Below are 55484 nucleotides of genomic sequence, written 5' to 3' on the forward strand. Positions count from 1 at the left end.
GCGTCACGGCATCGCGGTGCACCCGGTGGATGTGTGCCACAGCGACTGGGATTGCACGCTGGAGGATGACGCGCGCGGTCGCGGGCAGCCGGCGATCCGGCTCGGACTGCGGCAAGTGCGCGGCATGCGCCAGGACGTGGCCGAACGACTTTCCGCAGCACGCGCCACCCGCGAATTTGTCGACGTGGTGGACCTGTGCGCGCGCACAGGCATCGACCGCCGCCAGCAGGAGTTGCTGGCCGAGGCGGGCGCGTTGCGCGGGCTGGCCGGGCATCGGCATCGGGCGAAGTGGGCGGTGGCCGGGGTCGAGCCGCAGTTGCCGCTGTTCGGGCGGGCCAGTCCGGCGGAGGCGTCCATCGTGCTGCCGGTGCCGTCGGTCGCGGAGAATCTGCAGTCCGACTATGCCCGCACCGGGCTCACTCTGGGGCCGCATCCGTTGAAGCTGATTCGCTCGCGATTGCGCGCGGCGCGCTTCACCGACTCACGCAGCCTGCGTGGTCAGTCGCACCAGAGCCAGGTGCGCGCGGCAGGCCTGGTGACTCAGCGCCAGCGTCCGCAGACGGCCGGTGGTACCACCTTCATCACCATGGAAGACGAGCACGGTTTCATCAACGTGGTGGTGTGGCGGGATGTCGCCGAACGGCAGCGGCGTGCGTATCTGGAGGCCACCTTGCTGGGCGTGGAAGGGCAGTGGGAAAGCGTCGATGGCGTGAGCCACCTGATCGCCCGGCGGCTGGTCGACATGAGCCCATGGCTGGGTTCGCTGGACAGTCGCTCGCGCGATTTTCATTAGTGCCGCGATTTGCGCCTTGCTCACGTGTCGCCCGGTGCGCTATCGGCTAGGCTGGGTTCTCCATCTGACCGGCATGGGGATGCCGTCAGGGGGATTTTTCCATTCAACTGGGGGATATATGGGTACTTCTTCGTTGGCTGCGCTGGCCGGCATGGGGCTGTTTGCCATGCTGGTCACGATGGTCGTGGGCATCCTGCTGGCTGCACTGGTGCTGAGCTTTGCGTTTCGTTTTGTGGTCGGCTACATGCCGTCCTATCCGCGCGCATTGGGCGCGGTGGTGCTGACCTGGATCGCTGGCGTGGTGGCGATGATCATCATCGGCATGGTCAGCTCCGGCGGTGCCGGTGGATTCCTGTCGCTGATCGTGCAGTTCCTGGTCGGCGCCTTCGTCGTGAACTACATGCTGTTGTCCGACAACGGCAGTCAGATCGGCTTCGGCAAAGCCTGTGTGGTGCAGGTGATCTATCTGGTGATCTTCATCGTGCTGGCCGTCATCATCGGCCTGATGATGGCGGCGTTTTTCGGCGGGATGATGGCTCACGGCTGATGTGACGAAGGGGTGGCCCGAGCCACCCCTTCGCGTTGCACGCCAATTCAGGTCGGACTGGTCAGGCCAGGCTGGTGGCGATGCCGAAGCCGATCGCCATGATCGCCGCGACCGCCATGCAGGCACTGCCCGGGCGGATGCGCCGGGCATCGAGACGCGGCACCAGTCGCCACAACAGGACGGTGCCGATCAGCATGTCCAGCACCAGCGCCCAGCGCAGCAAGCCGGAACTCAGCAGGGCCGCGTAGGGCGGATGCAGGTGGCCTTCATAAGCGGCCACGCCAACGATCAGCAACATGCCGACCATCGTCCACAACAGGCAGGCGAGGTAGATGCGGTTGAACACCACCGCACAGCGTTCGGTCCAGCGCAGCACCGACCAGCCGATCAGGGCGAACACCAGCGCAGCCATGCTGCTGTAAAGCACCCACCAGAGCAGGCTGCTGATAACGGTAAGCAGGGTGGTCATGTGACGTGCTTGAATCCCAGTTTGCGGAACAGCTTGGACATCAGCCAGGCCGGGCCGATCAACAGATAAGAAAGGTCGGTGAGGAAGCTCGGCTTGCGTCCCTCGAACTTGTGTCCGATGAACTGGCCGATCCAGGCGACCACGAACACGCCGATGGCCAGGTAGCAGAGCTGGGCCGCGCCGAGCTGCCAGTACAGGACATTGGTCAGCAGCCCCAGCAGGGCAAACGCGACCAGCAGGCCCAGCGCCAGCCGGTGCGAGCGGCGCCAGTACCAGTAGAACGCCAGCACCATCACCAGTACCGCCCACGAGCCGGGACGAAACAGGGTGGCCGGGACGGGAATGGCCCACAACAGCGCGATTACCGACCAGACGATCGGCGGTACGCAGAACCAGTGGAACAACTGGTTGGTCGGGTTGCGGTGGTCGGCGCTGTAGCTGTCGATCCAGTCCTGCATGGTACGCATGGCATCCCCCCGTTGGAAAGCTTTCAGTCGAGCCGGATGCCTGCCAGACGGTGCAGGGCTTCGGCGTATTTGGCCGCGGTGCGGGCGATCACGTCGTCCGGAATCACCGGGCCGGGTGCGGTCTTGTTCCAGTCCTGCGTTTCCAGCCAGTCGCGCACGAACTGCTTGTCGTAGCTGGGCGGGCTGATGCCGGTGCGGTATTCGTCGGCCGGCCAGAAGCGCGAGGAGTCCGGCGTCAGCATCTCGTCCATCACGTAAAGCTTGCCGCTGGCATCGGTGCCGAACTCGAACTTGGTGTCGGCGATGATGATGCCGCGTTCGGCCGCGTAGGCAGCGGCCCACTGGTAGATCGCCAAGGTGGCGTCACGCACCTGGTTGGCCAGTTCGATGCCGACGGCATCGACCACGGCATCGAAGCTGACATTCTGGTCGTGGTCGCCCACCGCGGCCTTGGTCGACGGGGTGAAGATCGGTGCGGGCAACTGTTGCGCCTGTTGCAACCCCGCCGGCAGCGCGATGCCGCACAGCGAGCCGGTTGCCTGGTAATCCTTCCAGCCCGAACCGATCAGATAGCCGCGCGCGATCGCCTCCACGGGTACCGGTTTCAGCCGGCGCGTCACCACGGCGCGCTTCTCGTACAGCGCCAGGTCGGTACCGGGCGGCAACACCTCGGCCAGCGGCACGTCGAGCAGATGGTTCGGGATCAGGTGCGCGGTCTTGCCGAACCAGAAGTTGGACATCTGGGTCAACATTTCGCCCTTGCCCGGAATCGGGTTCGGCAGCACCACGTCGAAGGCGGACAACCGGTCGGTGGCGACCATCAGCAGCCGGTCGTCGGACAGCGCGTAGACATCGCGCACCTTGCCGCGGTGGATCAGTTCGAGTCCGGGCAGGTTCGATTGCGGCAGGATGGTGGGCACGGCGGCAGGTTCCACGGGACGGGGAGCGCCCATTCTAGCTGCTGCGACGGGGGCTCCGGAAACGCCGCGTCGCGGATTTCGGGGCACTGCTAGAATTGGCGTCCTTTGGCCCCATGTGTTGCCGATGCGTATTCCATTGACCACGGTGCTGAGTCTGCTCGCCGCCCTCCCGCTTCACGCACAGACGTCGGCACCGCCCGCCCGGCTGGGTCTGTGCGCCGCCTGTCACGGTGCCGACGGCCATGCCGGCATGCCCGGGGTGCCGAATCTGGCCGGGCAGCGGCTGGATTACCTGCGCGATGCGCTGAAGCAATACCGCGACGGGCGCCGCAACATCCCGGTGATGCGTGCCGCGATCGGTCCGGTCAGCGACGCGGAACTCGATGCCCTCGCGCGCTGGTACAGCGAGCAAACCGCACAGGCCAACCCATGAGTTTCACCTATACGTTGTGGTTCGCCTTTTTCGGCCTGCTGATCGGCCACATGCCCGGTGCCGTGACCGGCGCTGTGCTCGGCTTCATCTTCGACAACATGCGCTACAGCCAGCGCAAGAACGCCACGCCCGAGGCGGGTGGTTTCGTCGGGCCGCTGTTCACCCTGCTCGGCGCGGTGGCGAAGTCCGATGGACGGGTGTCAGAGCAGGAAATCGCGATTGCCGAACGGCTGATGACCCGCATGGGCCTGGCCGCCGAATTGCGCAAGCAGGCGGTGGCCAGTTTCAATGTCGGCAAGCAACCGGAGTTCGACGTCACCCAGACCATTGCCGAATTGCGCAACTGGGTCGGCCTGCGCCGCGATCACGCATTTCCGGTGCTCGACGTGGTGATCGAAACCGTGCTGGCCGAAGGCAATCCGCCGCCGGAGAAGATGTCGATCCTGCGTCAGCTCGCCTTCGCCCTGCGCATCAGCGACATGGAGCTGATGGCGCTGATGGCGATGAAAGGCTACGCCTGGAACAGCAGCGGGCCGCGTGGCTACAGTCATGGGCCGGCCGGTGGCGGTTACGTGCCGCCGCAACGCACGCCGCAGGGCCCGGACCCGTACGCCGTGCTCGGCATCGACCGCAACGCCGACGATCGTGCAGTCAAGCGCGCCTATCGCAAGCTCATTTCCGAACACCATCCCGACCGCCTGGGCGATCTGCCCGAAGACATGCGCAAGCAAGCCGAATCGCGCGCCAGCGAAATCAATGCCGCGTACGATCGGATCAAGGAAGCGCGCGGGTTCAAATAAAAAAGCCGTAGGAGCCCGCTCGCGGGCGATGCTCTTGCTCTGATGCCGCAAAGAAAGCATCGCGGCCAAAGCCGCTTCTGCATGATCAACAGCATCGCCCGCAAGCGGGTTCCTGCCCTTGTCAATTCAGACACTTCGGATAGCCGTCATGCCCAAGCAATCCCCGATCATCGCCCCGTCCATCCTTGCCGCCGATTTTGCCCGGCTGGGCGAGGACACCGCCGCGGCGCTGGCCGCCGGTGCCGACTGGGTGCATTTCGACGTGATGGACAACCATTACGTGCCGAATCTCACCATCGGCCCGATGGTGCTGCAGTCGCTGCGCAAGTACGGCATCACCGCGCCGATCGACGTCCACCTGATGGTCAAGCCGGTCGACCGCATCGTGCCGGACTTCGCCAAGGCCGGCGCGAGCCTGATCAGCTTTCATCCCGAAGCGAGCGAGCACATCGATCGCACCCTGGGCCTGATCAAGGAATCCGGCTGCCAGGCTGGCCTGGTGTTCAATCCGGCCACGCCGCTGGATCACCTGGACTACGTGATGGACAAGCTCGACATGATCCTGATCATGTCGGTCAATCCCGGTTTCGGCGGTCAGAAGTTCATCCCGGGCACGCTGGAAAAGCTGCGCCAGGTGCGAGAGCGCATCGAGGCCAGTGGTCGTCCGATCCGGCTCGAAGTGGATGGCGGCGTCACCGCACAGAACATCGGCGCGATCGCCGCGGCCGGTGCCGATACCTTTGTGGCCGGCTCGGCCATCTTCCATGCCGCCGATTACCGGGCCGAGATCGAGGCCATGCACCGTGCCATTGCCGCATCGCAGGCATAAAAATCCCGGCGCAGTGAACGGCTGCGCCGGGATAAACGTCGTCGGAGACGTGAGAGGAAACACCATGATTGGTGTGCCGGCACGGCCACAAGGGGAGAGGTCATGCCGCGCCGGCACGTTCCACGGCAAGAGGAACCGCACCAATCACAAGTTCTGACCGGGCCATTCCGGTTTGGTTCCCGCGGCAATTGATGAATATCCGGTCGCGGCGTTCAGGTTCGCGCGGCGGGCTTGCACCACATAGCGCAGCGGCCCGCCCGGAACGATCGCGTTGAACGGGTAGCAGGTCACCAGCCAAAGCCCGTCCATGCTGTCGCTGGCGGGAATTCGCTCGTGTCGGCTATCCATCACGCGACTGCCCGTCACCTCGTAATCGGTGCTGCCGCCCGATCCCTCCACGTTCAGCCGGTCGCCCGGCCGCAGCGCCGGCAGAAAGCGGAACTGGGTGTCACGATGCGCGCTGATCACGCCCAGCCCCGTCGCACCCGGCCGGGCGCTGCCGGCATTCCAGCCCGGACCGAACGCCAGCGCCTGGCCGCTGTCGCCATCAAGCACGATCAGATCCTGGTGCAGGCGCGGCACGCTCAGTCGCGCCAGCGGGGTGATGTCTGCCCAGGGCCACGGGTGCTGCGGCGAACGACCATGGTCGGAGTGATTCCACGCCCGCTCCAGCAGCCATTGCGCCAGCACGGCCTTGGTGTGAATCCAGCTTCCGTGCACGCCCAGTCCGGCAGCCAGCACCAGCGCGGCGACCATCACCCGGCGCCAGCCGCGTTGGCGGATCACCGGGTGGCTCGCTGCCGCCACCACGCCAGTACGGCCAGCAGCAGGGCCAGCAGTGCCAGCCACAGCTCCAGCGTCGCCGACGTTGCGGTTTGCGCGAAGTGCGTGCCGGCCGGCATCACGTTGGGGATCTGCCGGTGCTTCAGCGCCGCGTCGGCGCTGCGGGCCGGTGTCTGATCGACTGCCACCAGGCTGGTATAGGCGCTGACCAGATGGGCGTCGAGCGCGGTGCGGGTGATCGCCTCGACCAGTGCTTCCGCATCGCCGCCACGGGTCAGCTGGTCGGAAAGATCGGCGATGCGCGATTGGGCCCAGAGTCGACCCAGCCCGTTGGCCGACTTCGCCGCGGACAAGTCCGCCGGCACGGTCCAGCCGCGATCGGGGAGCTGGCCGTGCACCTGCACCTGGCTGATCGATTCGGCCAGTTTCGCGGTGACCAGCAGCGGCTCGCCCAGGTACAGGTCGGGCAACTGGCGCGGATAGGCCTCGCTGCCGGCCGGCCAGTCCACCTTGATGTCACGCAGGGCGGGATGGTCGAGTCGGGCCAGCAGGCCGATCATCGCCTCACCCACGTTGCCGGTGTCGGTGATCAGGGTTTCGCTGCCACGGCCATGGCGCGCCGCCGTCTGCAGGAAATCCGCGTTCGGCGCGCTGCCGATGCCGATCGGGAACAGTCGCGAATCGCCCAGCTTTTCATCGATCAACTTCAACAGGCCGTTGGGATCATCGACGGCACCATCGGTAGCGAACAGCACCTGCCGCACGTAGCCTTGGGGCGCGTGGCCGGTCAACGCAAAACTCAGCGCCGGCGCCATCTCGGTGCCGCCGCCAGCCTGCAACCGGTTGACCCATGCGCGCGCCTTCTGCAGGGCGTCCGGCGTGGCGGGCACTGCCTCGCTGGCCCATGGATTCAGCGTCGAATTGAATTCAGCCACGTTGAAGCGGTCGCCCGGTTGCAGCTGGCTCAGCGCGAGGTCCAGTGCGGCGCGAGCCTGCCGGATCGACTCGCCGCCCATCGAGCCGGAAGTGTCGATGATCAGGATCAGTTCGCGCGGCAGGCGCTGCGCCTGCTGCTGGGGCGGTAGCAGCATCAGCATCGCGTAGTGCTGCCCGTCGATGTCCTGCTGGAAGCTGGCCACGTTCGGCTGGGTTTGCGGCTGCGGTTGCCAGCTCAGCACGAAATCGCGATCCGGCAATACGCTGGCATCGCGCAAGCGGATGTCCCAGCGCTGGTCGTGCCGCACGGTGTCGATCGCGTGGCTGGAACTGTCCACGCTGGCCAATGGCACGCCGGCATCCAGCTGCACCGCAATGTGTGTGCGCAGCGGCGCCTGTGCATCGTCCGCGGCAAATATCTGCGGGGTGTCGATGCCCGCATCGCCCGGCTGGGCGGATTCGCGCATGTGGTAGCGGGGCGTGAAAGTCAGCGGAAAACGCAGCGAGAACTTGCCGGCCTGGTAGTCGATGCGCTGCCAGTAGTGCAGCACGATGGTCACCGTCTCGCCGGGCGCCACGTTCGTCACCGCCGTGCGGAACAGGTTGCCGTTGCCTGCCTCGACGAGCGCGGCGCGCTTGCCGCTGTTTCGGGCCTGTTCGAAGATTTTTTGCGCGGCTTCCTTGCGCTGGATCGCGGCCTGGATGCGCCGTTCACCGATCTCCAGCGACATCGAGTACACCGCTGCGCCGGTGGGCAGCGGCAGCAGGTACTGCGCTTCCAGCCAGTTCTTGCCCGTGTTGCGAAATTGCTGTCGCACCTGCACTTCGGCAATCAGTCCGCTGACCTTGTATTCAACGTCGGTGTCGAGACTGGCCAGCGTCTGCAAATGACCGCTGGCGTCGCGCCAGCGCAACTCGCCGCTGCCCGGTTCGGTGGCGTGCGCAGCCAGTCCGAACAGCAGTCCGGCGAGGAGCAGAAGATATCGCAGGCGAAAGAGGATCCCGGGTGATGCGTGCATGGCCGTCCCTTGGTTGTTGGCAAGTGCTACAGCTGCATTGACACATTCGGGTCGGCCCACGTCGCGTCGCGGATGCGACGTTCTGCAGCGCAATCAGGGCAGGACGCTGACAGGTGAGTGCAGCCAGTGCGTGGAACCAACCGGTACGTAAAAAAAATCCCCTCGCGAGGAGGGGACAAGGAACTGCCATGTCGGACGGAACGGAGGAGGTAGGAACGGTGAGGTCGCTTTCGGCAAGGGGCTAAAGCGGTTGCCAGTCGGTGTCGGGCTGATCCTGGCCCACGCCCGCTGCGCTTCCCTGCGCAGCGGGCGTGCCAGTGCCTTCCACGGCAAGCGGAAGCAGAAGAAATTCGGAGAATCGGTGGCTTGTCATGTCCATCTCCTTCAGTGGATGCCGAGCAGCAGGCCCAGCAACAGGGCGCCCAGCGCCAGGGTGATGCGCAGCGGTTCGAAGCCGTGCAGCTCGGCATTCGGGTCGCGGGGGGCAGGGTCGATTTTCATGATCTTTCTCGCCGGACTGGGGGAACGGTTCCATCAGAACGCCGGGCGCGGCGTGTGCGGCGGCGAGGAGCGGCCTGTTTGCGGCCGCCTCATGGCAAAACGCGGGCAGTGGCCGCGGACGGCTTGCGCACAAGCGATCCACATAGCACGCTGCGTCTATCATTCGAAGGGAACGCATCATGGGCCGCAGTATTGCCATCGTCGAAGACGAACCGCTGATTCGCGCCAATTACGTCGAGGCGCTGAACCGCTTCGGCTACGACGCACGCGGCTACGGTTCGCGCCACGAGGCTTCCAGCGCGTTCGCGATGAAGCTGCCGGAGCTGGTGATCATCGACATCGGCCTCGGCGACGAGCCGGAGGGCGGTTTCGACCTGTGCCGCGAGTTGCGCGCCAAGTCGGCCACCTTGCCGCTTATTTTCCTGACGGCGCGCGATTCGGATTTCGACGTGATCTCCGGGCTGCGCCTGGGCGCCGACGACTACCTCAGCAAGGACACCAGCCTGCACCAGCTGGCCGCCCGCATTGCCGCGCTGTTCCGTCGGATCGAATCGTTGAAGGCGCCGACATCCAGCGAGACGGTGATCGAGCATGGCCCGTTGAAGCTGGAATCCGAGCGCATGCGAATCACCTGGAATGGGGAAGAAATTCCGCTCACCGTCACCGAGTTCTGGATGGTGCACACGCTGATCCGATTCCCCGGCCACGTGAAGAATCGCGACCAGCTGATGCGCGAGGCGGAGCTCGTCGTCGACGACGCCACCATCACTTCGCACATCAAGCGCATCCGCAAGAAATTCGTCGCGGTGGCACCGGAGTTCGATGCGATCGAGACCGTGCATGGCGTCGGTTACCGGTGGAAGCCATGAGGCTGCGTATCGGGGCCATGCTGGTGTTGTGCCTGTTTGCCGCGCTGGCGCAGGCGGCCGGCACGGATGACGTGCTGGCCCGCGGTGCCCGTGACGGCAATGCGCCGGCGTGGGCCATTGCCGTGGCGACGCCCACGGGCTGGACGCGTGACTGCTGCACCTACGCCCAGGCGATCGGCGTCAATGCCGTGCTGTATCAAGGCGAGTGGAGCGGCAAGCCGCAGCGGGTGATGGTGCTCAATGTGTGGCCGAGCCAATTGCCCGCGCTGGCCGACGAAGTGCAAGCCGACCGCAAGCGCTACCTGCAACACGATCCGGCCGGCAAGACCACCACCTTTGTCGTGCGGCATCCGGCGATGCCGTGCGAAGCCTCGGTCTACCAGGGCAGCGATCACATCGATGATGTGCTGGTGTTTTGCGATCCGGGCAAGGCCAGTGGCGTGCGGCTGAGCTGGTCGATGGCGTTTGACGATGGCGATCCCGCGCGACAGTCCCTGCTCGACGATTTCATGCGTGTGGTGGTGGCATCCCGCTGGATGAAGGACGCCGGAGCGCCGGTCAATCATGCACCTTGATCGGCGCCTTCGTTGAGCCTGCGTCGCAAACTGTTGCTGGTCGCTTTGTGCACGCTGGCGTTGCCGATCGCCGGCTGGCTGTATGTGCGGCAGATGGAAACGCTGTTGCGCGAGGGACAGGCGCAAGCCTTGCTCGCCTCGGCGAATGCGGTGGCGCGCAGCCTGGTGGTGACCGAGGCGCTGCCACCGGTGACCGGCCGTGCCTGGTACGTGGAACAGCTCAGTCAGCCGATCACCGTGGATGGTTATGGCGACGACTGGGCCCCGCTGACGCCCTGGAGTCAGTCGCTGGGCACGCAGGGAAAATTGCTGCTGGCCGCCGACGATCACTGGCTGTACCTGTATGCCGACGTGCGCGACACGCGGCGCACCCGCGCCGATGCGGATGATGCGAACGCGCTGGCCGCCGATCATCTGATCCTTGCGCTTGGCAATGCCAGTGGCCAGCGTCGCTACCTGCTGACCAGTGCGGCACCCGGTTCATTGTCGGCGCGGCCGCTCGATCCACCGGTCGATAGCTTGCCTGAGGTGATTCCCGCGCAATGGCAGGAAGACGGCAGCGGTTACCGCGTCGAGTTGCGGTTGCCGCGCAGTCTGGCGCTGCGCAGCCTCGGGGTCGGCATCTATGATGCCGCCGCCGGCGGCGACCGGATGGCGGCCGATACGCGTCCGCTGCTGGCCTACGCGGACAAGCTTTCCAGTGAGTTGACCCAACTGGTACCCGAGCGCGTGCAGGCGCGGGTGCTGACGACGCAAGGTTGGCTGCTGGCGCGCAGCGGTCACCTGAATACGCTCCCTGGCAGCGATGGCCAGCCGGGCTGGTTCGCGGCACTGGTCTACCGCTCGCTGCTGGCCAATCGGCTGGAGGATGCCAACCTGTGGGCACAGGACGTCCCGCGGCTGGAAACCGGTGAAGTGCGCGAGGCGGCAACCGGACAACCGAGCACGGTGTGGCGTGCCGGCGAGGAGCGTGGCAGCGTGGTGCTGGCCGCCGCAGTGCCGATCGAACGGGCGGGCAAGGTCGATGGCGTATTGCTGCTGGAACAATCCAGTCGCACCGTGCCCTTGCTGGCCAATCGCGCCCTGCTCGGTCTCCTGCTGACCAGCTTCGGCGTGTTGCTGGTCGCCGGTGGCATCCTGCTGTGGTTCGCCACGCGGCTGAGCCTGCGCCTCGGCCGACTGCGCAATGCCGCCGAACGTGCCCAGTTCAACGATGGCCGTCTGGACGGCTTGTTCGAAAGCGGCAAGTTCCCGATGACCGACGCACCGGACGAGATCGGTGACCTCGCGCGCAGTTTCGAGAAGCTGTTCGAGGTGGTCGGCAGCTACACCGACTACCTGCGCACGCTGGCGTCGAAGCTCTCGCATGAATTGAACACCCCGCTGGCCATCGTCAAATCCTCGCTGGACAACCTCGAGCACGCCTTGCAGGCCGAGGGTCACATGCCGGCCGAGGCGCGGCCGTATCTTTCGCGCGCCCGCGATGGCGTGGCGCGGCTGGGCGCGCTGGTGCGGGCGATGAGCGAATCAAGCCGGATGGAGCGGTCTATCACCACGGCCGAGCCGGAGGACGTGGACCTGCGCGACGTGGTGCGCGGTTGCGCCGAGGCCTATCGTCCGCTGATCGGCGGGCGACGACTCGATTGCGTGTTGCCTGCCGGCGCGGTCAACCTGCATGGCGCGCCCGAGCTGATCGCGCAGGCGCTGGATAAGTTGCTCGACAACGCCTTGTCGTTCACGCCACCCGAAGGCTGGTTGCGGCTGAGCTTGACGGCCACCGCCGACGGTGCCGAAATCGAACTGGCCAACCAAGGCCCGCCCCTGCCGGCGGCGATGCAGGGTCGGCTGTTCGATTCGCTGGTCAGCCTGCGCGACAAGGCCACGCCGGGCGATGCACCGCATCTGGGTCTGGGCCTGTACGTGGTGCGGCTGGTCGCCGAGCGGCATGGCGGCATGGCCAGCGCACGCAATCTCGACGACGGCAGCGGCGTGGCGTTCTCGCTGCGCCTGCACGGCATGCCGCGACCGCGGCTTTGAGTCGAGTTCGCACCCGCTGCCACCGGCTCTGTCCTACAATCGGCGATTCCGCCCGAGCTACGGATCAGCCACGTGATCTCCCGAGATGAATTCGACGCACTGGTGGCCAAGGGCCATACGCGCATTCCGCTGGTGCGCGAGGTGTTTTCCGACCTCGACACGCCGCTGTCGGTGTACCTGAAACTGGCCGATGGCCCGTACACCTTCCTGTTCGAATCGGTCGAGGGTGGCGCCACTTGGGGACGCTATTCGATCATCGGCCTGCCGGCGAAACGGGTGTATCGCCTGCGCGGGCATGAGCTGGAAGTCGAGGATTCCGGTGAGATCACCGAACGTCGCCACCTTGACGATCCGCTGGCGGAGATCGAGAAGCTGCGCATGCAGTACGACGTGCCGCGGCTGCCGCAGTTGCCCGCATTCTCGGGCGGTCTGGTGGGTTACTTCGGTTTCGAGACGATCGGCTACATCGAGCCGCGGCTGGCGCAATGGGATCGCGCCGACGAACTGGGCACGCCCGACGTCTTGCTGATGCTGGCCGAGGAAGTGGCGGTATTCGACAACCTCAAGGGCCGGCTGTACCTGATCGTGCACGCCGATCCCGCGCAGCCGCAGGCGTATGCCGAAGCGCAGCGCCGGCTCGATGCGCTGGTCTACCGCCTGCGTCAGGGTGGCGCGTCGTATCCGCAGCTGACGCAGTCGATGGCGATCGACGAAAGCGACTTCACCTCCTCGTTCACCAAGGACGAGTTCGAGGCGATGGTGGAGAAGGCGAAGGAATACATTCGCGCCGGCGACATCTTCCAGGTGGTGCCCTCGCAGCGGCTCAGCGTGGCGTTCAATGCGCGACCGGTGGATGTCTACCGCGCGCTGCGTGCATTGAATCCATCGCCGTACATGTACTTCGTCGATCTGGGCGACACGCAGATCGTCGGTTCCTCGCCGGAGATCCTGGCGCGCCTGAAAGACGGCAAGGTGGTGGTGCGTCCGCTGGCCGGCACGCGCAAGCGCGGCGCGAACGAGGAAGAGGATCAGGCACTGGAAGCGGAGTTGCTGGCCGATCCGAAGGAGCGCGCCGAGCACGTCATGCTGATCGACCTGGGTCGCAACGACATCGGCCGGATCAGCGAAACCGGCAGCGTGGAAGTCACCGATTCATTCGCGATCGAACGCTATTCGCACGTGATGCACATCGTCTCGCAGGTGCAGGGGACGGCCAAGGCGAACCTCAGCTACATGGACGTGCTCAAGGCCACGTTCCCGGCGGGCACGCTCAGCGGTGCGCCGAAGATCCGCGCGCTGGAAATCATCCAGGAGCTGGAGCCGCACAAGCGCAACATCTACGCCGGCGCGATCGGCTGGATCGGCTGGTGGGGCGATGCCGACACCGCGATCGCGATCCGCACCGCGGTGATCCAGAACGGCCGCCTGCACGTGCAGGCCGGCGCCGGCATCGTCTACGACTCCGACCCGGCAGCCGAGTGGGAAGAGACGATGAACAAGGGTCGTGCGTTGTTTCGGGCGGTGGCGCAGGCGGCGAAAGGGCTCTAGAAGACAGCGTGCTTCCAGCCTTTGCCGGGGACGCAGTCATCCGGCTGTCCGGACGTCCGGGTGAAAGCCCGAAGCGCGTGCATGATCGTCGGAATCCGGGCTTGCCTCCGGCTTGCTGAACGCAAGTTCTTGCACGCTTTCGCCGTCGGTTGGTACGTTATATCGTTGCGCTCCCGATCTGCCGTCAAGACGCGTTCACATGAACAATCCGTGGTTCGAGTGCTTGCCGGCGCCGTCGAAATGACGGCTGCGATGATCGGGCGGGCTGGCTCGTTGCCGCGTGCGATGCGGTGGTCTCTGCTTGTCGCGGTGCTTGGCATGGCTGGTTGTGCGGTGGGGCCGGACTTTCATCGGCCTGCCGTGCCCGAGGTCGGTCGGCTCACTGCCACGCCGCTTCCCGCCAGCACTGCCAGCGCGGACGTTGCGGGCGGGCAGCCCCAGCAGTTCGTCGCCGGCGCAGACATTCCCGCGCAGTGGTGGACGCTGTTTCACTCGTCGGCGCTGAGTGCGCTGATCGAGCAGGCGCTGGCGCACAATCCCAGTCTCAAGGCGGCGCAGGCCGCGCTGGCGCAGGCGCGGGAAAACACCAAGGCTGGACGCGGCGCCTACTACCCGACGGTCAGCGCGGGCATGTCGGCCCGTCGCCAGCAGGATCCGCCCGGCGCGCTGGCAGCGGTGCCCAGCAACAACGCATTTCTGTACAACCTGTTCACGCCGCAGGTCAGCGTGTCCTACGTGCCCGATGTGTTCGGCCTGAACCGACGCACGGTGGAATCGTTGCGGGCGCAGGAGCAGTCGGCGCGATTCGAGGCGATTGCGGCACGCATCACGTTGAGTTCCAACGTGGTGGCCGCAGCGGTGCAGCAGGCTTCGCTGAGAGCGCAGGTCGAGGCGACCCGCGAGCTGGTCGGTATCAACAGCCACATGGTGGAGATCCTCAAATACCAGCGGGACAAGGGCTGTGCCGGCGGCCTCGATCTGGCTGCGCAGCAAGCGCAGTTGGCCCAGGTCAAGGCCAGCCTGCCGCCACTGTTGAGCCAGCTGGATCAGCAGAACAATTTGCTGGCAGTGCTGGCGGGAAGGTTCCCGGGCGAGGGCGGTAGGACTTCTTTCGACCTCGCCGATCTGCAACTGCCGCAGCAATTGCCGTTGAGCCTGCCGTCGGCGCTGGTGGCGCACCGGCCGGACGTGCGCCAGGCCGAGGCGAACATGCACGCGGCCAGCGCGCAGGTCGGGGTGGCGATCGCCAATCGGCTGCCGAATATTTCATTGAGCGCAAACGCGGGCAGCACGGCGCTGGCGATCAACCAGTTGTTCAAGGCCGGCACCGGTTTCTGGAGTCTGGGTGCGGATCTGGCCGCGCCGATCTTCCAGGGCGGCAGCCTGCTGCATCAGGAGCGTGCGGCCAAGGCCGCCTATGTCGAGGCGAGCGAGCAATACCGGGGCACCGTACTGACGGCGTTCCAGAATGTGGCCGACACCCTGGCCGCGCTGCAGCACGATGCCGAAGGCCTGCAGGCGACGGCCACCGCGGCGGATGCGGCGAAGCGCACGCTGGATCTGTCGCAGCGGCAGTACAAGGACGGCTATGCCGGCTACTTGTCGTTGCTCAGTGCCGAGCAGGGCTATCAACAGGCGCGCATCGCGCTGGTGCAGGCGCAGGCGAGTCGTTACGCGGACACCGCAGCGTTGTTCCAGGCGCTGGGCGGCGGCTGGTGGCATGACGCGAATGCCGATGCCGCCACCGGGCAAGCGGACACCTCCGATTCGGACCATGCCAAGGCAAACCGGGACAGCCATGAAAAGTAGATCCACTTCGGCGGCGCGCTTGGGGTCGCGACGTCACGCCGCGTGCGTGCTCGCCCTGGGCACGCTGCTTGGCCTGGTTGGCTGCTCCTCCCGATCCGCGCCGCCACAGGCGCCAGTCGACGCGCCGCAGAACGTGACGATGACCGCGGACCAGCGCAAACGCATTCATCTGCTCACCATCGCGCCGGTCAGCTTTCATCGTGAGATCGAGACTACCGGCGTGGTGGATTTCGACAACGACCAGGCGACCAGCGTGCTGGCGCCGTTCTCCGGACCGGTGGCGCGTCTGCTGGTGGCGCCGGGCGACAAGGTGCGCCAGGGACAGCCGCTGGCACTGGTGGATTCGCCGGACTTCTCCGCCGCGATCAGCGCTTATCGCAAGGCCGTGGTCACGGCGCAGAACGCACGCCGACTGGCCGACGCGGACAAGGATCTGGTCCAGCATGAAGGCGTGTCGCAGCGCGAGGCCGCACAGGCGCAGACCGACGCCGCCAGCGCCGAAGCCGATCGCGACGCCGCGCTGCAGGCGCTGGTGGCGCTGGATGTCGATGCGGGCACGCTGAAGGCGATCCGGGCAGGGCACACAGTGGCGCGTGTGCAGGGCATCATCCGCGCACCGATCGCCGGTACGGTGGTCGACAAGCTGATCACCCCCGGACAACTGCTGCAGGCGGGTACGACGTCGTGTTTCACCGTCGCCGACTTGTCGAAGGTGTGGGTGATGGCGCAGCTGTCGGCGACCGAACTGGCCGGGATCAAGATCGGCGATCCGGCACAGATCGATACCGGCACGGCGGGGAAGGCGCTGGCGGGTACGGTGGACAACGTGTCGGCGGTGGTGAACCCGGATACCCGGGCCGTGGCCGCGCGCGTCGTGGTCGAGAATCCGGATGGCGTGCTGCGCAAGCAGATGTACGTGGGCGTGCGGATCCAGTCGCGCCAGGCGAGCGAAGGTTTGCTGGCGCCGGCTTCGGCCTTGCTGCGCGACGACGACAACCTGCCGTTCGTGTATGTCCTTCAGCATGACGGCAGCTTTGCGCGCCGGCACGTCACCTTGGGCTCACGCACGGGTGACGACTACTTGGTCAGCGACGGACTGAATTCGGGCGACCAGATCGTGGTCGACGGCGCGATCTTCGTGCAGTTCATGCAAAACCAATGAGTGACCAACTCCCGCCCATGCCGCCACGCGCGGCGTCGTTGATGAACCGGGTCGTGGGTGCCTCGCTGGCACAGCGATTCCTGGTGGCGTTGCTGGTGCTCATCCTGATCGGCGCCGGTGTGCATGCACTGCACCGCCTGCCGGTGGATGCCTATCCGGACTTGTCGCCGCCCAGCGTGGAACTGGTCACGCAGTGGCCGGGCCACACGGCCGAGGAAGTGGAGCGGCTGATCACGGTGCCGGCCGAGCGGGGCATGACCGGCATTCCGAAAACCGACAACACGCGCTCGATCTCGTTGTACGGCCTGTCGGTGGTCACGCTGACCTTCGACAACGGCACCGACAATTACTTCGCGCGCCAGCAGGTGTTCAACCGGCTCGGCGACCTGAACCTGCCCGACGGGGTGAAGCCGTCGGTGTCGCCGCTGTCGTCGCCGTCGGGGCTGATCTATCGCTATGTGCTGCAAAGCTCCGATCGTTCACCGATGGAGCTGAAGACCTTCGAGGACTGGGTGGTCGAACCGCAATACCGCACCGTGGCCGGTGTGGCGGATGACTCGGGTTTTGGTGGCGGCACCATGCAGTACCAGGTGTTGCTGGATCCGGCGAAGATCGCCGGGGTCGGGCTCACTGCGCAACAGGTGCAGGCCGCGCTGGCGGCCAACAACAGCAATGCGGGTGGCGGATTCTATTCGCAGGGCGGCCAGTTCTATTACGTGCGCGGCGTCGGTCGGCTGCGCACGCTGCAGGACATCGGCAACGTGGTGCTGGCCGTGCACAACGGCAGCCCGGTGCTGGTCAAGGACGTGGGCCGCGTAGTCATCGGCATCGCGCCGCGGCTGGGTCAGTTCGGTTATGAAAAGCAGAACGACGCGGTCGAGGGCGTGATCTCGCTGCGTACCGGCGAGAAGACCCAGGACGTGCTGCAGCGGGTCGAGGCCAAGACGAAGGAACTCAACGAGCAGATCCTGCCCAAGGACATCAAGATCCACCCGTTCTACGACCGCAGCGACCTGGTCGCCGTGACCACCCAGGTGGTCAAGGACAACCTGCTGCGCGGCATGTTGCTGGTGGTGGTGGTGCTGATCTTCTTCCTCTACGACGTGCGCGCCGGGCTGATCGTGGCGGTCACCATTCCTTTGTCACTGCTGGTTGCCTTCATCGGCCTGGATCTGCAGGGCGCCTCGGCGAACCTGCTGTCGATCGGTGCGATCGACTTCGGCATCCTGGTCGATGCGGCGGTGGTGATGGTGGAAAACATCTATCGCCAGCTCGCCGATCGCGAGGGTACGAAGTACAACGTGATCGAGGTGATTCGCGATGCGGCGGCAGAGGTCGACCGGCCGCTGTTCTATGCGGTGGCGGTGATCGTGGTCAGCTTCCTGCCGATCTACGTGCTGTCCGGTCCGTCCGGCACGCTGTTCAAGCCGATGGCCGACACCATGGTGTTCGCACTGATCGGTTCGCTGGTGATCACGCTGACCTTGCTGCCCGTGCTGTGCTCGTGGTTCATGCGCAAGGGCGTGCGCGAACGGCGCAATCGCGCGTTCGAGGCGATCAAGTCGGTGTACATCAAGGGGCTGGATTTCTGCCTGGCCCGCGTGTGGTTGACCACGATCGTCTCGGCGCTGGTGCTGGGGCTTTCATTGCTGCTGATTCCGCGCATCGGCGCGGAATTCATGCCGCATCTGGACGAGGGCGCGCTGTGGGTGCGGGCGACCATGCCGTACACCATCTCGTTTGACGAGTCGGCGAAGATCACCCCGCAGATCCGCGACATCCTGCGCTCGTTCCCGCAGGTCACCACGGTCGCGTCCGAGCTGGGTCGACCCGACGACGGCACCGATCACACCGGCTTCTTCAATGTGGAGTTCTATGTCGGCCTGAAACCGTATTCGGAGTGGACCGGTGAGTACCGCAGCAAGGCTGCGCTGACCGAGGCGATCAACAAGAAGTTGCAGAGCTTTCCCGGCATCACCTTCAACTACACCCAGCCTGCCGAGGATGCGGTGGACGAGGCGGAAACCGGCCTGAAGAGCGCGTTGGCGGTGAAGGTGTTCGGGTCCGACCTCAACATCCTGCAGGCGAAGGGCAAGGCGATCAAGCGCGTGCTGGAAAACGTGCGCGGCATTCATGATGTGACCCTGGTGCAGGAGCTGGGCCAGCCGAGTCTGAGCATCACCATCAACCGCGCGGCGATCGCCCGTTACGGTTTGAACGTGGACGACATCAACGGCATGATCCAGACCGCGATCGGCGGCGACGTGGCGACGCAGGTGATTCAGGGCGAGAAGCAGTTCGACCTGGTCGTGCGGCTGGATCACCAGTACCGCGACAACGCCGAGGAGATCGGCAACATCCTGGTGGCGACGCCGGGCGGCCAGCAATTGCCGCTGAAGGAATTCGCCACTATCCAGGTGACCAATGGCGCCTCCTTCATCTACCGGCAGGACAACTCGCGCTACATCGGCGTGCAGTTCTCGGTGGAAGGCCGTGACCTCGCCGGGGCGGTCGAGGATGCGATCGGGCAGGTCAACGCGAAGGTGAAGCTGGCGCAGGGCTATCGGCTCGACTGGGGCGGCGAATACAAGGAATACACCGCTTCGCGTGCGCAGTTGAACCTGATCGTGCCGCTGACGGTGGGGTTGATCTTCCTGCTGCTGTTCACCCTGTACAACAACTTCAAGTTTCCCTTCATCACCGTGCTCGGCGTGGTGCTGTCGGCGCCGGCGGGCGGCATCATCGCGCTGTGGCTGACCGGCACGCCGTTCTCGGTGTCGTCCGGCATCGGCTTCCTCGCGCTGTTCGGCGTTTCGGTGCAGACCGCGGTGGTTTACATCTCCTACGTCAACGAGCTGCGGCGCAACGGCGTGGTGGTGGCCGAGGCGATCCGCGAAGCGGCGATCCTGCGCCTGCGCCCGATCATGATGACGGCGCTGGTGGCAGCGTTGGGATTGCTGCCGGCGGCGCTGGCCACCGGCGTGGGTACCGATACCCAGCGCCCGTTCGCGCTGGTCATCGTCAGCGGCCTGTTCACCCGGCTGCTGATCAGCATCTTCCTGATGCCGGCGCTGTACACGATGGTGGCGCGGCCGGACGATCGGCTGGAAGTCTGAGCCCGGCGACCTACTTGTCGCCCTCCGCTTCGATCTGTTGCGCGAGGTTGTACAGGATGCGCAGGTCCTGCGCGTCCAGCGCATCGCCGCCCATGCCGCGGAAGTGGTTGTGGAAGGTGCGCACGGTCGCGGCACGGTCATCCAGCGGATAGCCGATCAGCGCCAGCGCCATCCACGGATCGAAGCCTGCCGGCGGATCGATCAGCACGCCTTGCGGCCAGCGCCCGAAGCCCGCGGCGGCGAGTTGCTGCCAGGGAAACAACGGGCCCGGATCGTCCTTGCGCGCCGGTGCGAAATCCTGGTGGCCGACGATCTGCGTGCGCGGAATGTGCAGGCGCGTGGTCAGGTCGGTCAGCAGGCGCAGCAGGCTGTCGATCTGCGGCTGGGCGAACGGGGTGGCGCCGGTGTTGTCCAGTTCGATGCCGATCGAGGCGGAGTTGATGTCGGTGATCGTGCCCCAGCGCCCCGGCCCGCCGTGCCACGCCCGCAACTGGTCGGCGACCAACTGGTAGATATGACCGTCCGCGCCGATCAGATAGTGCGCGCTGACCGGGCCGCCGCTGTTGGCTGTGCGCAAGGTATCCAGGCTTTCCTGCACCGAATGCTGGTTGGTGTAGTGCACCACGATCAGCACCGGGCGGCGGATGTCGTGGTTCGGCGAGGGCACCCAGGTCGCCAGCGGATTGTGGGGCGGCGCGTGGGCGCAAGCGCCGAGCAGTGCTGCCAGTGCCAGCACGGCGGCGCCGCGCAACAGACTGGTCTTGTGGATCAGATGAGGCATCAAGGTTCCTGCAGATAGGGTCGGGCAATCGCCAGCGCGGTGCGGTAGGGCTCGGGGTCGTTGCGGTTGCTGAGCAGGATCACCGTGAGGTGCTGCTTGGGCCAGCGCACGATCACGTTGCGGAAGCCGATGCTTTCGCCCGAGTGCCACAGGGTATCGCCGGTGATGCGCCAGCCATAGCCGTAACCGGCCTCATAGGGTTCGCCGGTGACTTTCACGTGGGCGGTGAAGGCGAGCTTGCGTGAGGCGTCGCTGAGCAGCCGGTTGTCGTACAGCGCCGCATCCCACTTGGCGAGGTCGTCGATCGAGGAATAGATGCCGCCATCGCCACGGGTGGCGCTGGTGGCGCTCTGGTCGGTGCGTGTCCACGCACCGTTTGCCTCGCTGTAGCCGTAGGCGCGGTGGTCCACCTCCGGTCCGCTGCGCTGATACAGCAGCGTATGGTTCATGTGCAGCGGCTGGAAGATGCGTTGTTGCAGGTACAGCGGCAGGCTAAACCCCGAGGCGCGCTCGACCACCAGCCCCAGCAGGACGTAGCCGGTGTTGCTGTAACGGTAGGCGGTGCCGGGCGCGAAATAGGTTTTCGACGTGGACGCCACCATCCGCAGCACGTCCTGGTCGCTCACCTGGTCGGTGGTGCCTGGCGGAATCAGGTCTTCGTAATCGACCAGCCCGCCGGTATGGGTGAGCAACTGGCGCAGGGTGACACCCGCGGTATCCCCGGGCAGCGTCGGCAACCAGCGGCGCACGGGATCATCCAGATTCAGACGGCCGTTCTCGGCCAGCAGCAGGATCGCCGCGGCGGTGAACTGCTTGGTGACCGAGGCCAGGCGGTAGTTCGTATCCGGTCCGGCATCGTCATTGTCTTCAACATTGGCCAGGCCGTAACTGCGGCGAATGATCGGCTTGCCGTTCTTGAGCACCAGCAGCGACGCGCCTGGCACATCGCCGTTGTAGCGCTGCATCAGCGCGTCGATCGGATCGACCGGCTTGACCCCGGCGGAGCAGCCGCCGAGCAGGAGGGTGATGGCGAGGCTGACAAACACTTTACGCATGACAAATATTCACCTGGTTGTTCGTGATTTCTCACCGCATCGCGCACGACGACCGCACGACGCCGCAGGACGGACATTGTCCGCCGCGCCTGCGGAGTGCAAAGCGGCATGTCGAACGGCCGGCGCGCAGTGCCCGTCCCACGGCGTCCGGCAAGTTGGCGACGTGATCGGTCATTGCACGGGCACGTTGTAAATCGTATGCGGTGTCGGTTCGGGTGACTGTGTGTAGTGCCACCATTCCAGCGGATAGTTGCGAAATCCTTCGCGCGCCATCGCATCGCGCAGCAGATGGCGATTGGCCAGCTGCTGCGCGGTGATGCCGGGCGCATCGGTGTGGGCGCGCACGTCGAAGAAGTCGAAATCGGTGGCCATGTCCAGCGGCTCGCAGTGCGTGCCGTCAACGGCACAGCGCAGCAGGGTGAGGTCGATGGTGGCGCCGCGACTGTGGCCGGAAATCGGTGCGATGTAGCCATCGAGCAAGGTGGACTTGTCCAGCGCGGGGTAGTGCTGCAGCTTGGTGCGCTGGTCGCCGAGGTCATGTGCCCAGCGCACGAAGTTCGCCACCGCGCGGGTGGGGCGGTAGCAGTCCCAGATTTTCAGGCGCCGGTGTTGCGCACGCAGATCGTGCTCGACCCTTGCCAGCGCTTCGGCGACCGGCCGCAACAGCAGGCACTTGGGTGCCAGATAGCCGTCCACCGGGGCGCCGGTAAAGTTGTCGCTGCCGGCGTATTTGATGTCCTCGGCGATGTCCGGCACCAGCGTGCGGATGTCGACCAGGTTGGCCGCGGCGGCGGTCGTGGCAGGTGACAAGGTGGGTGGCGGTTCGGCCGCATGGACGGTGGCGCCGAATAACGCGAGTGCGAGCAGGTAGCCGATCCACCCGGTTCTCGCAGGAGCCCGCGCGCGGGCGATGCCCTTTCTTCGGACATTCAGAGCAAGAGCATCGCCCGCGAGCGGGCTCCTGCGGGGGAGGAGGGTGGTCATGGGCGGCAGCTCCCGCTGCGCTGGAACGCGAGGTCTTCGTAGTCGGAGCTGAAGTCGCCTTGCGGGTCGAGCTTGGCCATGCGCAGGGTGATCGGCTGCTTGTCGGATGCGGCGTGGAAGTTCAACCAGGCATCGAGGTTGCCCGGATCGTCGAAGTGCACCAGGTAGCGGTCGCCCAGGCGCATCACGGTACCGGCCAGGTTCGGCGATTTCGCAGCGGAGAAACGCACCCGACCAGCACGGGGACACAGCGAGATGTCGCCGAACCACGCGTCACGGTAAGTGCCGCTCCATGTGGCCAGTTCGGAGGTGCTGGCCGGCCGTTGGGTCGAGGTATCCGGCGCGCTCGAGTCGGCGGGGCGCTGGGCGGCCTGCTGCTGTAGCGCGTCGCCGTACCAGGCCACGTCGCGCTTTTCATCCGGTGCGGTGAAGTGCTTGGTCAGCATCTCGCCCAGCACGGTGCGGGCGTCGTCCGCTTCACCATTGATCATGAACACGAAGCCGTTTTTGCGATCCGGCAACAGCGCCAGCATCGAGTACATGCCGTTGAGCGTGCCGGTGTGCCAGACCAGCCACTGGCCGTCCACGTCGGTCATGCGCCAGCCATAGCCGTAGGCCATCACGTGGCTGTTGTCCCACGCGCGTCGCTGAGCGGACACCGGGATCAACATGTGCGGCGCCTGCAGCACGTCGCGTTGCACCGACGACAGCCACTGCAGTTGCGCGTGGGTCGGCACCAGCCAGCTGCGCGCCCAGCTGAGCATGTCGCTGAGGTCGCAGCGGATGCCGCCGGCGGCGGCCGAGGTGATCGCGGGAATCTCCGCGCCGTCCTGGTCGATCGCCACGTTGCGGTCGCCGTCGCGGCGATGCGGCTCGGCCACGTCGCCGACCGTGTCGCGGTTCCACGCGCCAACCTGGCAACGGTCCAGTCCGAGCGGCTCGAACACTTCGCGGTGCATCAGTGTTTCGTACGACGCGCCGCCGGCCGCGGCGGCCACTTCGCCGGCAACCACGTAGAGCAGGTTGTCGTACTGATACTTCGAGCGAAAGCTGTAGGCGGGTTTGATGAAACGCAGGCCGTGGATGATGTCGGCGCGAGTGAACGCGTTCGGTTCCGGCCACAGCATCAGGTCGCCGCCGCCTTCGGGCAGGCCGCTGGAGTGGGTGAGCAGGTCGGCCACGCGCATGTTGGCGGTGACCCACGGGTCGTTCATGCGGAACTGCGGCAGGTATCGGGTGACCGGATCGTCCCAGCGCAGCTTGCCCTGGTCGACCAGCCGGCCGAGCAGGGCGGTGGTCATCGCCTTGCTGTTGGAGGCGATCTTGAACAGGGTTTGCGGCGTGATCTTGTGGCCGGAGCCGGCGACGGTTTCGCCGGCGCTGCGGACATAGACCACCTTGCCGTTCTCGATCACGCCGACGGCGATGCCGGGCAGATGATAGCGGGCGATCACGGCGTCGACGATCTTGTCGTAGGTGCGGCTGGCGGGTTGGGCGGAAGCTCCGCAGGGTGAGCACAGTAGTGAGAGCACCAGAGCAAGAGCACCGCAACCCCATCCACCTGCACGTCGATTCACCGTGACCTCCTTCGGTCGTCGAGGAGGGAGTAGTCCGCCGTCACTTTCCTCAGTGCTGCGCATGACGCTCGACCTCGCCCCAGACGCGCAGCAGGTTACCGCCCCACAGTTTGGCGATGTCGGCGTCGCTGAAGCCGGCTTTGCGCAGCGCCGCGGTGACGTTGCGGGTTTCGCTGGCGTCCTTCCAGCCGGTGATGCCGCCGCCGCCATCGAAGTCGGAAGCGAGGCCGACGTGGTCGATGCCGGCCACCTTCACCATATGCCTGATCTGTCTAATGTAGTCATCAAGGGTGGCCAGCGGATATTTCTTCTGGATCTGGGCCATGCCGGCTTCCATTTCCGGCCGGTAGTCGTCGCTGTCGCTGTCGTACTCTTTCTCGCCGGCCTGTTTGGCGATGGCGTCATCCAGCTTTTTCTCGGCGGCCTCGCGGCCGGGGTCCTTCTTCAGGAATTCCTTGTAGGCCACGGCGTCGATCACGCCGCCCTTGGCGGCAATTGCGCGCAACAGGTCGTCGGGCAGGTTGCGTGGATGGTCGAGTACCGCGCGGGCGCCGGAGTGCGAGGCGATGATCGGCGCCGTGGACAGCTTGAGCGCCTCGCGCACGCAGTTGTCGGAGGCATGCGAGACATCGACCATCATGCCGAGCTGGTTGGCGCGTTTCACCGCGGCGCGACCGAAGTCGCTCATGCCGGTGTCGCCGGGGCTGTTCATCGCCGGCTCGCCGTGCTCGGTATCGGGCAACGAGCTGGTGCACAGGTCGTTGTTGCCGACATGGACCAGGCCGAGCGAGCGGGCACCGCGGTCGAATGCGGCATCAAGACGATGGAGATCGTGGCCGAGCGAGTAGGCGTTCTCGATCTCGATGGTGGCCGAGAGCAGGCCGGCCTTGTGGTTCGCCATCAGCTGTTCGGGGGTGGTGGCGGGGCGGATGCGGTCGGGATACATCATCAGCATGCGGCCGATGCCGTCGTACTTCTGGCTGGCCTGCTGCACCGCCCTGGCGTAGCCGGCGGCGTCGAGCTTGTGTTGCGGCACCCAGATCACGAAGAACGCCGCGTTGAGTCCACCGCGCTCCATCTTGCCCAGGTCGACCAGCAGGCGGGTGTCCTTGCCAGCGTCGAAGCGCGGCTCGGCCATGTAGGTAAACGGGATATCGACGTGGCTGTCGATGGTGATCGGCGGATCCTGCGCGGCCTTGGCCGAGACAGCGGTGCTGGTGACCAGTGCGGCCAGCAGGGCAAAGCGAAGCGTGGTGTTCATGCAGTCTCCCAGTGACGTGCCGGCTGTTCGCCGGCGATCATTTCCTCGAAGTGCTGGCGGCGCCGCACCACGGCGTAGCGGCCGTTCTGCAGCAGTACCTCGGCCGCCAACGGCCGCGAATTGTAGGTGGACGCCATCGACGCACCGTACGCGCCAGTGGCCCTGATCAGCAACAGGTCGCCGGCGGCGCACTCGGGCAAGCTGCGCGCGCGGGCGAAGGTGTCACCGGTTTCGCAAACCGGGCCGACGATGTCGTAGGTGGTCAGCGGGCGCCCCTGGTCGACGACTGGCACGATGTCATGCCAGGCGTCGTAAAGGCTGGGTCGCTGCAGGTCGTTCATCGCCGCATCCAGCACCAGAAACTGACGTTCAGTGCCGGACTTGATGCGAATCACCCGGGTCAGCAGCACGCCCGCCTCGGCGACCAGATAGCGGCCTGGCTCCAGCAGCAGCCGACCTTGGTAGCCGGCCAGCGCCTCGCGAACCACCCCGATGTAATCGGCCGCGGCCACCGGCTGGTCGACGCCCTCCCGATAGCACACGCCCAGGCCGCCGCCGACGTCGATGCTGCGGATCGGGTGGCCCGCCTGGTCAAGCTCGCGCCAGAACGCGGCGACCCGCTGCAGGGCGAGGCGGAACGGATCGAGGTTGAGGATCTGCGAGCCGATATGCACGTGCAGGCCGTCGAGTTGCACATGGCTGAGCGAGTCGCGCCCGGCAAACCAGAGGCGTGCCTCGTCGATGCTGACGCCGAACTTGTTTTCCGACTTGCCGGTGGAAATCTTCGCGTGGGTTTGCGCATCCACGTCGGGGTTGATGCGTACCGCGGCGCGCGCCACGACCTCTTGCGCACGGGCCACCCGCTGCAGGGTGAGCAGCTCGTCATGCGATTCCACATTGAATCGCTGGATGCCGACATTCAGTGCGCCGGCGATTTCATCGGCATTCTTGCCGACCCCGGAGAACACGATGCGGTCGGCGGGCATGCCGGCATGCAGGGCGCGGCGCAGTTCGCCCACCGAGACGATGTCTGCACCCACGCCGGCGTGGGTCATCAGTTGCAGGATGGCATGGTTGGAGTTGGCCTTCACGGCGTAGCAGATCAGCGCATCCTGGCCGTGCAGGGCTGCGTGCAGTTCGTCGATGCGTCGACGGATGGCGCTGGCCGAATAGGCATGCAGGGGCGTGCCAACGCGCTCGGCCAGTCGAGCCAGGTCGACACCGTCGAAGAGTCGAAGCCCATCGTTCATTGGCGGGTCGGGCTGCTGCGTTGCCGTGCGAATGGGTTGCATGGGCATGGCTTGAGGTTCTTTCGCCAAGTGGGGGAAGCTCAAAAAAGAGCGGCCCGCCAGTGGGCGGGCCGCGATCGGGGAGGACGATCAGAAATTGACGGACATCGTCAGCTGGGTGAAGCGCGGCGATTGAAAACCGAGTGGTTGCCTGAAGGTGGGATTCAGCGCGCCGATACCGGTGTCCATTCCGTTCGAATCCTTGACATCGCCGATGTCGGTTTGCAGATCCTGGTCGACCGCCGTCGTCCGCTTCTGGTTGAGCAAGTTGTAGACCGCCAGTTTCACCCGGAACTCGCCGCCGTCGAACGGCTTGATGTAGCTGATGCCGGCATTGAGGGTGAAGGTCCATGGCAGGCGGCCGTACTTGCCGCGCGGCGAACGCTCGTAGATGCGATCCTCGGAGGCGCTCGCGTCGCAGTTCTGCACACAGATGTAGTAGCTGTGGTAGTTCTTGGCATCGTACGGGTTGCCTACGCCGAAGCCGGTGATCGGCCCGCCCGAGGCGGCGTTCACGTCGGCACCGAGTTGCCAGTGCGGAGTCAGCGCATAGGTGCCACGCAGTTTGAACTGGTGCCGGCGATCGTTGGGCAGATAGCCGTCGCCGCCGAGGTTCACCCACGGATCGTCGAAGTTCTCGGTGCGGCCGGTGTCATCGAAGTTGGTATCGGAGTTGACCGGGCCTTCGGCATTGCCCCGGTTCCAGGACATCGTGTACGAGGCATTCATCGACCATTTCTCGTCCCACGCCCGGTTCAACTGCAACTCGAGGGCAGCGTAGGTGCGCTTGGGTTTCACCCAGCCACGCTGGCCCAGGTAATTGCCGTCGGCGTCGTACATCGCCCAGCCTTCTTTCGAGGTGTCCACGGTGACATAGCCATCCGCGGTGCCGTCGCAGTTGGTGTCACCCCAGACGGTGACCTTCTTGCCGGGGTTGGCCATCACCCACCCGATGTAGCCGTCTTCGCCGCACTTCGCGGTGGCGCTGATTTCCATGTCGTCGATCGCGTTGTGCAGGCGCCGATAGGTGGCGCTGGCACCCCATGACCAGTTGTTGCTGATCAACTGCTGGAAACCAAGGATTGCTTCATCCTGGTAAACCGGGTCCATGTTCTTGTCGACCTCCGAACGCAGGTCGCCGACGGTACCGTTGCCCTGCGAATCGTCCACCGCACCGATCTGTGGGCCGAGTTTCGGGATCGCGTACTCCACGCCGTTGAGGGTCTGGGTCTGCCAGCCGTCGAAGGCGTAGTAGGTACGTTCGTCAAGCAGACCACCGGCCTGCTTGATGTTGATCACGTTGGCCACCGGCAGGTAGTAGCGACCGAGGTTGCCGAACAGCTTGGTGCTGCCATCGCCCTTCATGTCCCAGGAGAAGCCCAGCCGCGGTGCGATCTGCCGGCTCATCTTGATATAGCTGCGGCCTGCGGCGTCCTGGTTGTCGAAACTGTCGTTGCGCACACCGGCGTTCAGCACCAGGTTGGGCGTGACCTGCCAGTTGTCTTCAATGTAATAGGCGGCGTTTTTGGTGGTGAAGGTGCCGGAAATCTCGTAGCGCCGCGCGCGGATATAGGCGTCGTAGCCAGCCGGCATCACGCCGCCATTGGGAATGGTGGAGCCGGCGCTGGCGGTGTAGAGGTTGTAATAGAACGCGCCCGGTCCGGCGTAGTACCGGTTGTAGTCGGACGTGTCGTTCTCGTGGTCGTAGCCGAAGCGCAGCAGGTGATCGCCAAGGGTCCACTCGAAGTCGGCGCGCGCCTGCTTGCGGATGTCAGTGCGATCGTAGACGGTGGAGTTGCTGGTGCAGCCAATCTGCACGCCGGGATCGTGGGCTGCCATGAAGGCGTTGGTCGTGCCGATGTAGTTGCAGTCGACATCCAGCTGCGAGCGGGCGAATGAGTGCCGCTCGTTGCGGCCGTACATCAGCTTCATCGACAAGTCGTTGGTGAGGTAGCTGGTCCAGGTCAGCGCCCAGTTCTTGCCGCCGGTGTCCGAGAAGATCTGGTTGGTGCGGGAGCCGATGGTATTGGTGTCGTAGTCGTAGCCATAGACATCACCGACGTTCTTGTTCTTGTCGGAGAACGCCATCAACTGCAGAGCGTTGCCGTCGGTGATGTTCCAATCGATCGTGGTGCCCCAGAAGCCGGTGTCCGCGTTGTTGGTGGTCAGTGTGGTGCCCGCGTTGTTGGTGTTCCGCGGGGTGCTTCCGCGGGCCTCGTACATCGCGAAGATGAACAATTTGTCCTTGATGATCGGGCCCGAGGCCCAGACGTTGGTCTTCACCAGCGAGTCCTGGTCGTGACTGGCGGTGATATAGCGTTTGCCGGCAGCGTCGTACTGGTCGTCCGCGCGCGAGTGCCAGTTGCCCGGCTCCATGGTGACCTCCATGCCGCCCTTGAATTCATTCGTGCCCGAGCGGGCCACCGCATTGACCACACCGCCGGTGGTGCGACCGAACTCCACCGAGTAGCCGCCGGTCTTGACCTGGAACTGGTCGTAGAAGGCGAACGGTGCCTCGGAGAAGCCGTTGCGGTTGTAGAAGTCCGTGACGTTGAGGCCGTTGACGTAGAACGCGTTCTCGGCGATCGACGAGCCGCCGAAGGAAATGCCGCCGAAGCTGGCGTTGCCCTTGACCACGCCCGGTGCCAGCAACGCGACCGAGGTGACGTTCTGATCAACCGGCAGGCGCACCAGTTCGGCACGGGACACGTTGGTGGCTGATTCGGTCGAGGTCACGTCGATCACCGGCAAGCCGTTGCCCGTGACCTGGATGGCCGAGAGATTCGTGGCATGGGGGGAGCCGCCAAGATCCAGCGTGGTGGCGTTGCCGAGGCTGACGGTCACGGTGCGTGTCTGGCCCAGTGGCTGACCATTCACGCTGGCGCTGATCGTGTAGTCACCGACGGGCAGAAACGGGAAACGGTAATTGCCGCGCTGATCGGCGGTGATTGTGCGGGTCAGGCCGGTGGCAGGATTCACCGCGGTGATCACCGCGCCGGCTTCGGCATGACCGACTACCGAGCCATCGTTGTTGCCGGCAAAGGCGGCCGGTGCCGCCAGGGACGCCAGGCCAAGGCCGAGCGCCATGCATAGTACGGTCCTGCGCAAGCTGCGACTGTTGCTCATTTCCCCATCTCCCCATCGACGCCGTCGATGCCATGTCTATTGAAGGCTTTCGGTTAGTTGCTGCTGCTTCCCTGCGCCGCTGGCAGGACCTGCCAGTCGAAGTCGTAATCCAGTTGGTCGAAATAGATGTTGCCGCCCTTCCATTCGGCTTCGCCGCGCTGCGAATCCACGTCGTCGGAGCGGAACTGCTGCTTGGCTGGCTGGAACGGGCGCTGGAAGTCGCTGTTGAAGGCGAGACGGTAGTCGTCGAGTCCGCCGAGGTAGAACCATTCCAGCGCGGGGGCATCCGTCGCGGTCGGGTGCAGGCGGCCGGTGGTGACATCCATCGGCACCCAGCCGTAGGGCGCCAGGTACAGGAAACCCCAGTCATGGATGTTGCTGTAGCCGGTACCGTCGTTGGAAAACACCATGCCGGACTGCCAGCGCGCGGGAATACCGTTGAGGCGCAGCAGGGTTATCAGCAACAGGGTCTGCTGGCCGCAGTCGGCGTGGCCGGCATGCAGCGCGTAGTCGCTGATGTTGGAGATGGTCGAGTACTCACGCGCGCCGGCCCACGGAATCTGATCGACCGCGGCAAACAGTTTCTGCGCGATCCGGTACGCGTTTTTTTCATCGCCGACGACCTTGCGCGAGAACGCGCGCATCGCCTCGGTGAACACGACATGCGGTGCGCGCTCGGCCACGAAGGGCGCCAACGCAGGAGTGATGGTGGCGGGCACCACGCGTACCGGATCAATGGCGTGGTACTGCGCGTACTGGGTCAACTCGTACGTGACCGAGAACACCGTCTTCTGACCCGCTTGCGCCTGCTTCTCCAGATACACCGTGCGCTGTGGCGCGGACGCGGCGGCGATCTGGTGCTTCGCCGGCACGCTGGCCAGATAACGGATGTCTTCCTGCTGGCCAGGCACCGCCTGCGGATACGGAATCCATGCGCGCACGATCTCCCCGGCGGGCACCGCATCGGCGGCGACCGTCAGGGTCTGGGTCATGCGCAGCCGTCGCGGCAGCACGCTGCTGCGATGTTCGGCCAGGGCCGTCTTGTAGATCGTGCGTTGATGATCGTTCAGCGCTTCCATCGGCCCCTGACTGAGCGGCCTCTGGTCCGCACGTCGTGCCAGCGCCTCGGCGCTGAGCTGGAACAGGTTGCCCGGTGAGCGCTTGAAGTAGAGAGTCTTGCCGTCGATCACCTGATGCTCGAACAGGCCCGCCGCGTTCCATTTTTCGAACTCGGCATCGGTCAGGTCGGGAATCTGCTTGCGTACGCGCGCCTTGACCTCGTCGAGGCTCAGCGTGAAGTCGAGCAGGATCCGGCGCATGCGTTCGCGCTGGAATGCCAGCGCCCGCTGCGTGTCGCCCGGCAGGTGGGGTTGCGCCAGCGCGCGGGTGATCGACGCGTCGGCAGCATGGAAGTGACCGGCGTCGATCTGGGCGATGATGGGGGCGAGCGACTTGCCTTGCTGGTCGCCGGCCGCATGGGCCAGCGGCAGCGTGATCAGCAGGGCGAGCAGGCAGCCGACAAGGCACCGTTCCCGAGTGTGGCGGCGTATTACCGGCGTGACAGGCAGCAACGTATCCATCGACAAACATCCCCGCGACAAATCCCCCGAAACCGTTGTGTAACACGCTTGCAAATACTGGTCAATAATTTATGCTTCAATTGAAGTCGACAAGAATCACCTATTCCTTGGTGGTCGAAAATCGCCCACCAGCGGATAGCCGCGAACGATCCACAAGGGGATGCATGTGATCCACACGGTCTGGCCCTATCTGGCGTTGATGTTGCTTGCCGCCGGACTGTTCCCCGCGCTGGAACGCCGCTTCGGCTGGAAGCTGTTCTCGGTGTTGCCGCCCATCGTGCTGACTTATCTGCTGGTGACCGCATTGGCGGCCACCGGTTTGTGGCAGGTCAATGCGGACATCAGGGCGGCGCAATCCACGCTGGTCTCGCAGGCGGTGCCGGCGCTGTTGTTCCTGCTGATGATCAATTGCGATCTGCGGGCGATCTGGCAACTGGGTCCGCGCGTGCTGGGCGTGTTCGCCTGCACCTCGATCAGCCTGTTCGTGGCCTTCATCGCCACCTTCATGATCTACCGCCACTGGCTGCCCGGCGACGACTGGCATCCCTTGGCCGCCCTGGCCGGCAGCTGGGTCGGCGGCAGCGCCAACATGATCGCGGTGAAGCAGGCGATCGGCATGTCCGATGCCCACCTGGCGATGTCTCTGCTGACCGACGCGATCGGCTATTCGATGTGGGTGGTGGTGCTGTTTTCCGTGGCGCGGCTGGCGCCGGCCTTCAATCGCTGGACGCGGGCCAAATCCAGCGGTGACATTCCGCTGGCGCCGACCCGAACCAGTGCGCCGATCACCTACGACAGCGTGCTGCTGTGGCTGGGCATGGCGCTGGCGGTGGCGGCGCTGGCCGGTTGGCTGGCCGCGCGACTTCCGGTCAGCGGCATGCTGGGCGCCACCACCTGGACGATCCTGCTGGCCACCGGTTGCGGCCTGCTGGTAGCGCATACGCCGCTGGCGCGGTTCCCCGGCGCCAGCACCATTTCCAGCGCGATGCTGATCAGCGTGGTGGCGGTGCTCGCTTCGCAGAGCAATTTCCACGGCATCGGCGCCGCGCCGCTGTACCTGCTGTGCGGAATCACCGTGATTGCCCTCCACGCGGTGCTGCTGGTGGGTTTCGCCAAACTGTTTCGCTTCGATCTGTATCTGTGCGGGATTTCCTCGCTGGCGCATATTGGCGGCGTGGCCGCCACGCCGATCCTGGCAGCCAGCTATTCGGCCGCCCTGGTGCCGGTGGGTATTCTGCTGGCTCTGCTCGGCTACATCGTGGGTACGGGCTTTGGCCTGCTGGTGGCGTCGATCCTGTCGGCGCTGGCGCTTCCCTGATGCGACCTCGACAAAGGACGAGAATGATGCGACTTCCCCTGCTTGCCGCCACGGCGCTCGCCCTGGCCCTGATCGGTACCCCGTTGCTCGCGCGCGACTCCGGTGACGCGCTGGCCATTCCACCGTCGGGCGTGCTGGGCGTGGGCGACGCGCAGCTGACGCCGGCGTTCTGGGTCGGCCTGCAGGCGCAGCCGGATCGGGTCATCCTGGATCGGGCCGCGATCGAGGCGCAGAACGCCAGGCTGCTGCAAGTCGACCCGTCGATGCATGACCTGCAAGCGCTGCCGACGACATTGGAACGTTCCCGCGTCCAGCAGTGGATCACGGAGCTGGGCGCGCGGCCGGATCGCGCACTGTTCGATGTCGATGGCAAGCCGGTGACCGCCGCGATGCTGGACGGCATCGTCGGCAACCGCGCGCTCGACCGTATTCCCGCCCAGCAGAAAACCCGTTACGGCCTGATCGTGCAGCGTGCCGCGCTGCGCACATTCCCGACCACGCTGCGCGTATTCAGCGAGCGCGGCGACACCGACATCGACCGCTTCCAGGAAACCGCCGAATTCCCCGGCACGCCGGTGGTGATCGCCCATGCCAGCGCCGACGGCAAGTGGCTGTTCGTGGTCAGTCCGCGGTATGCGGCCTGGACCGAAAAGAACAACGTGGCCGAAGGCAGTGCCGCCGAGGTATTCGGCTACGCCGGGCGGAAACCGTACCGCATCGTCACCGGCGACAGCGTGCGCACCGTGTTCACCCGTGAGGTGCCGGCCGTGTCGCAGTTGCAACTGGACATGGGGACACGCGTGCCGTTGGTCACCGACCTGCCACCGAACCAGCCGGTGAACGGCCAGACACCGTACGCCACCTACGTACTCAATCTGCCGGTGCGCAAGGCCGATGGCTCGCTGAGTTTCAGTCCCGCCCTGCTGCAGAAGAACACTGACACCGCGGCCGACTACCTGCCGCTGACCCGCGCCAACCTCATCCGCCAGGCGTTCAAGTTCCTCGGCGAGCGCTACGGTTGGGGTCATGCCTATGACGGGCGCGATTGCAGCGGATTCGTCTCCGACGTGTATCGCAGCATGGGCGTGCAGATGCCACGCAACACCAGCAAGCAGGCGATCAGCCCGGCGCTGGAGCATCGCGCCTTCACCGCGAAAGACAGTCGCGAGGAGCGGATCAAGGCCGCCCATGCGCTGCAGGTGGGCGACATGGTCTACATCCCGGGCCACGTGATGATGGTGATTGGTCAATACAAGGGTCAACCCTGGGTGATCCACGACGTCGGCGGCATGAGCTACCGCAAGGCCGACGGCAGCAAGGCCCACGTCAAACTCAATGCCGTATCGGTCACCCCGCTGCTGCCGATGCTGTTCAACGACCAGCAGACCTTTGTCGATCGCATGACCAGCATCGTGCGCATTCGAAACTGAGCCGGCTGAGCCAAGAAGAAAAACAGGACACCGATTCCATGAAGGTTTGCCCATGAAAATCACCGACATCCAGTTCGGCATGTTGCGGGTTCCGCTGAAAACACCGTTCAAGACGGCGCTGCGCACGGTCAACACGGTGGAGGACATCGTGGTGATGGTGCACACCGACTGCGGTCACGTGGGTTATGGCGAGGCGCCGGCCACCGCGGTGATCACCGGCGATACCCATGGCTCGATCATCGATGCGATCCGTCACTACATCTCGCCGCGGCTGATTGGCCAGGAGATCGCCGACCTCAACCATCTCACCCAGTTGATCCAGTCGTCGATGGAGAAGAACACCAGCGCCAAGGCGGCGGTGGAGATCGCGATCTACGACCTGTGGGGCCAGCTGTACAAGGCGCCGTTGTACAAGCTGCTCGGCGGTGGCGATCCGGTGATCACCACCGACATCACCATCAGCGTCGATTACATCGACAAGATGGTGGCCGACTCGGTGTCGGCGGTGGAGCGCGGTTTCGAGTCGCTGAAGATCAAGGTCGGCAAGGACATCGGCGTCGACATCGACCGGGTCAAGGCGATCTACGCGGCGGTCGAAGGGCGCGCGCTGCTGCGGCTGGACGCGAACCAGGGCTGGACCGCCAAGCAGGCGGTGTATGCGCTGCAAACGCTGGAAGATGCCGGCATCAAGCTGGAGCTGATCGAGCAGCCGGTGAAGGCGCGCGACCTGGCCGGCATGCGCTATGTCACCGAACGGGTGCACACGCCGGTGATGGCCGACGAAAGCGTGTTCGGCCCGATGGAAGTGATCGAGCTGATCCGCATGCGCGCGGCCGACATCATCAACATCAAGCTGATGAAGACGGGCGGCATCTCCAATGCGATCAAGATCGCCGACATCGCCGGCATGTATGGCATCGAGTGCATGATCGGCTGCATGCTCGAAACCAGCATCAGCGTGGCCGCTGCCGTGCACGTGGCGGTGGCCAAATCCAACGTGATCACCAAGATCGACCTCGACGGACCCTCGTTGTGCCAGTTCAATCCGGTCGACGGTGGGGTAATCTTCAACGAATCCGAAATCTCGGTGACGGATGCGCCCGGCCTGGGCATTCGCGAGATCCGCGGGCTGGAAAAGCTGTGAGGCAAGTGCACGCCTGCGGCGAATGCCCGGCAGCGCTCTCGCTGCGGCACCATGGCTTTTTTCGGGGTCTGGAGAGGATGGAAGCTTGATGTCACCGCTGGTCAAAATCCGTTCGGAACGCGACCAGATGTCGGCGGTGGAGCGGCGTATTGCCGACTTCGTGCTGGAGAACGCGCAGTTGCTGCGCGACTACTCCTCGCAGCAACTGGCCAACGCGCTGGGGATCAGCCAGTCCAGCGTGGTCAAGTTCACCCAGAAGCTGGGGTTCAAGGGCTATCCCGACCTGAAGTATTCCGTCGGCGAGGCGATCGCCCGCGCCGACCATGGCGAGACACCCGAATTCGCGGCCGCGGTGGACGAGGTGGGCTCGTCGCCGGGCTATCTGTGGCGGCGCAAGTCCGAAGCCGAGGAGGCGACCCGGCTGATCAATCCGCCGGAAACCCTGCTAGCGGTGGCCGAGGCCATCTCGCAGGCCGGCCGCGCCGGCAAGGTGTTCATCATCGGCCTCGGTGAAGACGACATCTATGCGCGGGGTTTCGCGCTGAAGCTGTCGCTGCTGGGCATCCTCACGGTGCACAACTTCGACACCTCGCGCATGACCGCGAATGTCTCCGCGGCAACAGCCGGTGACGTGCTGCTGGTGTTCTCCGAACACGGCAATCATCCGGCGTTGTGCAAGATCAGTCGCTACTTCCGCGAGCGCCGTGGCCAGGTGATCACGGTGACACGGCATACCGCCAACCCGCTGCGCACGCTGGCGGATCTGGCGCTGGTGGTATCGGCTCACGACGAACTGCCGTACATCCAGCCGCTGCTGTACCAGTCGTCGCTGCAACACCTGCTCGACGGCGTGTTCGTGCAATTGTGCGAAGGCCACGAGGATCGGCATGCGCAGTTGCTGGCCAATCTCGATCGCATCCAGTTGATGCTGGAGCCGTAGCCGTGCCGAGCGAATCGTGCCGTGCCAGAAGCCCGCTGGCGGGCGATGCTCCAGTCATGGCGTCCCGGAACAAGAGCATCGCCCGCCAGCGGGCTCCTACGCGTTGCATGACTTCATACCCGCCGGATGAAAAGCCGATGACTGCCCGCTGCCGAATTCTTGTCGCCTTAACGCTTGCCACCGTAGTCGCTGGCACGGCACACGCCGGTGCGGCGACTACGCCATGGCGCGATGCCCGCCAGATGATCCTGGTCACCACGCCGGGCTGGGACGTCGACCACGGCACCCTGCGCACGTTCACGCGCGATGGCGATGGCTGGCGCGAAGTGCGCGCCGCCACACCGGTGACCATCGGCAAGAACGGAGCGGGCTGGGGTTTGGGTTTGAACCCGCAACCGCAGGGTGGCCCGATCAAGCGCGAGGGCGACAATCGCAGCCCGGCCGGCGTGTTCCGCATCGGCGACACCTTCGGATACGCCGCCAGCGTGCCTACCGCGATGCCCTATCTGGCGCTCAATGCCACCGAGTACTGCGTCGACGTCAGCGGTGCGAAGCACTACAACCAGATTGTCGACACGAAGGTGGTCGGTGCCGACGCGGCGAAGGGTTCCACCGAACCGATGCGTCGTGACCTGCACGCGAATGGCGACCAGCGTTATCGCATGGGCTTCGTGATCGAGAACAATCCGCAGGCGGTACCGAACGGCGGCAGCTGCATCTTTGCGCACCTGTGGAAGTCGCCCACCGATGCCACTGCCGGTTGCACCGCGATGACGCCGCCAGTGATGCAATCGTTGCTGGCGTGGCTGAAGCCGCAGGATCATCCGGTCTTCGTCCTGTTGCCGCAGGCCGAATACGAACGGCTGCGCGGGGAATGGCAATTGCCGGCCATCGCCGCGACAGGTGCTGCACGATGAGTGCAACCTCACGGGTGCTGACCGGACTGGCTGCCGGTGCGGTGATCGGCTTGCTGCTGGCCGGCTGGAATGAAAGCGTGGCGCTGCAGGTGGCGAACGTCGTGCAGCCGATCGGCAAGTTGTGGCTCAACGCGCTGCAGATGACCGTGGTGCCGCTGGTGCTGGCGCTGGTGGTGGTTGGCGTGAACACGGCGACCGACGCGGCCGCTTCCGGGCGTATTGCACGCCGCGCGATCGTGACGTTCATGGTGATCCTGACCGGCGGCGCCCTGTTTGCGGCGCTGGCTGCACCGCTGGTGTTCTCGCTGTTTCCGCACAACCCCGCGCTGATCACGGCGCTCGATCACGCCAGCATGCCTGCCGCCGCGCAAGTGGCGCCGAACTGGGTCGATACGCTGGTGGCGATCGTGCCGAACAACGCGGTCATGGCCGCTGCGCAGAGCGCAATGCTGCCGCTGGTGGTGTTCGCCTTGTTCCTGGGTTTCGCGCTGACCCGGATCGAGCCGACGCGCCGCGCGATGCTGGTGGAATTCTTCCAGGCGATCGCCGATGCGATGATCGTGATCGTGCGCTGGGTGTTGTGGGTGGCGCCGCTGGGCGTGTTCGCCCTGATCCTGTCCGTATGCGCCCGCTCGGGGCTGGGCATGCTCAGCGCGCTCGGTGTCTACGTGCTGGTGGAGTGTCTGCTGTACCTGTCGGTCACCGCCATGATGCTGCCGGTGGCGCTGATCTTCGGTGGCGAGCGGTTGCGCCGCTTCGTGCCGGCGCTGGTGCCGGCGCAGGTGGTGGCGATCAGCACGCAGTCCTCGCTGGCTTCGCTGCCCGCGATGCTGGAAAGCGCCGATCGCCGACTGGGTTATCCGAAACAGGTCGCCGCGCTGGTGCTGCCGATGGCGGTGAGCCTGTTCCGGCTGACCAGCCCGGTGCAATACGTCACTTCGGCGGTGTTCATCGCCTGGGCATATGGCATCGACCTGTCCACCGCGCAGCTGCTGGCCGGCGCATTGCTGGCGGTGGTGATCAGCCTGGGTTCGGTGGGTCTGCCGGGGCAGGTCACCTTCGTGGCGACCAATCTGCCGGTGGCGCAGGCGATGGGTCTGCCGCTGAGTCCGCTCGGCCTGATGCTGGCGGTCGATACCATTCCCGATGCGCTGGCCACGCTGGGCAATGTCACCGCCGATCTCACCGCCACCAGCGTGGTCAACCGGCAGTCACGGCGCGATACCGCCGAATCAACAGAGCCCGTCGCATGAATGACTTCGATGCCATCGTGATCGGTGCCGGCATGGCCGGCGCGTCGGTCGCCTATTTCCTCGCGCCGCATGCGCGGGTGCTGGTGCTGGAACGTGAAGCGTATGCCGGCATGCATTCCACGGGCCGCTCGGCGGCGCTGTTCAGCGAAACCTACGGCTCGCCGCAGGTGCGCGCGCTGACCCGTGCCGCGCGCCCGTTCCTGGCCTGCCCGCCGGCGGGGTTCGCGGCGCAGCCGATCCTCACGCCACGCGGTGCCACGCTGATCGGTACCGCCGCACAGGCGGACGAGGTGCGCGCGCTGTACGACGCGATCGTGCCGTACAGCCGCGACATCGAACTGCACGATGCCGCGCACCTGCAGGCCACCGTGCCGGTACTGAAACCCGCTTTTGCACAGATCGGGCTGCATGAGCCGGGCGCCGCCGATATCGACGTCAACGAACTGCATCAAGGTTTTCTGCGCGGCCTGCGCGCCCGCGGTGGCCAGTTGCGCCTCAACGTCGACATCCGCGCGATCCGTCATGGCGCGGCAGGCTGGCAGGTGGACGACGGCGAGCATACGTTCCGCGCACCGTTGCTGCTCAATGCGGCCGGCGCATGGGTCGATCAGGTCGCGGTACTGGCGGGTGTTGCTCCCATCGGCATCACGCCCAAACGGCGCTCCGCCTTCGTGTTCGATCCGCCGGAAAACCTCGACACCGCACACTGGCCGTTCATCAATGCCTTCGACGAGAGCTTCTACTTCAAGCCGGACGCGGGCTTGTTGCTCGGCTCCTGTGCCAATGCCGATCCGGTCGAGCCGCACGACGTGCAGCCGGAGGAATACGACATCGCGCTGGGCATCCACAACATCGAGGAAGCCACCACGATGACCATCCGCCGGCCGCGGCGGACCTGGGCCGGGCTGCGCTCTTTCGTCGCCGATGGCGACCTGGTCGGCGGCTTCGCGCCGGATGCGCCCGGCTTCTTCTGGGTGGCTGCGCAGGGCGGCTATGGCATCCAGACCAGCGCCGCGATGGCCGAGGCCTGCGCCCATATCGCGCTGGGCCTGCCGCTGCCGCCACCGCTGGTGGACGCGGGCGTGTCGGCGGCGATGCTGGCGCCACGCGGCTGAGCAACGGCGTCGTCGGCTCACGCGGGAACCCGGCGGGGCGTACTGTGGTTATCATGACGCACTGCGCCAAAACCACGGAAGCGATACCCGCCATGCTGCTGATGATCGACAACTACGACAGCTTCACCTACAACCTCGTGCAGTATCTGGGCGAATTGGGGCAGACGGTCAAGGTGGTGCGCAATGACGCGCTGGACGTCGCCGCCATTCGTGCGCTGCGGCCATCGCACATCATGATTTCGCCGGGACCCGGCACGCCGGATGATTCGGGCGTGTCGCTGGATGTGCTGCGTGAGCTGGCCGGGGAGATTCCGGTGTTTGGCGTGTGTCTTGGCCATCAGGCGATCGGCCAGGTGTTCGGCGGCAAGGTGATTCGCGCGAAACAGATCATGCACGGCAAGGTCTCGCCGGTGATCCATCGCGGGCAGGGCGTGTTTGCCGGGCTGCCGAACCCGTTCGAGGCGACGCGTTATCACTCGCTGGTGGTCGAGAAATCGTCGTTGCCTGATTGCCTGGAAGTCACCGCGTGGACGGAGAATCCGGACGGCACGATCGACGAGATCATGGGCCTGCGCCACAAGACGCTGGCGGTCGAGGGCGTGCAGTTTCATCCCGAATCGATCCTCACCCAGCATGGTCATGACCTGCTGCGCAATTTCCTGGGCCAGCCGCTGCGGGCGGCGGCATGAGCGCGGCGACGCGCAACCTCACCATCACGCCGCAGGAGGCCCTGCAGCGCACGATCGAGCATCGCGAGATCTTCCACGACGAAATGATCGCGCTGATGCGCCAGATCATGAGTGGCGAGGTGACTCCGCTGATGACGGCGGCGATCATCACCGGCCTGCGCGTGAAGAAGGAAACCGTGGGCGAGATCACCGGCGCGGCGCGGGTAATGCGCGAGCTGTCGGCGAAGGTGGAGGCGCCGGCGCACGATCACTTCATCGACATCGTCGGTACCGGCGGTGACGGTGCCTCCAGTTTCAATATCTCCACCGCCTCGATGTTCGTCGCGGCGGCAGCTGGTGCGCGGGTGGCCAAGCACGGCGGCCGAAGCGTGTCATCCAAATCCGGCAGCGCCGACGTGCTGGAGGCGCTGGGCGCATCGATCGACCTCACGCCGGCGCAGGTCGCCGCGTGCATGGCCGAGACCGACATCGGCTTCATGTTCGCCCCGAACCATCATCCGGCGATGAAGGTGGTGGCACCGGTGCGCAAGGAAATGGGCGTGCGCACGCTGTTCAACATCCTCGGCCCGCTGACCAACCCGGCCGGCGCGCCGAACATCCTGATGGGAGTGTTCCATCCCGATCTGGTCGGCATCCAGGTGCGCGCGCTGCAGCAGCTTGGTGCACGGCATGCGCTGGTGGTCTGGGGTCGCGACGGCATGGACGAGATTTCGCTGGGCGCGGCGACCCTGGTCGGCGAGTTGCGCGACGGCGTGGTCCGAGAGTACGAGGTGGAGCCGGAGGACTTCGGCCTGGCGATGGCATCCAGCCGCAACCTGCGGGTCGACAACGCGGAAGAGTCCAGGGCGATGCTGCTGGACGCATTGCAGGGTGAGCCGGGCGTACCGCATGACATCGTCTGCCTCAATGCTGGCGCGGCGTTGTACGCGGCCGATGTGGTGGGGTCGATAGCCGATGGCATCGAGCTGGCGCGTGCGACGATTGCCAGCGGCGCAGCGCATGCGAAGATGCGGGCGTTCGTGGCGGTTACACGGCAGCTTGCCGGTCTGGCGCCCGCCAGCGATTGACCTCACGCGTGCTGCCACGGACTCCCTCGCGCACCGATCGCGCACCATCCATCAGTGATATGCCATGACCGACATTCTCAATCGCATCCTGACCCGCAAGGCGGAAGAAGTGGCCGAGCGCCGAGCGCTCGTCTCCGAAGACGCGCTGGTCGAGCGCATCGCCTCGCTTCCGCCCACCCGCGGTTTCGGCGCGGCGATCGAGGCGAAAATTGCCGCGGGCCTGCCCGCGGTAATCGCCGAAGTTAAGAAGGCCAGCCCGAGCAAGGGTCTGATCCGCGGCGACTTCGATCCTGCCGCGATCGCGGCGAGCTACGAGGCCGCCGGTGCTGCCTGCCTGTCCGTGCTGACCGACAATGACTTCTTCCAGGGCTGTGAGGCGTTCCTGCAGCAGGCGCGTGCGGCGTGTTCGCTGCCGGTGCTGCGCAAGGACTTCATCATCGATCCGTACCAGGTGTACGAGGCAAGGGCGATCGGCGCCGACTGCATCCTGCTGATCGTTTCCGCACTGGATGACGACGTGCTGCTGCAGCTCTCGCTGTTGGCGGCCGAGCTGGACATGGACGTGTTGTGCGAAGTGCACGATGAGGAAGAGCTGGAGCGCGCACTGGCCTTGCCGGTGCCGCTGATCGGCGTCAACAACCGCAACCTGCGCAGCTTCGAGACGTCGCTGGAAACCTCGCTGGCGCTGCAGGAATTGATGGAATACGACCGCGTGCTGGTGGCCGAGTCCGGCATCCACACGCCGGACGACGTGGCGCGCCTGCGCGAGGGTGGCATCCAGGCATTCCTGGTCGGCGAGGCATTCATGCGTGCCGAAGACCCGGGCAGCGAACTGCGGCGGCTGTTTGCCACGCCGTGAACATCATGCTGATGGGGGATGCAGAGGTGTTGCCGGACGACGCGGAGGAGGCGTTGCCACGTGTCGTCCTGTTCGATTTCGATGGCGTGCTGATCCATGGCGACGCGTTCTATCTGTTCGTGCGGGAACGCTACCGTTCACTGTGGCGTCGGTTGCTTGCGTTGTTGAGCGTGCCCTTGCTGTTGCTGCAGCTGCCATTTTCGCGCCGGCTGCCGGTGCGCGTGCTGGTGCGCATCGCCCTGTTCGGACTGAGTGAGCGGAGTTATCGCGTCGCTGCGGAGACATTCGCCGCCGCCTTGGCGCGACGGCCGAAACAGTTCTGTCGTGATGGCTTGCAGGCGCTGCGCCGACATCAGGCACAGGGCGACCGCGTAATCGTGGTGACCGGCTGTGAGCACACGTTGGTGAATGGCATCCTCGAACAACTGGGTCTGACCCATCTCGAGGTGGTGGCTTCGCAGCTGCGTCCGGGCTGGCTTGGCATGCGCCCGCTGCGACACAACGTGGGCCGGCGCAAGGTTCAGTCGCTGGCCGAACATGGCGTCACCGCATGGCAGGTGGTCTACGGCGATTCGATGTACGACGTGGCCATGATGAAACAGGCCGCCGAGGCGGTGCTGGTCAACGGCACGCCGTCACTGTGCAAGAAGGTCGAGAAGGTATTGGGTCGCTCGGTCACTCGCGTCGAGTGGTTCTAGCGTTCCTGCGCGGCGTCCGCGCCATATTCCCGATTGCGGTGCCGGCACCGGCCGCAGCCGGGCTGTTCCGCCTGACGGAGAGCCGTCGCAGCACCGGTTGAAACCTGTGCATCGCGGCAAGGCGGCGAAGGGCTCGCCTCCCGTGCGCTTGAAAGTCCGGTCGCCGATGGCGATCCGTGTCAACGATCAGCGCGTGCCGCGTACCACGATGGTCTTGCCAGCCACGTCGATCATGCGCTGCTCTTCCAGTTGCTTCAGCACCCGGCCGACCATTTCGCGCGAGCAGCCGACGATGCGACTGACTTCCTGGCGCGAGATGCGGATCTGGGTGCCATCCGGATGGGTCATCGAATCCGGCTCCTGGCACAGGTCGAGCAAGGTGCGCGAGATCCGGTTGGTGACATCCATGAACGCCATGCGGCTGACCTGGCGCGACGTGCGCAGCAGGCGGTCGGTGAGCTGCGCACCGATGGCGAACAGGATTTTCGGACATTCCTCACGCAGCGGACCTTCCATCAGCTGGAACAGTCGTTCGTAGCTGATCTCTGCCATTTCGCATGCCGTGCGCGTGCGGACCATCGATTCGCGCTGGGCCTGCTCGACGAACAGTCCCATCTCGCCGATGAACTGCCCGCGGCTGATGTAGGCAAGGATGAGTTCGCGCCCCTGCTCATCTTCGGTGCACACCGCCAGCGAGCCATCCACCACGTAATACAGGGTGTTGGCCGGGTCGCCCGGGCGGATGATGGCGGTCTTGCCCGGATAACGGCGCCGGTGACACAGGCCCAGAAATCGTTCCATGGATGCCGGGTCAGGCGCGAAGCCCAGCGGGGCTTGTGAGCGATCGAAAGCCTGCTGCAGCTGATACTTGAGTTGAGCCATGGGTACCCCCTAAAGGTAATTCTCGACACGCCGGGCATCATGGCCACGTTTCGTACACGTCCGTGAAGACATCATGACAGGCTTGGGCGTCATGACAAAGTTGCGGATTGTCGACCGGTTCAAATTCCATTCCATTTGCCGCATAATTCGCGGTCTTTCGACGGCAACGAGTCCGTTGCTGCCGTACACAAGGGTCGTGCAGACACCTGTCTGTACTCCAACCCATACCGCGGGGACCCTTGTTGCTAACCCGCCTCTGATGTTGACCGTCATCCGGTCATGGAGCGCCGCCCGTGGTCAAGCCACTCCCCCGTCTTCGCCTGCAGGGTTTCAACAACCTGACCAAGGCATTGAGCTTCAACATCTACGACATCTGCTATGCAGTGTCGGAAGATCAGCGTCGCCGCTACATCGAGTATATCGATGAACAGTACGACGCGGACCGTTTGACCCAGATCCTCACCGACGTGGCCGAGATCATCGGCGCCAACATCCTCAACGTGGCCCGCCAGGACTACGACCCGCAGGGTGCCTCGGTGACGATCCTGATCTCCGAGGAGCCGGTGGTCGAGAAGCTGGGCCGCGACTCGATCGCCGGCGCGGTCGTTGCGCACATGGACAAGAGCCACATCACCGTCCATACCTACCCGGAGACGCATCCGCACAACGGCATCGCCACGTTCCGTGCGGACATCGACGTGGCTACCTGCGGCGTGATTTCACCGTTGAAGGCATTGAACTACCTGATCGACAGCTTCGAGTCGGACATCGTGGTCTGCGATTACCGCGTACGCGGCTTCACCCGCGACGTGAAGGGCAAGAAGCACTTCATCGACCACAAGATCAACTCGGTGCAGGATTACCTGGCGCGGCACATCCGTCAGAAGTACGAGATGTTCGACGTCAACGTGTACCAGGAAAACATGTTCCACACGAAGATGCACATCAAGGACTTCGACCTCGACACCTATTTGTTCGAGTCACATGCCGACGACCTTTCGTTCAAGGAGCGTCAGCGCATCGAATCGCTGCTCAGGCGCGAGATCGAGGAACTGTTCCACGGTCGCAACCTGATGTGACGAAAAACCCGCCGAAAGGCGGGTTTTTTGCAGGAGCGCACCTGTGCGCGATGCTCCTCTTCGTGCCAAATACAGATCGCGCACAGCGCTCCTACACGCGGTAGGCGACGGTCTTCATCACCAGCGAGCTGGCGTGCATCAGCTGCGGCAAGGGAAACGGCAGGTCGATGCCGCCACGCTGCTGCGCGGCCTGCGCGTGGCGGATCTCATCGGCCTGCATCTGGGTCAGTACTGCTCGGGAGCGTTCATCCTGCGCCGGCAACTGCTCCAGATGATCGGCCAGATGAGCCTCCACCTGGCGCTCGGTCTCGACCACGAAACCCAGGCTGAGCGGATCGCCGGCCAGCGCCGCCGCTGCGCCGATGACGTAGCTGCCGACATACCACAGCGGATTGAGCAGGCTGGGGCGACTGTCCAGTTGCTGCAGGCGTTCGGCACACCAGGCCAGATGATCGGTTTCCTCGGCGGCCGCATGCAGCAGGTGCCGGCGGTTGTCCGCATCGCGCGCCAGCGCGGCCTGGCCGAGATACAGCGCCTGGGCGCAGACTTCCCCCGTGTGGTTGATGCGCATCAGCCCGGCCGCATGGCGTCGTCCGGTGTCGTCGAGTTCGCCCTCGGCCATGCTTGCCGAGGGCGACGGACGTTGTGCCGACGGGGTGCCGCCAATCGCTTCCAGGGCACGCTCGCAGCCGGCCAGGACGCGGTCGAGACGGCTCAGGGTGCGGATACTCATGCGTTTTCCTCCAGCAATTGATCGGCCAGCAGTGTCAGTGGGTGTTGCGTCTTCCAGTCCAGTCCCTGCGCGTCGATACCCGCGGCCAGATGCAGCCGGCAGCCGATGTTGGACGAGAGCAGGCGTTCGGGGTCGAGTATCGCAACTTGCTCCAGGGTCTGGTCGCGCCATGTGCTGGCGCGCTCGGGGAATTCCAGCAGATGGCTGCCCGCTGCGCCACAGCAATGCGGTGGTCGCGGCACCGGCGCAACCGTGAGGCCGGGTACGCGCTGCAGCAACTGCAGCAATGCATGCTCGCTGCGCGCCACGTTGCGCTGAGTGCAGGGCAGGTGCAGCGCCACCCGATGTGGCAGCGGCTGAAAGCGCAGCGCGTCGGCGCGTGCGGACAACAGTTCCACCGGATCGACCACGCTCACGCCGGGCAACGCGCGGCGCAGCGTGCCAAGGCAGCCGGGCGTGACGGAAATCAACTGGCTGGCACCGCTGGCCGTCCATGCCTGGCGAATCTCGTCGGCGGCGCGCTCGGCCACGCCCGCGGCGCCGTCGTGCAGATCCATCGCTCCGCAGCAAAAGGCAGGCAACACCGTCACGGCAAATCCGGCGGCTTCAAGCAGGCGCACCGCGGCGTGTTGGGCCTGGGCGTCCTCGACGCTGGCCACGCAGCCGGGGAAGAGTGCAAGCCGGGTTTGCCCGGGTGTCATGGTGCTGGAACGAGCCGTTGCGCTGGAGGGGCGTGTCGCCGGCAGGTTGAGCAGTGCCGCCCGCCACGGCGACGCGGGGCGCATGTGCCGCGCCAGTGCGTGCTTCCAGCGGAACAGGCCGCCCCAACTGGCGAGTGTCCGCAGCCGGCGCAGCACCGCTGGGCGCTTGATCAACCCCAATAACGCGACCGGGCGCGTCGGGGCGGGGCCGAGCAGTGCGCGGGTTTCGATCAGCAATTCGCCATACTGCACATGCGCCGGACAGACCGACTCGCAGTTCAGGCAGCCCAGGCAGTGATCCAGATGCTCGCGCAGCTCCGCGGTGGGATCGACCAGCCCGCGGGCCAGCGCCGAGGCGATCGCGATACGCCCGCGCGGCGATTCGGCCTCGTTCCGGTCCAGCGAATAGGTGGGGCATGTCGGCAGGCACAGGCCGCACTGCACGCATTGATCGGCCAGCTCGGCGATGCGGCCTGCGTTCGTGTGCAGGGGGGTCTTTTCAAGCGGCATGGTGGTCATGCTATCATTGCCAGCTCACAGCCCGCCGGTCGATGGGCTTGCGCCATGGATGAAGGCTCCGCTATCATCTCGCGCCTTTGGTCCACCGATTACGCGTACCGCCTCACGGCGGCAAACAGGTATTCTGAAATGAAAACGTTTAGCGCCAATGCAGACAACGTCAAGCGCGACTGGTTCGTGGTTGACGCCACAAACAAGACGCTCGGTCGCCTGTCGACTGAAATCGCCCGTCGTCTGCGCGGCAAGCACAAGCCGGAATACACCCCGCATTGCGACACCGGCGATTATATCGTCGTGATCAATGCTCAGAAGGTGGCCGTCACCGGTGCCAAGCTGGACGACAAGAAGTATCACCGCTTCACCGGTTACATCGGCAACCTGAAGACCACCAGTCTGAAGGATCTGCTGGCGACCTACCCGGAGCGCGTGATCGAGATCGCCGTCAAGGGCATGCTGCCGAAGAACCCGCTGGGCCGCGAGATGTATCGCAAGCTCAAGGTCTACGGCGGCGCCGAGCATCCGCATACCGCACAGCAGCCGCAGGCGCTGGAGCTGTAAAAGCGACTTCCTCGCAAGAGCCCGCACGTCCTTGTGCGGATCTTTGAAACAAGAGCAAATCATCATGGCTATCCAGCAGAATTACGGCACCGGCCGCCGCAAGACCTCCGCCGCTCGCGTGTTCCTGCGCAAGGGCAAGGGCGAAATCGTCGTCAACGGCAAGTCGCTCGAGGCGTTTTTCGGCCGCGAGACCTCCTGCATGATCGTGCGTCAGCCGCTTGAGCTGACCGAGAACACCGACAAGTTCGACATCAACGTGACGGTCGCCGGTGGCGGCATCACCGGTCAGGCCGGCGCGATCCGCCTGGGCATCGCCCGCGCGCTGGTCGAATACGATGAAAGCCTGAAGTCGCCGCTGCGCAAGGCTGGATTCGTGACCCGCGACGCCCGTGAGGTCGAGCGCAAGAAGGTCGGTCTGCACAAGGCACGTCGCGCAACCCAGTTCTCCAAGCGCTAAACTCAGTTCTACAGCCCCGTCGCCAAGCGGTAAGGCACCTGACTCTGACTCAGGCATCGGTGGTTCGAATCCATCCGGGGCTGCCAATACAAATGCCGCTGCACGCGAGACGCGTCGCAGTTCGGCCGAAAAGCCCGCCATCAAGGCGGGCTTTTTCGTGGGCGACGACTGGGGGTCGCAGAATCTTTCGGCGTTTCGCCGGGCTGTGTGCCCTTCGGTTTTGCGGTGCAGCAGAGTAAAATTCCCGCTTTTGAGCTCGTGAGTGGCCAGATGACGGTGGGAAGCGAAAACGAGCCCGGCCGCCCGGCGGTGCGTGTTGAAGGCAGCACCGACGCCTTGCCGCTGGCACCGACGATGGGCATGACTCTGGACGCAGCGCGCATGCCGCGGCGCTCGACCCTGGTCGACCGGCGCGTGCTGCGGATTACCGCGGTATCGATCGTGCTGGGCGTGCTGGCAGCATTGATCGCCCGCCTGCTGACGGCGTTGATCGGTGTGGTGACGAATCTGGCCTTTTATGGGCGCTGGTCGACCGCCTTCTCGTCACCGGCCGACGCCGTGCCCCACCTGGGCTGGTGGGTGGTGCTGGTGCCGGTGGTCGGCGGTCTGATCGTCGGCGTGATGGCGCGCTGGGGTTCGCGCGCCATTCGCGGTCACGGCATTCCCGAGGCGATGGAACAGGTGCTGCTGAACGAGTCGAAGATCCCGCCGCGGATCACCTTCCTGAAGCCGATCTCCTCGGCGATCGCGATCGGTACCGGTGGTCCGTTCGGTGCGGAGGGCCCGATCATCGCGACCGGCGGTGCGCTGGGCTCGTTCATCGGCCAGGTGCTGAAGGTGACCGGCAGCGAGCGCAAGGTGCTGCTGGCCGCCGGTGCAGCCGCCGGCATGGCGGCGGTATTCTCGGCACCGATCGCGGCCGTGGTGCTGGCGGTCGAGCTGCTGTTGTTCGAGCTTCGCCCGCGGTCACTGATTCCGGTGGCTTTGGCCTGCGTCGCCTCGACCGGCGTGCGTTACCTGCTGGTGGGCTCGACCCCGGTGTTCGAAATGGGCGCCATGGCCGCGCCGGGTGGCGTGGCGCTGGTCGTCTATGTGTTGCTTGGTGCATTGATCGGCGTCGTCAGCGTGTGGACCACGCGCATCGTCTACGGCATCGAAGACCTGTTCGAGAAGCTTCCGGTGCACTGGATGTGGTGGCCGGCGATTGGCGGCGTGGTGGTCGGCGTGGTGGGTTACTTTGCGCCGCTGACGCTGGGTGTGGGCTACACCAACATCGAGGACATCCTCAACGGCAAGCTCACTCTCACGGCCCTGGCCTTCCTGTGCGTGATGAAATTCATCTCCTGGTCGATTGCGCTGGGCAGCGGTACCTCGGGCGGTACGCTGGCCCCGCTGTTCACCATCGGCGGCGCGCTGGGCGCACTGGTCGGCGTCGGCATTGCCGCGGTCGCGCCGCAGTTCGGGGTGGATCCGCGCATTGCCGCGCTGGTGGGCATGGCCGCGATCTTTGCGGGCGCGTCCCGTGCGCTGCTGACGGCCGTGGTGTTCGCCTTCGAGACCACGGGCCAGCCCGCCGGTCTGCTGCCCTTGCTGGGAGGCTGCACGGCGGCCTATCTGATCTCGGCCCTGATGATGCGCAACACCATCATGACCGAGAAGATCGTGCGCCGAGGGGTGCGGGTGCCGTCGGAATATGTGGCCGATTATCTCGACCAGGTCGGTGTGGGTGAGGCCTGCACCCGTGACGTGGTGACTCTGGACAGTGCGCAGACCCTGGCTGAAGTGCGCCGCTGGCTGGCCGAGGACAACGAACATACGCAGCATCAGGGCTATCCGGTGCTGGATGAACATCGACGCGTGCGCGGGGTGTTGACCCGGCGCAGCCTGCTGGATCCGCAGTGGCATTACACGCTGAGCCTGGGTGAGCTGTTGACGCGGGCGCCGATCGCCGTGAGCGAAACCCATTCGCTGCGCGAGGCGGCTGATCACATGGTGGCCGAGAGCGTGGGTCGGTTGGTGGTGGTGAGCAAGGACGACCCGCACCAGCTGGTCGGCATCATCACCCGCGGCGACATTCTTGCGGCCCACGCGAGACGCTTGCGCGAAGCGCGGCATTCCTCGCGCCATCTGCGTTTTCGCGACGGATTGAAGCCGCGGCCGGCGCAGTAAGCCAGCTGCCCGAAAAGCAAAACGGCCCATGCGGGCCGTTCTGTTTTTCCGGGTCAGGGGTTCACCGGGTTACATCTCGCGGTCGCCGATCAGCACCACGTCGGCGGGTCGCTGGGCGAACAGGCCCACGGTGACGATCCCGGGCAGCTGGTTCAACTCGCTTTCCAGGGCGGCCGGATCGACGATCTGCCAGCCATGCACATCGATGATCCAGTTGCCGTTGTCAGTAACCACGCCATCGCGCCATACCGGGTTGCCGCCGCGCTTGACGATCTCGCGACCGATCAGGCTGCGCGCCATCGGGATCACCTCGATCGGCACCGGGAACTTGCCGAGCAGGTCGACCCGCTTGCTGGAATCGATGATGCAGACGAACTTCTCGCTGGCTGCGGCCACGATCTTCTCCCGGGTCAGCGCGGCGCCACCGCCCTTGATCAGGCGTCTGGAGGGGTCGCACTCATCGGCACCGTCGATGTAGATCGTCAGCGGGCCGGCGGCGTTGAGGTCGAGTACCGGGATGCCGAGCTTCTTCAGTTGCGCGGTGGATTGTTCCGAGCTGGAGACCGCGCCCTGGATGCGATCCTTCAGGTCGGCCAGGGCATCGATGAAGAACGCGACGGTGGAGCCAGTGCCGACTCCGACGATCGCGCCGTCCTCGACATAGCGGATCGCGGCTTCGCCGGCCTGGCGCTTTTCGTTTGCGTTGCTCATGGGGATGCGTTCCGGTGAAAACCGCATTATGGCGGCGGTCCGCCTTCGTGTGTAGGCGAGCAGCCGGTGCGCTCGCGCAACGGGACGGGTCTATTCGAGGCCGAGGATGTACTTCCAGTGGACCGCGTCGACGGGCATCACCGACAACCGGTTGCCCTTGCGCAACAGCGGCATATCGGACAACGCCTCCTGACCCTTCAGTTCGTCCAGACTGATCGTGCGCTTCAACTTCTTGACGAATTTCACGTCGACCAGCATCCAGCGCGGCTTGTCGCGCGAACTGCCCGGATCGAAATATTTGCTCTTCGGATCGAACTGACTGGGGTCCGGGTAGGCATCGGTGGCCACTTCGGCGATGCCGACGATCCCGGGGGGATTGCAGTTCGAGTGATAGAAAAACACCTTGTCTCCCGGGCGCATTCCGTCGCGCATGAAATTGCGCGCCTGATAGTTGCGCACACCGTCCCACGCTTCCTGCTTCTTGCGCTTGAGATCGTCGATCGAGAAGGCATCGGGCTCGGATTTCATCAGCCAGTGGTTCACGCGGTCTGCTCCGGCTCGGGATGGGGCATGGTGCAATCGATCAATTCACGATCGGTGGCGATGAAATCCAGTGGGACATCCCATGGCTCCTCCTTGAGGAGGTCCACTTCCTGGAACGCGTAGGCAACGCCGACCAGCAGCGGTTCGGTGGGGCGGATCTGTTCGTTGAGAAAGGCGAAGCTGCGGTCGTAGTAGCCACCGCCATGTCCCAGGCGGTTGCCGCGACGATCGAAGCCCAGCAGCGGCACCAGCACCAGGTCAATCTGGAACGGTTCCAGCAGCTCGCCGGGCTCGGCCGGTTCGGGAATGCCGAAACGGTTCGGCAGCACGTCGTCGCCCGCGTTCCACGCGGCGAAGCGCAATTGCCTGTGGGCGCCAATCACCGGTAGCAGGAACTGCTGGCCGCGGGTGGCCAGCGGCGGGATCACCAGATTCAACGGAAGCTCGCCGTGGCTGGCCCAGTAGCCGGCTACGCGAGCATCGGTGAGGTATTCGGGTAGCTGGTCGAGGCTGCGGCGCAGGCCTTGGGCAGCGGCGATGCGCTCTGCAGGCGGCAGGGCCCGTCGACGTGCGGCCAGCTGCTGGCGCAGATCGCGGCGTTGGGCGTTGACGTCCACGTGGCGAGCGGCTCCGGCGAGGTCACCCCGTGCGACATGACGAACGGGGCGAAAAAAGAAAGTGGCGTCAACCGCGATGCCGCTGCCCACCGAACGACCTTGATCCAAGATGGATCAGGTGGGAGGGCTACATGGTCTAAAGGCTTTCCGCACGCGGCGGACATGCGCAACAACCGATGTGAAGCCGACCCGGGGCCGTATGTAGGAACAAGGCAAATGTAAGAGTGTGCTGGCGCACATCGCAGAAAACGCCGGGTTTCATTTTAGGCGCTTGGCCCGGAATGCGCCACTGGCGGTGCACAAATATCGCTGCGCCGTTCAGCGTTTGACGAGCTCGTGCTCGAAGGCTTCGTCAAGCTTGCGTTGCAGACTGGCCAGTCCGTTGCAAAACCGTTGTTCCTGGCCTTCGTGCTGCTTGCGCAGGTTGAGAAACTCGTGAGCCACGCTGATGGCGGCCAGCACGGCGAGTCGCTCGAAGCTGGGAGCCTTCGCATTGGCTCGGAGCTCACGCATCTTGCGGTCGAGAAAGCCGGCGGCATCGAGCAGCCCGTCGCGCTCTTCCGGTGCGCAGGCAATCAGGAATTCGCGATCCATCAGCCGCAGTGCGACCGGTTCATTGGCGGGTGTATTCATCAGCCGTTGCTCTCGAGCGATTTCAGGCGCTGGATCATCGCTTCGACGCGGCTGCGGGCCTGCTCGTTGCGCGCCATCAGGCCGGCGCGCTCGCCGGACAACTGCTCCTGGCTCTGACGCAGGCTGCGGTTTTCCTCGTTCAGCCGACGCACGGTTTCCAGCAGTCGATCGAGGTGCCGGGTCAGGTCGGCCAGTTGCTGGTGGACCGGGTCGGACTGGGCGGGGTCAGGCGTGCTCATGCCCGAAACTATAGCAGGACGTCGATCGAAAACTGCGAGCCGGTCGACGCACTCCGGAGGCGCCGTCCGGTGCATTAAACTGGGCGACATTCTTGCGAAGGAGCACTGTCATGACGGCTACCGGGGCGATCGGCCACGATGACATCGATGCATTGATCATGCGCCTGCGGCTGGGCACCGAAGCCAGCGAACTGCACGGTTCGCTGTGCGGCTATCTGGCCGGTGGCGCCTCGCTGACCGGCGGCAACGTGCTCGCGGCGCTGCAGCTGGATGGCGAGGCGACGAATCCATCCGCCGACGATCTGGCTCTGCTGCAGCGACTCACCCGTCAGTGCGAAAGCGAACTGGCCGATGCCGAGCTGGGTTTCGAGCCGCTGTTGCCGGAGGACGATCGGCCGCTCACCGAGCGTGCTGACGCGCTGGTCGAATGGTGCCGGGGTTTCCTCGGCGGATTCGGCCTGGGCGGCACTGCGGCGCATGCCTCGTTGTCGGAAGAGGCGCAGGAGATCTTGCGCGACCTGGGCACGATCGCCGCATCGTCGTTTGATTTCGACAACGAGGACGAAGACGAGGATGCGCTGATCGAGGTGCAGGAATTCGTCCGGGTCGGCGCGCTGCTGCTCTACACCGAATGCAATCGGCAGGACCCGGCAACCAGCGGCAGCGTGCATTGAGTTCCACCGAATCCGGTCCGGCGATGCCCGGCATCGCGCCCGAAGAGTTTGCCCGTCGACGCGGCCAGCTGATGAAGATGGCCGGGGAGGATGCGGTGCTGCTGGTCGCCGCGGCGCCCGAACGCATGCGCAACGCGGATGCCGCATGGCCATACCGGCAGGATTCGGATTTCCACTATCTTGCCGGCTTCCCCGAAAGCGATGCCATATTGGCGTTGCTGCCTGGGCGGCGGCATGGCGAAGTGGTGCTGTTCTGCCGTGAGCGCGACGTCGAGCGCGAGCGCTGGCATGGCCACACGATCGGCACCGAGCAGGCGGTGGCCGCCTACGGCATGGACGATGCTTTTCCGATCGAGGATATCGACGACATCCTGCCCGGCATGATCGAAGGCCGGGCGCGCGTCTATTGCCACTTCGGGCGCGAGCCGCAGTTCGACGCGCAATTGCTGGGCTGGATGCGCCGCCTGCGCCAGCTGCGTGGCGGCGGCGTGGTACCGAAGGAGTTCGTGGCACTCGGCCATCTGCTGCACGATTTGCGCCTGTACAAATCACGGGCCGAACTGCGTCTGATGCGCGCCTCGGCCGCGGTCGCGGTGGACGCACATCTGGCCGCGTTGCGGGTGGCCGTCGCCGGCCGGCACGAGTACGAAGTGGAGGCCGAATTGCTGCGAATGGTACGCAGCCGCGGCGCGGTACCCGCCTTCGTGCCGATTGTCGCCGGCGGAGCCAACGCCTGTGTCATGCATTACCAGAACAATCGCGCCCGCCTTCGGGATGGCGATCTGTTGCTGATCGATGCCGGCGCCGAATGGGACTGTTACGCCTCCGACATCAGTCGCACGTTTCCGGTCAGCGGGCGCTACAGCCGTGAGCAGCGGGCGCTTTACGAAGTGGTGCTGGCCGCGCAACTGGCGGCGATCGACGAGGTGCAGCCGGGTCGGCCCTTCAACGCGGCGCATTTCACGGCGGTGCGCGTGCTGACCGAAGGCCTGTGCGAGCTGGGTCTGCTCAAGGGCGACGCGGACGCGGCGGTGGCCGATGAAAGCTACAAGCGATTCTTCCCGGCCAAGACCGGTCACTGGCTGGGGCTGGATGTACACGACGTGGGCGACTATCGGGTCGACGGCGAATCGCGCCTGCTCGAGCCGGGCATGGTGCTGACCGTGGAGCCGGGCTTGTACGTGGCGCCGGACGACCGGTCGGTGGCCGAGCGCTGGCGCGGTATCGGCATCCGCATCGAGGACGACGTGGCAGTCACCCGCGATGGCCATGAGGTGCTGACGGCGGCCATGCCGCGACAGGCCGAAGAAATCGAGGCCCTGCTGGCCGCGCGCTAGGTCAGCTCGTCCGGCGGTTTCCCCGCATCGGTGCGCCGGCGATGGGCTTCGTCGGTGGCATGCACCTCGTACCACATCGCGTTGAGGATGGCGAAGGCGCATGCCAGGCCCAGCCCGAGAATCCATGAGAAGTACCACATGACGTTGCGCTCCTTTCAGTAGCCACCGTGCGCCTTGCGCACCTGGTCCAGCGTCACCCGGCCGCGCATCACCCGGTAGACCCAGCTGGTATAGAGAATCACGATCGGCAGCAATGCCGCGGTAGCCAGCAACATCAGCCACAAGGTGCCGCGACTGGACGAGGCATCCCACACCGTGAGGCTGGAACGCGGGTCCAGGCTGGACGGCAGCAGGAACGGGAACAAGGCAAACCCGGCCGATGCGATCGTGCTGCCGACCATCAGGCTGCTGGCGACGAGGCCGGCCACGCTGCGTCGGCCCACCAGCGCCTGCACGCCCACCGCGGAGGCCAGTGCCAGCAGCGGCGCGGTCCAGAACCACGGGTACTGCATGTAGCCGGCGAACCAGCTGCCTCCAATGGCCACCTGCTTGAACAGCGGATTGGCCGGGCCATCCGTCACCACCGGTCCGGCGATCGCATAGCCCGGAACGCCCCAGGCCAGCCAGACTCCGGCCAACACATACAACACGGCGAACAGCAGGGTGGTCCAGCGTGCAATCGTCACCGCGCGTGCGGCAATCGCGTGGTCGGCCTTCATGGCGGCGAAGCAGGCACCGTGTGCCAGCAACATGCCCAGTGAGACCAGCCCGCACAACAGCGCGAACGGATGCAGCAGATCGAAGAACCCGCCCTGCCAGCTCATCCGCAAATCGTCGTCGAAGCGGAATGGCAAGCCGAGGAACAGGTTGCCGAAGGCCACCCCGGCGACCAGCATCACCACCAGACCGGACGCACTGAGGACCCAGTCCCACAGC

General features: G+C 65.3%; 53 protein-coding genes, 1 tRNA gene and 1 other RNA gene (2 of these 55 running past the window's edge). 30 read left to right on the forward strand and 25 right to left on the reverse strand.

Features of this window, described 5'->3' with window-relative positions; translation table 11 throughout:
• Together ACVWWQ_RS07405 and ACVWWQ_RS07410 are read left to right on the forward strand one after the other, a co-directional pair.
• Positions 1–793, forward strand: the end of a protein-coding gene (locus ACVWWQ_RS07405) for an error-prone DNA polymerase (RefSeq protein ID WP_133948385.1). The gene continues 2285 nt to the left of window position 1, outside the view; only the last 793 of its 3078 coding nucleotides appear in the window; its start codon lies beyond the left edge, outside the window; its stop codon occupies positions 791–793.
• Positions 794–911: 118 nt separating this feature from the next.
• Entirely contained in the window at positions 912–1340 is a 429-nt protein-coding gene (locus tag ACVWWQ_RS07410; protein ID WP_133948383.1) for a hypothetical protein, read from the forward strand.
• Between the two features lie 61 nt (positions 1341–1401).
• Here the strand turns inward: ACVWWQ_RS07410 and ACVWWQ_RS07415 are convergent, their stop codons facing one another.
• The 3 genes from ACVWWQ_RS07415 to ACVWWQ_RS07425 are packed head-to-tail and all read right to left on the reverse strand — an operon-like array spanning position 1402 to position 3196.
• Positions 1402–1809: a hypothetical protein gene (locus ACVWWQ_RS07415; protein WP_099652860.1), complete on the reverse strand. Its 408-nt coding sequence runs from the start codon at positions 1807–1809 to the stop codon at positions 1402–1404.
• A complete protein-coding gene (locus ACVWWQ_RS07420) occupies positions 1806–2276 on the reverse strand; it encodes an Mpo1-like protein (RefSeq protein ID WP_133948381.1) in 471 nt (156 codons plus the stop codon). The genes ACVWWQ_RS07415 and ACVWWQ_RS07420 overlap by 4 nt, the downstream gene beginning before the upstream one ends.
• 23 nt (positions 2277–2299) lie before the next feature.
• Positions 2300–3196: a phosphoribosylaminoimidazolesuccinocarboxamide synthase gene (locus ACVWWQ_RS07425; protein ID WP_133948379.1), complete on the reverse strand. Its 897-nt coding sequence runs from the start codon at positions 3194–3196 to the stop codon at positions 2300–2302.
• Positions 3197–3320: 124 nt separating this feature from the next.
• Between ACVWWQ_RS07425 and ACVWWQ_RS07430 the strand changes: the two genes are divergently transcribed.
• The 3 genes from ACVWWQ_RS07430 to rpe all read left to right on the forward strand — a co-directional run bounded on the left by ACVWWQ_RS07430 (position 3321) and on the right by rpe (position 5258).
• The gene (locus ACVWWQ_RS07430) at positions 3321–3629 is read left to right on the forward strand and encodes a c-type cytochrome (protein ID WP_099652858.1); all 309 of its coding nucleotides are present in this window, start codon (positions 3321–3323) and stop codon (positions 3627–3629) included.
• Positions 3626–4429, forward strand: a complete 804-nt coding sequence (gene djlA, locus ACVWWQ_RS07435) for a co-chaperone DjlA (RefSeq protein WP_099652857.1) — start codon at positions 3626–3628, stop codon at positions 4427–4429. Before ACVWWQ_RS07430 ends, djlA begins: the two co-directional genes overlap by 4 nt.
• A 148-nt stretch (positions 4430–4577) precedes the next feature.
• Positions 4578–5258, forward strand: coding sequence for a ribulose-phosphate 3-epimerase (gene rpe / locus ACVWWQ_RS07440; RefSeq protein ID WP_133948377.1), 681 nt, complete (start codon positions 4578–4580; stop codon positions 5256–5258).
• Between the two features lie 144 nt (positions 5259–5402).
• On the opposite strand, the gene ACVWWQ_RS07445 is transcribed toward rpe, so the two are convergent.
• From ACVWWQ_RS07445 to ACVWWQ_RS07455, 3 genes are all read right to left on the reverse strand, one after another.
• Positions 5403–6044, reverse strand: a complete 642-nt coding sequence (locus tag ACVWWQ_RS07445) for a class GN sortase (protein ID WP_199107321.1) — start codon at positions 6042–6044, stop codon at positions 5403–5405.
• The gene (locus tag ACVWWQ_RS07450; RefSeq protein ID WP_133948375.1) at positions 6041–7996 is read right to left on the reverse strand and encodes a marine proteobacterial sortase target protein; all 1956 of its coding nucleotides are present in this window, start codon (positions 7994–7996) and stop codon (positions 6041–6043) included. The genes ACVWWQ_RS07445 and ACVWWQ_RS07450 overlap by 4 nt, the downstream gene beginning before the upstream one ends.
• Positions 7997–8237: 241 nt before the next feature.
• Positions 8238–8369: a hypothetical protein gene (locus tag ACVWWQ_RS07455; RefSeq protein ID WP_457383350.1), complete on the reverse strand. Its 132-nt coding sequence runs from the start codon at positions 8367–8369 to the stop codon at positions 8238–8240.
• 307 nt (positions 8370–8676) lie between these two features.
• On the opposite strand from ACVWWQ_RS07455, the gene pdsR reads away from it, so the two are divergent.
• From pdsR to ACVWWQ_RS07490, 7 genes are all read left to right on the forward strand, one after another.
• Complete coding sequence (pdsR, locus tag ACVWWQ_RS07460; RefSeq protein ID WP_099652852.1) at positions 8677–9366, forward strand: proteobacterial dedicated sortase system response regulator; 690 nt, start codon at positions 8677–8679, stop codon at positions 9364–9366.
• Positions 9363–9941 carry a hypothetical protein gene (locus tag ACVWWQ_RS07465; RefSeq protein WP_133948373.1) on the forward strand — a complete coding sequence of 193 codons (579 nt, stop codon included), beginning with the start codon at positions 9363–9365 and terminating at the stop codon, positions 9939–9941. The genes pdsR and ACVWWQ_RS07465 overlap by 4 nt, the downstream gene beginning before the upstream one ends.
• Positions 9942–9953: 12 nt before the next feature.
• Positions 9954–11978 carry an ATP-binding protein gene (locus ACVWWQ_RS07470; protein ID WP_133948371.1) on the forward strand — a complete coding sequence of 675 codons (2025 nt, stop codon included), beginning with the start codon at positions 9954–9956 and terminating at the stop codon, positions 11976–11978.
• A gap of 72 nt (positions 11979–12050) precedes the next feature.
• A complete protein-coding gene (trpE, locus tag ACVWWQ_RS07475) occupies positions 12051–13526 on the forward strand; it encodes an anthranilate synthase component I (protein ID WP_133948369.1) in 1476 nt (491 codons plus the stop codon).
• A 285-nt stretch (positions 13527–13811) separates the two neighbouring features.
• Complete coding sequence (locus tag ACVWWQ_RS07480) at positions 13812–15335, forward strand: efflux transporter outer membrane subunit (protein WP_457383406.1); 1524 nt, start codon at positions 13812–13814, stop codon at positions 15333–15335.
• The gene (locus tag ACVWWQ_RS07485) at positions 15325–16497 is read left to right on the forward strand and encodes an efflux RND transporter periplasmic adaptor subunit (protein WP_133948366.1); all 1173 of its coding nucleotides are present in this window, start codon (positions 15325–15327) and stop codon (positions 16495–16497) included. Before ACVWWQ_RS07480 ends, ACVWWQ_RS07485 begins: the two co-directional genes overlap by 11 nt.
• On the forward strand, positions 16494–19613 hold the full coding sequence (locus ACVWWQ_RS07490; protein WP_457383351.1) for an efflux RND transporter permease subunit: 3120 nt from the start codon (positions 16494–16496) through the stop codon (positions 19611–19613). The genes ACVWWQ_RS07485 and ACVWWQ_RS07490 overlap by 4 nt, the downstream gene beginning before the upstream one ends.
• Before the next feature lie 10 nt (positions 19614–19623).
• Here ACVWWQ_RS07490 and ACVWWQ_RS07495 read toward each other — a convergent pair whose 3' ends face one another.
• From ACVWWQ_RS07495 to ACVWWQ_RS07530, 8 genes are all read right to left on the reverse strand, one after another.
• Entirely contained in the window at positions 19624–20394 is a 771-nt protein-coding gene (locus ACVWWQ_RS07495; protein ID WP_133948364.1) for an N-acetylmuramoyl-L-alanine amidase, read from the reverse strand.
• Complete coding sequence (locus ACVWWQ_RS07500; RefSeq protein WP_133948362.1) at positions 20394–21449, reverse strand: serine hydrolase domain-containing protein; 1056 nt, start codon at positions 21447–21449, stop codon at positions 20394–20396. The genes ACVWWQ_RS07495 and ACVWWQ_RS07500 overlap by 1 nt, the downstream gene beginning before the upstream one ends.
• A 171-nt stretch (positions 21450–21620) precedes the next feature.
• The gene (locus ACVWWQ_RS07505) at positions 21621–22316 is read right to left on the reverse strand and encodes a M15 family metallopeptidase (protein ID WP_457383407.1); all 696 of its coding nucleotides are present in this window, start codon (positions 22314–22316) and stop codon (positions 21621–21623) included.
• Between the two features lie 113 nt (positions 22317–22429).
• Positions 22430–24073, reverse strand: coding sequence for a serine hydrolase (locus tag ACVWWQ_RS07510; RefSeq protein ID WP_166669707.1), 1644 nt, complete (start codon positions 24071–24073; stop codon positions 22430–22432).
• Positions 24060–25271: a dipeptidase gene (locus tag ACVWWQ_RS07515; RefSeq protein ID WP_133948358.1), complete on the reverse strand. Its 1212-nt coding sequence runs from the start codon at positions 25269–25271 to the stop codon at positions 24060–24062. The genes ACVWWQ_RS07510 and ACVWWQ_RS07515 overlap by 14 nt, the downstream gene beginning before the upstream one ends.
• Entirely contained in the window at positions 25268–26563 is a 1296-nt protein-coding gene (gene lysA, locus ACVWWQ_RS07520; protein ID WP_133949331.1) for a diaminopimelate decarboxylase, read from the reverse strand. The genes ACVWWQ_RS07515 and lysA overlap by 4 nt, the downstream gene beginning before the upstream one ends.
• Positions 26564–26650: 87 nt before the next feature.
• The gene (locus ACVWWQ_RS07525) at positions 26651–29686 is read right to left on the reverse strand and encodes a TonB-dependent receptor domain-containing protein (RefSeq protein WP_133948356.1); all 3036 of its coding nucleotides are present in this window, start codon (positions 29684–29686) and stop codon (positions 26651–26653) included.
• 53 nt (positions 29687–29739) lie between these two features.
• A complete protein-coding gene (locus ACVWWQ_RS07530) occupies positions 29740–31266 on the reverse strand; it encodes a transglutaminase domain-containing protein (protein WP_133948354.1) in 1527 nt (508 codons plus the stop codon).
• 160 nt (positions 31267–31426) lie between these two features.
• Between ACVWWQ_RS07530 and ACVWWQ_RS07535 the strand changes: the two genes are divergently transcribed.
• From ACVWWQ_RS07535 to ACVWWQ_RS07585, 11 genes are all read left to right on the forward strand, one after another.
• Entirely contained in the window at positions 31427–32584 is a 1158-nt protein-coding gene (locus ACVWWQ_RS07535; RefSeq protein WP_133948352.1) for a DUF819 family protein, read from the forward strand.
• Positions 32585–32610: 26 nt separating this feature from the next.
• On the forward strand, positions 32611–34014 hold the full coding sequence (locus ACVWWQ_RS07540; RefSeq protein WP_133948351.1) for an SH3 domain-containing protein: 1404 nt from the start codon (positions 32611–32613) through the stop codon (positions 34012–34014).
• A 52-nt stretch (positions 34015–34066) separates the two neighbouring features.
• Positions 34067–35158 carry a dipeptide epimerase gene (locus ACVWWQ_RS07545; RefSeq protein WP_099652836.1) on the forward strand — a complete coding sequence of 364 codons (1092 nt, stop codon included), beginning with the start codon at positions 34067–34069 and terminating at the stop codon, positions 35156–35158.
• Between the two features lie 88 nt (positions 35159–35246).
• On the forward strand, positions 35247–36098 hold the full coding sequence (locus ACVWWQ_RS07550; RefSeq protein ID WP_099652835.1) for a MurR/RpiR family transcriptional regulator: 852 nt from the start codon (positions 35247–35249) through the stop codon (positions 36096–36098).
• 137 nt (positions 36099–36235) lie between these two features.
• Positions 36236–37015 (forward strand): L,D-transpeptidase family protein, encoded by a 780-nt coding sequence (locus ACVWWQ_RS07555; RefSeq protein WP_099653361.1) that lies wholly within the window; start codon positions 36236–36238, stop codon positions 37013–37015.
• Positions 37012–38268 carry a dicarboxylate/amino acid:cation symporter gene (locus tag ACVWWQ_RS07560; RefSeq protein WP_099652834.1) on the forward strand — a complete coding sequence of 419 codons (1257 nt, stop codon included), beginning with the start codon at positions 37012–37014 and terminating at the stop codon, positions 38266–38268. Before ACVWWQ_RS07555 ends, ACVWWQ_RS07560 begins: the two co-directional genes overlap by 4 nt.
• Positions 38265–39383 (forward strand): FAD-dependent oxidoreductase, encoded by a 1119-nt coding sequence (locus ACVWWQ_RS07565; protein ID WP_133948350.1) that lies wholly within the window; start codon positions 38265–38267, stop codon positions 39381–39383. Before ACVWWQ_RS07560 ends, ACVWWQ_RS07565 begins: the two co-directional genes overlap by 4 nt.
• Positions 39384–39475: 92 nt before the next feature.
• Positions 39476–40072, forward strand: coding sequence for an aminodeoxychorismate/anthranilate synthase component II (locus ACVWWQ_RS07570; protein WP_133948348.1), 597 nt, complete (start codon positions 39476–39478; stop codon positions 40070–40072).
• The gene (gene trpD, locus ACVWWQ_RS07575) at positions 40069–41139 is read left to right on the forward strand and encodes an anthranilate phosphoribosyltransferase (RefSeq protein ID WP_133948346.1); all 1071 of its coding nucleotides are present in this window, start codon (positions 40069–40071) and stop codon (positions 41137–41139) included. The genes ACVWWQ_RS07570 and trpD overlap by 4 nt, the downstream gene beginning before the upstream one ends.
• Before the next feature lie 64 nt (positions 41140–41203).
• Positions 41204–41998: an indole-3-glycerol phosphate synthase TrpC gene (trpC, locus tag ACVWWQ_RS07580; RefSeq protein ID WP_133948344.1), complete on the forward strand. Its 795-nt coding sequence runs from the start codon at positions 41204–41206 to the stop codon at positions 41996–41998.
• Positions 41999–42003: 5 nt separating this feature from the next.
• Positions 42004–42696, forward strand: coding sequence for an HAD family hydrolase (locus tag ACVWWQ_RS07585; RefSeq protein WP_457383408.1), 693 nt, complete (start codon positions 42004–42006; stop codon positions 42694–42696).
• Between the two features lie 186 nt (positions 42697–42882).
• Here the strand turns inward: ACVWWQ_RS07585 and crp are convergent, their stop codons facing one another.
• Positions 42883–43578, reverse strand: coding sequence for a cAMP-activated global transcriptional regulator CRP (gene crp / locus ACVWWQ_RS07590; RefSeq protein WP_099652783.1), 696 nt, complete (start codon positions 43576–43578; stop codon positions 42883–42885).
• Positions 43579–43871: 293 nt separating this feature from the next.
• Between crp and speD the strand changes: the two genes are divergently transcribed.
• Positions 43872–44657, forward strand: a complete 786-nt coding sequence (gene speD, locus ACVWWQ_RS07595) for an adenosylmethionine decarboxylase (RefSeq protein ID WP_099652782.1) — start codon at positions 43872–43874, stop codon at positions 44655–44657.
• 91 nt (positions 44658–44748) lie between these two features.
• Here speD and coq7 read toward each other — a convergent pair whose 3' ends face one another.
• Both coq7 and ACVWWQ_RS07605 read right to left on the reverse strand, forming a co-directional pair.
• The gene (gene coq7 / locus ACVWWQ_RS07600; protein WP_099652781.1) at positions 44749–45390 is read right to left on the reverse strand and encodes a 2-polyprenyl-3-methyl-6-methoxy-1,4-benzoquinone monooxygenase; all 642 of its coding nucleotides are present in this window, start codon (positions 45388–45390) and stop codon (positions 44749–44751) included.
• Positions 45387–46610: a (Fe-S)-binding protein gene (locus ACVWWQ_RS07605; protein ID WP_133948342.1), complete on the reverse strand. Its 1224-nt coding sequence runs from the start codon at positions 46608–46610 to the stop codon at positions 45387–45389. Before ACVWWQ_RS07605 ends, coq7 begins: the two co-directional genes overlap by 4 nt.
• A 129-nt stretch (positions 46611–46739) precedes the next feature.
• Here ACVWWQ_RS07605 and rplM point away from each other — a divergent pair, with 129 nt between their 5' ends.
• From rplM to ACVWWQ_RS07625, 4 genes are all read left to right on the forward strand, one after another.
• Entirely contained in the window at positions 46740–47168 is a 429-nt protein-coding gene (rplM, locus tag ACVWWQ_RS07610) for a 50S ribosomal protein L13 (protein ID WP_077440973.1), read from the forward strand.
• A 64-nt stretch (positions 47169–47232) separates the two neighbouring features.
• A complete protein-coding gene (rpsI, locus tag ACVWWQ_RS07615; RefSeq protein ID WP_099652780.1) occupies positions 47233–47625 on the forward strand; it encodes a 30S ribosomal protein S9 in 393 nt (130 codons plus the stop codon).
• 12 nt (positions 47626–47637) lie between these two features.
• Positions 47638–47711, forward strand: a tRNA-Gln gene (locus ACVWWQ_RS07620).
• Positions 47712–47895: 184 nt separating this feature from the next.
• On the forward strand, positions 47896–49794 hold the full coding sequence (locus ACVWWQ_RS07625) for a chloride channel protein (protein WP_133948340.1): 1899 nt from the start codon (positions 47896–47898) through the stop codon (positions 49792–49794).
• A 69-nt stretch (positions 49795–49863) separates the two neighbouring features.
• Here the strand turns inward: ACVWWQ_RS07625 and rpiA are convergent, their stop codons facing one another.
• From rpiA to ACVWWQ_RS07655, 6 genes are all read right to left on the reverse strand, one after another.
• Positions 49864–50505: a ribose-5-phosphate isomerase RpiA gene (gene rpiA, locus ACVWWQ_RS07630; RefSeq protein ID WP_099652778.1), complete on the reverse strand. Its 642-nt coding sequence runs from the start codon at positions 50503–50505 to the stop codon at positions 49864–49866.
• A gap of 90 nt (positions 50506–50595) precedes the next feature.
• The gene (locus ACVWWQ_RS07635) at positions 50596–51033 is read right to left on the reverse strand and encodes an EVE domain-containing protein (RefSeq protein ID WP_208321593.1); all 438 of its coding nucleotides are present in this window, start codon (positions 51031–51033) and stop codon (positions 50596–50598) included.
• An 11-nt stretch (positions 51034–51044) separates the two neighbouring features.
• A complete protein-coding gene (locus ACVWWQ_RS07640) occupies positions 51045–51665 on the reverse strand; it encodes a 5-formyltetrahydrofolate cyclo-ligase (protein WP_133948336.1) in 621 nt (206 codons plus the stop codon).
• A gap of 64 nt (positions 51666–51729) precedes the next feature.
• A non-coding RNA gene (ssrS, locus tag ACVWWQ_RS07645) (6S RNA) lies at positions 51730–51916 on the reverse strand.
• 67 nt (positions 51917–51983) lie between these two features.
• Entirely contained in the window at positions 51984–52298 is a 315-nt protein-coding gene (locus ACVWWQ_RS07650; RefSeq protein ID WP_099652775.1) for a cell division protein ZapA, read from the reverse strand.
• Positions 52298–52537: a TIGR02449 family protein gene (locus ACVWWQ_RS07655; protein ID WP_099652774.1), complete on the reverse strand. Its 240-nt coding sequence runs from the start codon at positions 52535–52537 to the stop codon at positions 52298–52300. The genes ACVWWQ_RS07650 and ACVWWQ_RS07655 overlap by 1 nt, the downstream gene beginning before the upstream one ends.
• A 110-nt stretch (positions 52538–52647) precedes the next feature.
• On the opposite strand from ACVWWQ_RS07655, the gene ACVWWQ_RS07660 reads away from it, so the two are divergent.
• Together ACVWWQ_RS07660 and ACVWWQ_RS07665 are read left to right on the forward strand one after the other, a co-directional pair.
• On the forward strand, positions 52648–53211 hold the full coding sequence (locus ACVWWQ_RS07660; protein WP_133948334.1) for a UPF0149 family protein: 564 nt from the start codon (positions 52648–52650) through the stop codon (positions 53209–53211).
• Positions 53212–53234: 23 nt separating this feature from the next.
• Entirely contained in the window at positions 53235–54548 is a 1314-nt protein-coding gene (locus ACVWWQ_RS07665) for an aminopeptidase P N-terminal domain-containing protein (protein WP_133949327.1), read from the forward strand.
• Here ACVWWQ_RS07665 and cydX read toward each other — a convergent pair.
• Together cydX and cydB are read right to left on the reverse strand one after the other, a co-directional pair.
• Complete coding sequence (gene cydX, locus ACVWWQ_RS07670; protein WP_133948332.1) at positions 54545–54688, reverse strand: cytochrome bd-I oxidase subunit CydX; 144 nt, start codon at positions 54686–54688, stop codon at positions 54545–54547. The genes ACVWWQ_RS07665 and cydX overlap by 4 nt on opposite strands.
• 15 nt (positions 54689–54703) lie before the next feature.
• Positions 54704–55484, reverse strand: partial view of a cytochrome d ubiquinol oxidase subunit II gene (cydB, locus tag ACVWWQ_RS07675; protein WP_133948330.1) — the 3' portion only. The gene runs 350 nt beyond the window's last position; only the last 781 of its 1131 coding nucleotides appear in the window; the start codon falls outside the window, past its right edge; the stop codon is at positions 54704–54706.

This window comes from Rhodanobacter sp. TND4EL1 (genome assembly GCF_054061035.1).

What these genes read in the sequence shown, in the direction of transcription:
- ACVWWQ_RS07410 (WP_133948383.1), top strand. Translation starts at nt 912, where the DNA reads ATGGGTACTTCTTCGTTGGCTGCGCTGGCCGGCATGGGGCTGTTTGCC.
- ACVWWQ_RS07415 (WP_099652860.1), bottom strand. Translation starts at nt 1,809, where the DNA reads ATGACCACCCTGCTTACCGTTATCAGCAGCCTGCTCTGGTGGGTGCTT.
- ACVWWQ_RS07420 (WP_133948381.1), bottom strand. Translation starts at nt 2,276, where the DNA reads ATGCGTACCATGCAGGACTGGATCGACAGCTACAGCGCCGACCACCGC.
- ACVWWQ_RS07430 (WP_099652858.1), top strand. Translation starts at nt 3,321, where the DNA reads ATGCGTATTCCATTGACCACGGTGCTGAGTCTGCTCGCCGCCCTCCCG.
- djlA (WP_099652857.1), top strand. Translation starts at nt 3,626, where the DNA reads ATGAGTTTCACCTATACGTTGTGGTTCGCCTTTTTCGGCCTGCTGATC.
- rpe (WP_133948377.1), top strand. Translation starts at nt 4,578, where the DNA reads ATGCCCAAGCAATCCCCGATCATCGCCCCGTCCATCCTTGCCGCCGAT.
- ACVWWQ_RS07450 (WP_133948375.1), bottom strand. Translation starts at nt 7,996, where the DNA reads ATGCACGCATCACCCGGGATCCTCTTTCGCCTGCGATATCTTCTGCTC.
- ACVWWQ_RS07455 (WP_457383350.1), bottom strand. Translation starts at nt 8,369, where the DNA reads ATGACAAGCCACCGATTCTCCGAATTTCTTCTGCTTCCGCTTGCCGTG.
- pdsR (WP_099652852.1), top strand. Translation starts at nt 8,677, where the DNA reads ATGGGCCGCAGTATTGCCATCGTCGAAGACGAACCGCTGATTCGCGCC.
- ACVWWQ_RS07465 (WP_133948373.1), top strand. Translation starts at nt 9,363, where the DNA reads ATGAGGCTGCGTATCGGGGCCATGCTGGTGTTGTGCCTGTTTGCCGCG.
- ACVWWQ_RS07480 (WP_457383406.1), top strand. Translation starts at nt 13,812, where the DNA reads ATGCGGTGGTCTCTGCTTGTCGCGGTGCTTGGCATGGCTGGTTGTGCG.
- ACVWWQ_RS07485 (WP_133948366.1), top strand. Translation starts at nt 15,325, where the DNA reads ATGAAAAGTAGATCCACTTCGGCGGCGCGCTTGGGGTCGCGACGTCAC.
- ACVWWQ_RS07490 (WP_457383351.1), top strand. Translation starts at nt 16,494, where the DNA reads ATGAGTGACCAACTCCCGCCCATGCCGCCACGCGCGGCGTCGTTGATG.
- ACVWWQ_RS07495 (WP_133948364.1), bottom strand. Translation starts at nt 20,394, where the DNA reads ATGCCTCATCTGATCCACAAGACCAGTCTGTTGCGCGGCGCCGCCGTG.
- ACVWWQ_RS07500 (WP_133948362.1), bottom strand. Translation starts at nt 21,449, where the DNA reads ATGCGTAAAGTGTTTGTCAGCCTCGCCATCACCCTCCTGCTCGGCGGC.
- ACVWWQ_RS07510 (WP_166669707.1), bottom strand. Translation starts at nt 24,073, where the DNA reads ATGCGCAGCACTGAGGAAAGTGACGGCGGACTACTCCCTCCTCGACGA.
- ACVWWQ_RS07515 (WP_133948358.1), bottom strand. Translation starts at nt 25,271, where the DNA reads ATGAACACCACGCTTCGCTTTGCCCTGCTGGCCGCACTGGTCACCAGC.
- lysA (WP_133949331.1), bottom strand. Translation starts at nt 26,563, where the DNA reads ATGCAACCCATTCGCACGGCAACGCAGCAGCCCGACCCGCCAATGAAC.
- ACVWWQ_RS07525 (WP_133948356.1), bottom strand. Translation starts at nt 29,686, where the DNA reads ATGAGCAACAGTCGCAGCTTGCGCAGGACCGTACTATGCATGGCGCTC.
- ACVWWQ_RS07530 (WP_133948354.1), bottom strand. Translation starts at nt 31,266, where the DNA reads ATGGATACGTTGCTGCCTGTCACGCCGGTAATACGCCGCCACACTCGG.
- ACVWWQ_RS07535 (WP_133948352.1), top strand. Translation starts at nt 31,427, where the DNA reads ATGCATGTGATCCACACGGTCTGGCCCTATCTGGCGTTGATGTTGCTT.
- ACVWWQ_RS07540 (WP_133948351.1), top strand. Translation starts at nt 32,611, where the DNA reads ATGCGACTTCCCCTGCTTGCCGCCACGGCGCTCGCCCTGGCCCTGATC.
- ACVWWQ_RS07545 (WP_099652836.1), top strand. Translation starts at nt 34,067, where the DNA reads ATGAAAATCACCGACATCCAGTTCGGCATGTTGCGGGTTCCGCTGAAA.
- ACVWWQ_RS07550 (WP_099652835.1), top strand. Translation starts at nt 35,247, where the DNA reads ATGTCACCGCTGGTCAAAATCCGTTCGGAACGCGACCAGATGTCGGCG.
- ACVWWQ_RS07555 (WP_099653361.1), top strand. Translation starts at nt 36,236, where the DNA reads ATGACTGCCCGCTGCCGAATTCTTGTCGCCTTAACGCTTGCCACCGTA.
- ACVWWQ_RS07560 (WP_099652834.1), top strand. Translation starts at nt 37,012, where the DNA reads ATGAGTGCAACCTCACGGGTGCTGACCGGACTGGCTGCCGGTGCGGTG.
- ACVWWQ_RS07565 (WP_133948350.1), top strand. Translation starts at nt 38,265, where the DNA reads ATGAATGACTTCGATGCCATCGTGATCGGTGCCGGCATGGCCGGCGCG.
- ACVWWQ_RS07570 (WP_133948348.1), top strand. Translation starts at nt 39,476, where the DNA reads ATGCTGCTGATGATCGACAACTACGACAGCTTCACCTACAACCTCGTG.
- trpD (WP_133948346.1), top strand. Translation starts at nt 40,069, where the DNA reads ATGAGCGCGGCGACGCGCAACCTCACCATCACGCCGCAGGAGGCCCTG.
- trpC (WP_133948344.1), top strand. Translation starts at nt 41,204, where the DNA reads ATGACCGACATTCTCAATCGCATCCTGACCCGCAAGGCGGAAGAAGTG.
- ACVWWQ_RS07585 (WP_457383408.1), top strand. Translation starts at nt 42,004, where the DNA reads ATGCTGATGGGGGATGCAGAGGTGTTGCCGGACGACGCGGAGGAGGCG.
- crp (WP_099652783.1), bottom strand. Translation starts at nt 43,578, where the DNA reads ATGGCTCAACTCAAGTATCAGCTGCAGCAGGCTTTCGATCGCTCACAA.
- coq7 (WP_099652781.1), bottom strand. Translation starts at nt 45,390, where the DNA reads ATGAGTATCCGCACCCTGAGCCGTCTCGACCGCGTCCTGGCCGGCTGC.
- ACVWWQ_RS07605 (WP_133948342.1), bottom strand. Translation starts at nt 46,610, where the DNA reads ATGACCACCATGCCGCTTGAAAAGACCCCCCTGCACACGAACGCAGGC.
- rplM (WP_077440973.1), top strand. Translation starts at nt 46,740, where the DNA reads ATGAAAACGTTTAGCGCCAATGCAGACAACGTCAAGCGCGACTGGTTC.
- rpsI (WP_099652780.1), top strand. Translation starts at nt 47,233, where the DNA reads ATGGCTATCCAGCAGAATTACGGCACCGGCCGCCGCAAGACCTCCGCC.
- ACVWWQ_RS07625 (WP_133948340.1), top strand. Translation starts at nt 47,896, where the DNA reads ATGACGGTGGGAAGCGAAAACGAGCCCGGCCGCCCGGCGGTGCGTGTT.
- rpiA (WP_099652778.1), bottom strand. Translation starts at nt 50,505, where the DNA reads ATGAGCAACGCAAACGAAAAGCGCCAGGCCGGCGAAGCCGCGATCCGC.
- ACVWWQ_RS07635 (WP_208321593.1), bottom strand. Translation starts at nt 51,033, where the DNA reads ATGAAATCCGAGCCCGATGCCTTCTCGATCGACGATCTCAAGCGCAAG.
- ACVWWQ_RS07650 (WP_099652775.1), bottom strand. Translation starts at nt 52,298, where the DNA reads ATGAATACACCCGCCAATGAACCGGTCGCACTGCGGCTGATGGATCGC.
- ACVWWQ_RS07655 (WP_099652774.1), bottom strand. Translation starts at nt 52,537, where the DNA reads ATGAGCACGCCTGACCCCGCCCAGTCCGACCCGGTCCACCAGCAACTG.
- ACVWWQ_RS07660 (WP_133948334.1), top strand. Translation starts at nt 52,648, where the DNA reads ATGACGGCTACCGGGGCGATCGGCCACGATGACATCGATGCATTGATC.
- ACVWWQ_RS07665 (WP_133949327.1), top strand. Translation starts at nt 53,235, where the DNA reads ATGCCCGGCATCGCGCCCGAAGAGTTTGCCCGTCGACGCGGCCAGCTG.
- cydX (WP_133948332.1), bottom strand. Translation starts at nt 54,688, where the DNA reads ATGTGGTACTTCTCATGGATTCTCGGGCTGGGCCTGGCATGCGCCTTC.